The sequence below is a fragment of the Enterobacter sp. SA187 genome (genome assembly GCF_001888805.2).
Lineage (GTDB): Bacteria > Pseudomonadota > Gammaproteobacteria > Enterobacterales > Enterobacteriaceae > Enterobacter_D.
Genome location: NZ_CP019113.1, coordinates 2125672 through 2183342, shown reverse-complemented (window position 1 = coordinate 2183342; position 57671 = coordinate 2125672). Strand labels below are relative to the sequence as shown.

Genomic DNA, 57671 nt, shown 5'->3' with positions numbered 1-57671 from the left:
TCGCGTTACGGATTTTCACCACGCCATTGGTGACAAACAGATGGCCGTTACGCGCATTACGCGTCGGCATCACGCAGTCAAACATATCAATGCCGCGACGTACGCCTTCCACCAGATCTTCGGGTTTACCCACACCCATCAGGTATCGTGGTTTGTCTGCCGGGATCTGCGGGCAGACATGTTCCAGAATACGGTGCATGTCTGCTTTAGGTTCACCCACAGCCAGACCGCCGACAGCGTAGCCATCAAAGCCAATCTCTACCAGACCTTTGACGGAGATATCACGTAAATCTTCGTAAACGCTGCCCTGAATAATACCGAACAGCGCATTTTTGTTTTGCAGCGAATCGAAACGGTCACGGCTGCGCTTCGCCCAGCGTAAGGACATTTCCATGGAACGCTTGGCGTAGTCCCAGTCAGCCGGGTATGGCGTACATTCATCGAAGATCATCACGATGTCGGAGCCAAGATCGTATTGGATCTCCATGGATTTTTCCGGATCGAGGAAGATCGGATCGCCGTTGATCGGGTTGCGGAAATGCACGCCCGCTTCGGTGATCTTACGAATATCGCCGAGGCTGAAGACCTGGAAACCGCCGGAGTCGGTCAGAATCGGGCCTTTCCACTGCATAAAGTCATGCAGATCGCCGTGCAGCTTCATGATCTCCTGACCCGGACGCAACCACAGGTGGAAGGTGTTGCCGAGGATAATCTGTGCGCCGGTATCCTGCACTTCTTCCGGCGTCATCCCTTTTACGGTGCCGTAGGTGCCCACGGGCATAAAGGCCGGTGTTTCCACCACGCCGCGATCAAACACCAGGCGGCCACGGCGGGCGCGTCCGTCTGTCGTATCTAATTCGAATTTCATTTTTTCTCCATACGCCGGAAAAACAGTCCAACGCGTCAATCAAAGCGCCGCGGAACTATTCCCCGACGCGCTCAGAAATTGCCTGCGGATTGTACGTGATAAACATTGCATCCCCGTAACTAAAAAAGCGATATTCCGCTTTTACCGCTTCTTTATAGGCGTGCATGGTGGCTTTATAACCGGCAAAAGCCGATACCAGCATGATCAAGGTGGATTCCGGCAGGTGGAAGTTGGTCACCAGCGCGTCAATCACGCTGTACTGATAGCCAGGATAAATAAAGATCTGCGTATCGCCGAAGAAAGGCTCGATGAGATCGTTTTTGGCCGCTTTCGCGGCGCTTTCCAGCGAGCGCACCGAGGTGGTGCCGACCGCCACCACGCGATTGCCGCGCGCTTTCGCCGCCAGCACCGCGTCAACCACTTCCTGCGGCACTTCAGCATATTCAGAGTGCATGATGTGATCTTCAATGCTGTCCACGCGTACCGGCTGGAAGGTGCCCGCGCCAACGTGCAGCGTTACGAACGCCATCTCTACGCCTTTCTCACGCAGACGCGCCAGCAGCGGCTCATCAAAGTGCAGACCCGCGGTTGGCGCGGCGACAGCGCCCGGTTTCTGGCTGTAAACCGTCTGATAAAGTTCGCGGTCAGCGTCTTCATCCGGACGATCGATATAGGGCGGCAGCGGCATATGGCCGATGGCGTTGAGAATATCCAGCACCGGGCGTTCATCGTTAAACTCAACTTCAAACAGCGCATCGTGGCGGGCCACCATGGTGGCTTTAACACTGTCATCGTCGCCTAACAGCAGTTCCGCACCCGGCTTCGGCGCTTTAGAGGCGCGAATATGTGCCAGAATACGTTTATCATCCAGCATCCGCTCAACCAGCACTTCGATTTTACCGCCGCTGGCTTTACGGCCAAACAGACGCGCCGGGATCACACGGGTATTGTTAAAGACCAGCAGATCCCCGGGGTTGAGCTTGTCGAGCAGATCGGTGAAAGTACCATGCGTCAGCGCGCCCGTCGGCCCGTCCAGCGATAACAGGCGGCAACTACTGCGCGCAGGCACAGGGTAATGGGCGATCAGGGATTCGGGTAATTCAAAGGAAAAATCGGCAACGCGCATGGCTTACACTCAGACTGAAAAACAGGCGGGATAGTCTAGTGCTACGGTGCTTCCGCTGCAACAGCTACGCCTCTTTATGGATTAACTAAACAATGAACTTCCTCGCACACCTGCATCTTGCGCACCTCGCAGAAAGCTCGCTTCCCGGTAATTTGCTGGGCGATTTCGTTCGCGGCAACCCGCAGGATAGCTATCCGGCTGAGATTGTCGACGGCATTCGCATGCACCGCCGCATTGACGTGCTGACCGATAATTTGCCGGAAGTCCGCGAAGCGCGTGAGTGGTTTCGCCCGCAAACGCGCCGGGTCGCGCCCATTACGCTGGACGTGATGTGGGACCATTTTCTGTCACGCCACTGGTTGCAGATGTCGCCTGACATGCCGCTGAGCGAATTTGTGAGCTATGCCCACGCGCAGGTCGCCACCATTCTGCCCTCCTCGCCGGCGCGCTTCGTCAATCTGAATGACTATTTGTGGTCAGAGCGATGGCTTGAGCGCTACCGGGAGATGGATTTTATTCAGCAGGTGCTGAACGGCATGGCGACGCGGCGGCCCCGCCTCGATGCGCTGCGCGACTCGTGGCAGGATCTGGATACGCATTATCAGGCGCTGGAAAAGCTGTTCTTTCAGTTCTATCCCCGCATGATGGCGCAGGCGAAAAACAAACAGCTTTAGTGCTTGCGCTTTACCGGCAGGTGATTATCTTGATAGCGGCCTTACCCCTACAATCACACTGGAGAATTATGATGGTACTGGTTACTCGTCCGGCTCCGGACTTTACCGCCGCCGCCGTGCTTGGCAATGGCGAAATTGTGGAAAACTTTAACTTCAAACAGCATATCCAGGGCAAAGCGACGGTGCTGTTTTTCTGGCCGATGGACTTCACCTTCGTCTGCCCGTCAGAACTGATCGCTTTTGACAAGCGTTACGAAGAATTCCAGAAGCGCGGCGTGGAAGTGGTGGGCGTTTCTTTTGACTCTGAATTTGTTCACAACGCCTGGCGTAATACGCCCGTCGATAAAGGCGGTATTGGCCCGGTGAAATACGCGATGGTGGCCGACATCAAGCGTGAAATCCAGAAAGCCTACGGCATTGAACACCCGGACGCGGGCGTGGCGCTGCGCGGCTCCTTCCTGATCGACACTAACGGTATTGTGCGTCATCAGGTGGTGAACGATCTGCCGCTGGGCCGTAACGTCGACGAAATGCTGCGTATGGTTGACGCTCTGCAATTCCACGAAGAGCACGGTGAAGTCTGCCCGGCGCAGTGGGAAAAAGGCAAAGAAGGGATGAACGCGTCGCCGGACGGCGTGGCGAAATACCTGAGCGAAAATCTCACCAGCCTGTAAGCCGTTTTTGCCCGGCGGCGCTGCGCTTGCGGGGCCTGGGGGGGTTCGATGACGTAATGCCCGGCGGCGCTGCGCTTGCCGGGCCTACGATTGTTCCGTAGATCGTCGTACGTAGGCCGGGTAAGCGTCAGCGCCACCCGGCATTTTTATTTTTATACCGACTTCTGCCGTACCTCGCGCCAGATCCCAAGCCCCACCCAGACCAGCACCAGCACGCCCAGCACCAGCGCCGCCCACACCAGCATCTTCTTCCACTGGCTTTGCTGCTGCGCCGGATCCACCGCCGTCAGCCGCGCGTCGCCGCCCAGCACTACGCGATCCTGCACCATCGCCTCCGGGAGCTGCGCATTCTCCTGACGTAGCGCGGCAGGCACCAGCATCTCCACCTCCATCGCCTGCGGTTGTGCAGCGCCATTCCCCCAGGCCAGTAAAAACGGCCCTTTACCTTGCGCATTAAAGATCAGCGTCTGGCTGGCGCGCTCGCCGGTCACCTGGGCGATACCATCCTCCAGTTGGCCATTAACCGCCGTAACGCGGATCGCCTGCACCAGCCCGCTGGTTTTCAGCGGCTCCGGCGCTTTGCCGTTCAGCTGATAAATCACGCTTTTCGCCAGCGGCTGCCATGCGGCCTTTTCCCCGCTGCGGTACTCGATCGCCAGCGGCAGTACGCGCCCGTGCCGGGCTTCAATCATCACCGACACCAGCGGCTGTGGTCGTTGCCAGGAAAACTCCTGTACCGCCGGGGAGACGGTTTTCGCCACCGCATTCAGGTGGATGTTCACCGCCGTATCGCTGTAAACCTGCTCAACCGCTGTCGCGCCGGTCAGCGCAGGCGCGTGCGCGGCATCGTTGAACACTACCAGCACATAACGCATTTCCGTCGGGTAGGCTGAACTGCTGAAATCCAGCGTGTCCAGCAACAGGCGATCGTTGCCGGAGGCAAGATCCATCAGCGGCATATCCCGGCCCGCCAGCGTCCAGTTTTTCAGATCGCTGCTGAAGTACACATCCGCGCGCCCCTGCCAGTTGGCGGGCGCGGCACTCCAGGCCAGCTTCAGCTGTGAAAGCGGAAAGTCGTCTTTTTGCGTGTCAGGCAGGGTTAACAGATAACTCTTCCCTGCTGTTTTCCGCCCTTCTCCCTCCAGACGGATTTCGATTCCGTCCTGCGAGCGCAACCACAGGCTTTCTGACGAGGCATTATTTTCCGGTACCGCATCAAGGGCGAACAGGCGCAGCGGCAGCGTGCGCGGCGGCGTCTGTTTCTGCACCGCCGGGATCAGGGTAAAAGGCACGGCGTTACCCTGCTGATTAAAAACCCGCACGTCACGCAGATCGGGGGCGACGCTGTCGGTATAGATGCGCTCCGGTAAGGTCACCTGATACAGCGGCGATGGCGTGGTCGTCTCCAGCCCCGCGCCCCAGGCATAATCCTGCGGTTTTTCCGGCGCGGCGTCCTGGCTCCAGCCCGGCAGCGCCGCGCCCAGTAACGCACAAAAAAGTATCCGTCTGATGATTGTCATTATCCTTGTTCCTCGTTATGCGTCTGTTGTATCCGCGGCGGCAGCGGCGAGAAATAACCCACGATGAGCACCAGCACCGCCACGCCGATAAAGGCCACCGCGCGCGCCAGTCCGCCGCCGCCCGCGCTGTCCACCAGCATCAGTTTCACAATCACCACGCCAAGCAGCGCCGCACCGCCCAGCCATTCATGCCGCGACGCCTGCCGGGCAGCGCGCAGCATCACCAGCAGCGCCACCAGCATCCAGAACAGCGCGAAACAGGTCTGCACCAGGCGGGACGACCAGAGCGCGCTCACCGACCAGTCGATATCGCCATACCAGGCCAGACTGCGCAACAGCAGGCCGTTCAGCCACCAGAAGGCGAGCGCCGCCAGCAGCAGCGGCACACGTTTATGGATCTCACGCCCCTGCGCCGGGAAATAGCGGGCGCACAGCCGCGCCAGCGCGAACAGCGCCAGTAAGGCAAAGGCCGCGCCCTCTTCCAGCGGATTGAGCAATGGCCGGTAGCCCTGTTCCATCACCACGCCATCGTCGATATTGGTCAACAGCAGCATCACCAGCAGGAAAACGCCCGGCGGCGCCAGCGCCAGGGTGCCGTACCACTGCGGCCAGACGCGCAGCGGCCACAGCGAACGCTTGATCCCGGCGCGTACCAGCAGGATCACTGCGGCCGCCGCGGTCATCGCCAGCCCCGCCTGCCACGGGAACATCCCCCACGGCAGCGCATCGGTAAACCACCACAGCTCTGCCGCCAGCGCGGCGAGGATCATCCAGAACAGCGACAGGTGCAGTCCCTGCGAAAGCCAGGGCACGGGCGGCGTACGCTGTTGATACAGCAGCCAGAAGGCGGACGGCAGTGCAAGACACCAGGCGAGGTTCTGCCAGCCGGCGCTGAGGATCGCGCCCTGGGCTGCGATCTGCCAGACCAGCGTCCCCAGCATCAGCGGCCACAGCAGCCAGACGCTATCGCTGAGCGCGCGCCAGCGCAGCCGCTGGCCGACAACCCGCCAGCCGTGGACGCTGAGGGCGATCAGCGCCAGTATGCCCGGCAGCTCATTCATAAAGCGGCTTAAGGTGAGCGCTGACAGCCCGTGCAGCGCCAGCAGCCAGAAGAGAATACCGCCCGCCAGCAGGCCGTGGCTGCCCTGCATATTCAGTCCGCGCCACAGCCAGGCGGCGGCGATCCATGTCAGGCTCAGCACCGCAAAAATCATCAACTGCGACAGCGCCGGAAGCAGATCCTGCATCGCCCACAGGGCGCTGCCCATTGCCAGCAACAGTAAACCTGTGCCGCTGTAGCTCATCCGCCGTTGCTGTTGCTGTACCCCAAGCCACAGAATGCCAAGCCCTTCCAGCGCCCAGGCCATTGATGTCCAGCGGGCGGAAAGCGCCAGCGGGATGGCCAGCGTGACAAAAGCCCCGCCGAGCGCCAGCGCCGCCAGCACCAGCGGTCGCCCAAGTTCAGGTTTACGCCGCAGCACCAGCCACGCCAGCAGCAGATAAAACGCGCCAAAGCCGAGGGCGGAAAACGCCGGGCCATAGGCGAAATCCTGCGTGATGGCGTACTGCATACCAAATCCCAGCAACGGCGGCGCGAACAGCAGTACGCCGTCAATAATGCGCTTACTGCCGCCCTGCGCCCGCAGCGACAGTCCAACGCTCAGGACGCCAAACAGCAGAATATTCGCGATCAGGAACAGCTGGCAGCTGAGGTAGAACTCCGGCCGGTAGCTAAACAGCCCCCACAGGCCGCCGACGCCAAAGGTAAAAAGCAGACCGAGCAGATTCAGCACCCGCCAGTGCTGCCAGACGCTGATAGCCAGAATGCCGCAGGAGAGCAGCAGGTAGAAAGAGAACAGCCCGATGTGGCTGCCGCCGCCGGTGGAGAGCAGCAACGGCGCAAGATAACCACCGAGGCTGGCGAGCATCGCGAGACTTAGCGCACGCTGTAACACCGCCAGCCCCACGCTCACCGCACAGATCAGCAGCAGCAAGGCGAAGGCCAGCGCCATCGGCAGCATCTGCCAGAGCCTGAACGCGCCAAATACCGTCAGATAGAGCACGCCGGTGGCCCCGCCCTGCAAAATCAGCGCATAGACAGGCTGTTTGTGGCGCAACCGCCAGCCGAGCGCCAGCAGCAGCACCGCCGCAAGCGCCGCTACACACAGACGCAGTTCCAGCGGGAAGAGATCGCGCTCGACGGAATAGCGGAACAGAAACGCCAGCCCGAAGAACAGCAGCAGAATGCCGAGTTTCGCCAGCGGATTGCCGCGCATAAACCAGCTCACCAGCGAGGTAATCATGCCACCGCGCGGTTCGGCGGATACGGGTTTGCTGACCGCCGCCGGGGTGACGGCAACCGGCTCAGGCTCCGGCACGCTCGCCGCCCAGGGATCGACAGCGGGCAGTGGTGCCGCAGGTATAATGACAGGCGCAGGAACAGGTTCCTGCTCCGCTATCCGTTCAGGCAGCGGCTGCGGCGCAGGCGCAATTGCCTGCCCCGCCAGCTGCTGCTCCAGCGCCGTCAGCCGTTCACGCAATACGCCCAGTTCCCGCTGCGTATCGCTGCTTTTTCGCCAGGCTCTGACCGCCAGCGCAGGGGCGACAATCAGCGCGAAAAAGAGAACAAGACCGGCAACCAGCAAAAGCTCATCCATGGTTTTACCTTCGGTTCGGTGATCACTCCCGAAAGGATATTACATTTCTTTTCAATGCTGATAAAAATGTTGCAACAGGTTCAGCGATTGCGCCACAGCGTGGCGGAGATCGCCGGTAGCGATAGCACATTATCCTCGATGGTGCCGGTGCCCACTTTGCACTGCCAGGCCGGGACGTCTACCAGCGGTAAATCCGTCAGCACCACCTCGCAGGCCTTGCCGCGGTTGATTGCCACCAGCACGCGTTCATGCCGGAAAACGCGCACAAAGACCACCACGTCGCCTTCCGCATGCAGCACCTGACAGCCGCCGTGACGCAGGGCGCGGCTTTTCTTACGCAGCGCCGCCATCTGCTGATAGAGGGCAAACAGTGTGGCGTCCTGTTTTTCTTTGTCCCACGGGAACGGCTTACGGCAGAAGGGATCGTTGTTGCCATCCAGCCCCACCTCATCGCCGTAATAGATACAGGGCACGCCAGGCCAGCTGAACAGCCACACCACCGCCAGCGGCATCCGCGCGATGTCTTTACCAAGCAACGTTTTAAAGCGCGAGGTGTCGTGGCTGTCGAGCTGGTTAAACATGCGCAGCTGCTGCTGATGCGACAGCCCGGCGCGGTAGTTATCCATCCAGGCTATGCAGGTGGCGGCATCGATGTGCTGCGGATCGTAGGAAATATCGGTGTTCGCGAGAAACCCCCACACAGGGATAGTAAAGCCCCGGTAGTTCATGGCGGCGTCTTCGGCGTCCGCCTGCAACCATTGCCGGGCATCGCCAAAATGCTCGCCGACGATATAGGCTTCCGGCTGCGTCTCTTTCGCCGCCTGGCTGATGCCGCTGATGTGCAGCAGGTTATTGCGCGCCCCGCCCGCCTCCCCCAGCATATGCACCACATCCAGCCGCCAGCCGTCCATATTCCACGGCGCTTTCAGCCAGTGGCGCACAATGCTGTCTTCGCCTTTATAGATCTCCTCCACCAGCGAGGCCGACTGATAATCCAGCTTTGGCAGGCTGGCATAGCCAAGCCAGTCGAGGGCGTGGCCGTCGTCTGAAAAGCTGTACCATTCCCGCCATTCGGAGGCCGGATTATGGCAGGCACCGGTGGTGCCGCGATTGTGCCGGTCAAACCAGGCATGGGAGTCACCGCTGTGGTTAAACACGCCGTCGAGCACCAGGCGGATGCCTTCGCGCTGGGTGTTGGCGCGCAGCCGCAGCAGGGCCTGATCGCCGCCGAACTGCGGGTCGACGTGGCGATAATCTTCGGTATCGTATTTGTGTACGCTGGGGGCGACAAACACCGGGTTGAGGTACAGCGCCGTGACGCCAAGCTTTTTCAGATAGGGCAGCTTTTCGCTGATGCCGTCAAGATCGCCGCCGTAAAAGGTCGATCCGCCCGCCTCGCCGGTGAGAGGATCATCCCAGTCGCGCAGCACGATCTCCTGCCCGGCGGCGTGATGGTAATAGACGTTGTCCTGCTCCGGCGTGCGCGGCTGGCTGCGGGCAAAGCGATCGGGAAAGATCTGATAAAACACCTGATCCGCCACCCACTGCGGGCCATTATCCGGGCAATCGATGGCAAACTGCTCCAGCCGTGCGGGCGGGAAATCGCTGAAGCCCTGCGGCGTAAACCAGCGCTGGCGATCCGCCCACAGCAGTTTAAAGCTGTAGCGACGGCGCGGTTGCCCTTCGGACACGTCGATGGCGGCGCGCCAGGCGGTTACGCCGGGGTACGGTGCACTGCGCAGCGGATGCATCAGGATGGACGTCTCTTCGTTGTCCTTTTCCGTACGCAGTTTAACCTGCGCAGGCAAATCGTTGCCCGCCAGCCACAAAGTTATAAAAAGCTGATCTTTATTGAGTTTTACAAACGGCGCTACCGGAAGATGCCAGGCGTTCAACATCGCTTTACCCCTTGCTGAAAAATGACGCCACCTTGCCACAGCATAGTGAAAGTTCACTCATCATACTGCTGATAATTGGGGGAGGAGCATGGGGGAGGAGGAAGCCAAAAAGCATTGCCGGGCGGCAGGACGCTCACCCGGCAAAAGTTCAGGAGATCAGGCGGTTTTGCGGTCGTAACGGCGCTTAAACATCCAGCCGATAAGCAGCAGCGCGATCCACGCAAAGCCCACGTACAGCGAAATGCGGGTTTCCGGATGCCAGCCAATCAGCGCGATAATAAACACCAGGAACAGCAGACCGGCGATGGTCGTGGGTACGCCGCCCGGCACTTTAAACTTCAGCGCCGCCACTTCTTCCGGCGGCAGACGGCGACGGAAAGCGATCTGCGACAGCAAAATCATGATCCACACCCACACGGTGGCGAAGGTCGCCAGCGAGGCGATCACCAGGAAGACGTTCTCCGGCATGATGTAGTTCAGCCAGGCCGCGAACAGCAGCGCCACCGTCATGACAACGACCGTTACCCACGGAATGCCGTTGCGCGAGGTTTTCGCGAACATCTTCGGCGCGCTGCCCTGCTCGGCCATGCCGTGCAGCATACGGCCGACGCCAAACACATCGCTGTTAATCGCCGACAGCGACGCGGTCAGCACCACAAAGTTGAGGATACTGGCGGCAAAGGTGATGCCCAGATGCTGGAAGGTCAGTACGAACGGGCTGCCGTTGGTGCCCACCTGGTTCCACGGGTAGATGGACATGATCACAAAGAGCGTGCCGACATAAAACACCAGGATACGCATCGGCACGGAGTTGATGGCGCGCGGAATAGAGGTCTGCGGATCTTTCGCTTCCCCGGCGGTAATGCCGATGATTTCGATGCCGCCGTAGGCAAACATCACCATTTGCAGTGACATCACCATGCCGAGCCAGCCGTTGCTGAAGAAGCCGCCGTTGCTCCACAGGTTGTGGATGCCGGTCGGTTCGCCGCCGTTGCCAATGCCCCAGATGATGATGCCAAAGCCCGCCGCGATCATCACGATAATGGTGGCGACTTTAAAGAACGAGAACCAGAACTCCAGCTCGCCGAACACCTTGACGCTCATCAGGTTTACCGCGCAGATGATCATCACCACGCTCAGCACCCAGATCCAGTGCGGCACCGTCGGGAACCAGACGCCCATATAGATGCCGAACGCCGTGACATCAGCGATGGCGACAATCAGGATCTCAAAACAGTAGGTCCAGCCGGTGATGTAGCCTGCCAGCGGGCCGAGGTTTTCCTGGGCATAGCGTGAGAAGGAGCTGGCCGCCGGGTTATGTACCGACATTTCGCCCAGCGCGCGCATGATGATATAGGCTGCCGCGCCGCCGATAATATAGGCGAGCAGCACGCTCGGCCCGGCCATTTTGATGGCGTCCGCCGAACCATAGAACAGGCCCGTGCCTATTGCCGAACCGAGCGCCATAAAGCGGATGTGTCGGGTGCTTAACCCCCGCTTTAGCTTGTTAGTACTTTCCATTGTTTCCCGTGCCATAACAAAAATAAAAAAACCACGGGATGGTAAGCCCCGTGGTTATGACAAGCAACCCTTGATCAGTGTGCGCGGGAAGTCACCTGACGCCCTGCGGCACGATCCCAGACCACGGCCAGTATCACGATCACAACGGTTGGCATCAGCCACGCCAGCCCCTGCTCCGCCAGCGGTAAACGCTGGGTCCAGGCTGGCAACACACCGCCAATGGCGGAAGCTTTGATACCGTCAAGGATACCAAAGGCCAGGCTGATGAACATCGCCGGCGCGATGATGCGCGACGAATTATGCCACCATGAACGGGTAAAGCTTAATACAACCAGTGCGATACACGGCGGATAAATGGCGGTCAGCACCGGTATGGAAATCTGGATCAGGTGGCTCAGGCCAAGGTTAGACACCAGCATCGAGAAGCCGCCAAGCACAAAGGCCAGCGTACGGTAAGAGAACGGCAGATACTGGGCGAAGAACTCCGCACAGGCGCAGGTCAGGCCAACCGCCGTCACCAGACAGGCGAGGAAAATCAGCGCCGCCAGTAGCAGGCTGCCTGCGCCGCCAAAGGTGTGCTGAACGTAAGCATGAAGAATAGCCGCGCCGTTGGCAGACTGTTCTACCAGCGTGCTGCTGTCAGAGCCGAGGCGGAACAGCGCCAGATACAGCAGCGTCAGACCCACACCGGCAATCAGGCCAGCCCAGATAGTGTAACGGGTCAGCAGACGGGAATCTGTCACGCCGCGCGAACGGGCGGCGTTAACGATGACGATGCCAAAGACCATCGCGCCCAGCGTATCCATGGTGAGATAGCCGTTCACAAAGCCGTTAGAGAACGCGGCATTCTGGTAGGCATCCATCGCGCTGCTGATCGGGCCTGCCGGCCAGACGAGCGCGGCAACGGACAGCACCGTCAGGGCGATGATTTTCATCGGCGCGAGGAAGTTACCCACGGTATCCAGCAGTTTGCCCGGATAGAGCGATACCAGGATCACCAGCGCAAAATAGACGAGGCTGTAAATCATCAGCGGCATCGCGCCGTCGCCGGTCAGCGGGGCAATACCGACTTCAAAGGAGACGGTGGTGGTACGCGGGATCGCAAACAACGGCCCGACCGCCAGATAGCAGACGGTGGCCAGCAGCACGCCCGCCGCTTTGCCGATCGGCATACTGAGGCTGTCCACGCCGCCGCCCACTTTCGCCAGCGCGACTACAGTCAGCACCGGCAGGCCTACGGCGGTGATCAGAAAGCCGAACGCCGCCGTCCAGACGTGTTCACCCGCCTGCAAACCGACCATTGGCGGAAAAATAATGTTACCTGCGCCGACAAAGAGGGCGAAAGTCATAAAGCCCAGAGCCATGATGTCTCGTGGTTTTAAGCGATGAGTCATAAACGTGTGCTGCCTGTGGATGTGGTGTTGGAAACGATGAAATGTTCGCCAGTGCCTTTGGAACAATACGACGGCAATTTCTCTCAATTTCAGCGGGATATGCTTCCCGCATGACGTGGCGAAGAATAGTTTTTCGATTTACCACGCAAATACAGTCGGTATGACAGTATCAGGGGCGCAATTTAAACGCTTATAACGTTTAAAGGCAAGACGGGATCGTAAAACCAGATGGATCTGCTGCTACCTATATGGTTACCAGTTCAAAACGCTATGTATAAGAAAAACACATGGCTTATCATGCGAACAAAAAATCATCAGCCGTACAATAATCGGTCAGAAAAAGGTGAACCGGAACGCAAACAGGCCAGCATTAGCTGGCCTGCGGAAAGATAAGCTGACAGTCGGGGCGTCAGGCGCTGTTTTTGGCGATCAAACGTTCCGGCAGAATAAAACTGAAACGCGTGCCCTGCCCTGGCGTGCTGGTAATATTGAGGCGGCTGTCGTGATGATTGACCGCATGTTTAACGATGGCCAGCCCAAGCCCACTGCCGCCGGTCTGCCGGGATCGCGCTTTATCCACCCGGTAGAAACGCTCCGTCAGGCGCGGAATGTGCTCGGCCGCGATCCCCGGTCCGTTATCTTCAACGCAAAATTCTGCGCCGTGGGGTACGCGCTTCCAGCTCACCACAATATGGGTGGCGGGGGGCGTATGGTTGACCGCGTTATACACCAGGTTAGAGATGGCGCTACGCAGCTGATCTTCACTGCCCAGCACTTTCAGCGAGCTGTCGATGTGGAACTCAATAGTCTGCTTTTGCTGGCTGAGGGTTTGCGCTTCCCGCTCCACCACCCGCAGCATCATCGGCACATCAATGGTTTCGTTCAGCAGTTGCACCGGCGAGGCTTCAATTTTAGAGAGCGTCAGCAGCTGGCGCACCAGCCCTTCCATACGTGAGGTCTGCTCGCGCATAGTATGCAGCGCTTTTTCACGGGGCGCGCCTTCCAGCGTCTGCTCCTGCATCATCTCCAGATAACCCTGTAACACCGTCAATGGCGTGCGCAGTTCATGGCTGACGTTGGCGAAGAAGTTACGTCGCGCGCCTTCCAGCTGATGCATCTGCGTGACATCACGCGCCACCATCAGCAATTGCTGATCGCTGTAGGGCATGACGCGAATTTCCAGATGGCGGCCATTATTCAGCACCAGATTAAGGGGCTTAAGGAATTCCTGACGCTTCAGGTACTGGGTGAATTCGGGATAACGCAGCAGGTTGAGGATGTTCTGGCCGTTATCGTCCGGCCAGCGCAGACCCAGCAATTGCTGGGCCAGACCGTTACACCAGAAGATCACGCCTTCTGCGGTGGTAAGCACCACGGCGTCCGGCAGCGACTCCGCGCCGCTGCGGAAGCGTTTGATCAGGCTGCCCAGTTCGCGACGGCGTTTTTTGTTACGCATCTGCATCTGGTGCAGCCCGTATAACAGCGGCTCCCAGCTACCGTGGCCCGGCGGCGGCGTCATGCTTCTGTCCACCCAGAGCCACCAGGAGAGTTGCAGTAAGTTCCAGAAATGCCAGACCAGTAATCCGGTGACGGCCGCCAGCAAAAACCACGGCAGATAACCAAATATGGCGCCGAGCACCAGCGCCGGGATGCAACACAGCACCAGCTCCAGCACCAGCCTTTTCCATGACAGCCGTTCCAGCACGCGTCACACTCCCTTCAGATGTTAGAAACGGGTCGAAAAACGATAACCCGTACCGCGGACGGTCTGTACCATACGATCGTGGCCGCTATGTTCCAGCGCTTTACGCAGGCGGCGAATATGCACGTCAACCGTGCGATCTTCAACGTAAACGTTGGTGCCCCACACATGGTTCAGCAACTGTTCACGGCTGTAGACACGCTCCGGATGGGTCATAAAGAAGTGTAAAAGCTTAAATTCGGTAGGCCCCATATCAAGGGGATTTTCGCCGGTCATCACGCGGTGGGAAGTGGGATCCAGGCTTAACCCCTGCATTTCGATCACCTCTTCCACCGCCATCGGCGAGATGCGGCGCATCACGGCTTTAATACGCGCCACCAGCTCTTTTGGCGAGAACGGCTTGGTGATGTAATCATCCGCCCCGGTTTCCAGACCACGTACGCGATCTTCTTCCTCGCCGCGGGCGGTAAGCATCATCACCGGAATATCACGGGTCAGGGCTTCACGCTTCACATGTTTGATAAACTGAATACCGGAACCGCCCGGTAGCATCCAGTCGAGCAAAATGAGATCGGGCCAGGGTTCATTCAACTGGTTCACCGCGCTGTCATAATCTTCCGCTTCGACAGGCTGGAAGCCGTTTTGCTCGAGGACAAAGCATACCATTTCACGAATTGGAGCTTCATCTTCCACGACCAGAATGCGTCTCGCCATAATTTGCCCTGTATTTATTAAGTCGCCAGTATATGTTGCGGTGGCATTATGCGTCAGATTTATGACAGATTTATGAAAATGATGACTGCCTGATGACTCAAGCCGTTGTTTTATGACACTCGTGAAAAAACCGATAACTATCTTCACGCCGCTTAACGTTTATAATCGGCTTCACGCTTTTTTGCCATGGGATCGTTATGCGTCTTCTTCATACCTCTGACTGGCACCTGGGTCAAAACTTTTACAGCAAAAGCCGGGCCGCTGAACATGCCGCCTTTCTTGACTGGCTGCTGAAAACCGCGGAAGAACAGCAGGTGGATGTGATTATTGTCGCAGGCGACATTTTTGATACCGGCTCGCCGCCGAGCTATGCCCGCGAACTCTATAACCGCTTTGTGGTGAATCTACAGCAAACCGGCTGTCACCTGGTGGTGCTGGCGGGTAACCACGATTCCGTCGCCACGCTCAACGAATCCCGCGAAATTCTCGCCTTTTTAAACACCACCGTGGTCGCCACCGCGGGCAGCGCGCCCTTTATGCTCAAACGCCGTGACGGCACGCCGGGCGCGGTGTTCTGCCCGGTGCCGTTTTTACGCCCGCGCGACATCGTGCTAAGCCAGGCCGGGTTATCCGGCAGTCAGAAACAACAGCTTTTGCTGACCAGCATCACAGCGTATTACCAGCAGCAGTATGAAGACGCCTGCGCCCTGCGCGGGGAGCAGAGGCTGCCGGTTATTGCCAGCGGCCATCTGACCACCGTCGGAGCCAGCAAAAGTGACGCGGTGCGTGACATTTATATCGGCACGCTGGACGCCTTTCCGGCGCAGAACTTCCCGCCGGTGGATTATCTTGCTCTCGGCCATATTCATCGCCCGCAGCTGGTGGGCGGTCAGGAACATATCCGTTATTGCGGCTCCCCCATCGCGTTAAGTTTTGATGAAACCGGCAGGCCCAAAAGCGTCAATCTGGTGACTTTCAGCGACGGCAGGCTGACGGAGGTGACGCCGCTGACGGTGCCGGTTACCCAGCAACTGGCGGTGATCAAAGGCGATCTGGCGGCTATCGGCGAACAGCTTGAGCAATGGCGCGACCAGCCGGTCAGCCCGCCGGTGTGGCTGGATATTGAAATCACCACCGACGAATACCTGGCCGACGCGCAACGGAAAATCCAGGCGCTTACCGGGGATCTGCCGGTGGAAGTGTTGCTGGTGCGCCGCAGCCGGGAGCAGCGCGAACGTCTGCTGGCGGGCGAACTGCGCGAAACCCTGAGCGAACTGAAGGTGGAAGAAGTCTTTGAGCGGCGGCTGGCGCTGGAAAGCCTCGACGAGGCGCAAAACGCGCGTTTACAGACGCTGTTCGCGCAAACCGTTGACGCCCTGACGGAGGAAGACGACGCATGAAGATCCTCAGTCTGCGCCTGAAAAATATCAACTCCCTGAAAGGGGAATGGAAAATCGATTTCACCGCCGAGCCGTTCGCCAGTAATGGGCTGTTTGCCATCACCGGGCCGACGGGGGCGGGCAAAACCACCCTGCTCGACGCCATCTGTCTGGCGCTGTATCACGAAACGCCGCGTCTGAGCAGCGTCTCCCAGTCGCAAAACGATCTGATGACCCGCGATACCGCTGAATGTCTGGCGGAAGTGGAGTTTGAGGTCAAAGGCGTGGCTTACCGCGCTTTTTGGAGCCAGAACCGCGCCCGCAATCAGCCGGATGGCAATTTGCAGGCCCCGCGCGTGGAGCTGGCGCTGTGCGCCGATGGCAAAATCCTTGCCGATAAAGTGAAAGACAAGCTGGATCTGACTGCCACCCTGACCGGGCTGGACTATGGTCGTTTCACCCGCTCGATGCTGCTCTCCCAGGGTCAGTTTGCGGCCTTCCTGAATGCCAAACCCCGAGAGCGCGCTGAACTGCTGGAAGAGCTGACCGGTACCGAGATCTACGGTCAGATCTCCGCGATGGTCTTCGAAAAGCATAAAACCGCGCGACTGGAGCTGGAAAAACTCCAGGCCCAGGCCGACGGCGTGCAGCTGTTAAGCGACGAACAGGCACAGACGCTCAGCGCAGGTTTGCAGGCACTTACTGACGAAGAAAAACAGCTGCTCGCCGGGCAGCAGCAGGCGCAGGGACATCATCAGTGGCTGAGTGAAAGCCACCGGCTGAGCGGCGAACGCCAGCGGGCGCAGGAGGCGCTGACCGCCGCGCATGCGGCATTACAGGCCGCCGCCCCGGAACTGGAAAAGCTGACCCGCGCCCTGCCTGCGGAAAAATTACGTCCCCACTGGCAGCAGTTACAGGAACGCCAGCAGGCGTTGCGCCACGCGCAGGGCCAGCACGAAAATGTGAATACTCGCTTACAACAGGTGCGCACCGGGCTGCAACAGACCTGGCAACTGGCGAATATCACCGCTACCACCCTGAAAAACGATGTGGCGCAGGTGCAGCAGTGGCTCAGCGAAAACGATCGTTTTCGCTTATGGAGCGCGGAACTGGCGGGCTGGCGTCTGACCTTTGCCCAGCAGCAGCGGGATGAAAAACAGCGGGCGGAGCTGCAAAATACACTCCGTACAACAGAACAGGCGCTCGCCGCCCTGCCGCCTTCCCCGCTGAATCTGAATCTGGAAGAAGTAAGCGCTCATTTACAACAGCACTTAGCGGGCCGCAGCGGGCGTCAACAGCTGGCGATGCTGCACCCGCAGTTTGCTGCGCTGGCAAAACGTCAGGCGCAACAGCAGCAGGAACTGGCGGAGATGGACACGCAGATCGCGGCCTGGGATCTGCGGCTTGGGGCTATTCGTCAGCAATATAAAGACAAGCGCCAGCATGAAAGCGATGTGGAAAAGCTGGTGGAGCAGGAAAAGCTGATCCTGCGCCTCGAAGCGGAACGCGCGAACCTGCAACCGGATACGCCCTGCCCGCTGTGCGGATCCACGTCGCATCCTGCCGTGGCGGCCTATCAGGCATTGCAGCCGGGCGAAAATCAGCAGCGGCTGGCGGCGCTGAAAAAAGAGGTGGAAAGCCTGCGCGAACAGGGTTTTGCCCTGAAAGGCCAGCTGGATACCCAGCGTCAGCACCGGGACAAACTCGCCGCGGCTCTTACCGCGATTCAGGAGGAAAGCGCCACGCTTCACGCCCGCTGGCAGCAGCAGTGCGCGGCGCTGAACATCGCGCTGACGCCGCAGGACGACGTGAGCGGCTGGCTGGCGGAGCAGGATCAGCATGAGCAGCAGCTGCGCCAGCTGAATGAACGCTTAACCCTGGAAGCAAGGCTGCATAAAGAGCAGCAGCGGGATGCGCAGCTGGCGGCGGAGATCGCCCGGCAGCGCGATGCGCTGGACACCGCGCTGGCACAGCTGGGCCTGACGCGCCCGGCGGTGAGCGACGAAGCGGCCTGGCTGGCGGCGCGGCAGGAAGAGTCGCAGCGCTGGCAGCAGCAGCATGACAAACTGCCACAGCTGCGGGAACAACTGAGCCGCCTCGACAGCCTGCTGGCAACGCTCGCCGATGACGGCACCACGCCGCCGCCCCTGCCGGAGCAGCAACACGCCGCCGCGCTGGGCAACTGGCAGACGCTTTACAGCGAGGCCAGTACGCTGGAAGGCCAGCTGCGCCTGTTGCAGGAGCAGATACGCCAGCTCGACAGACAGCAGGAACAGGCGCGCTCACAGTTCAGCGCGGCGCTGGCCGCCAGTCCTTTTGCGGACGAGGCCGCTTTCCTGGGCGCGCTGCTGGACGATGCGCAGCGGCAGGCGCTGGAGCAGCGTCAGCAGCAGCTTGAGCGGGCGCATCAGCAGCAAAGCACGCTCTATAGCCAGGCCGAAAGCGCGCTGGCGCAGCATCTGGCGTCCCGTCCACCGACGCTGGCGGACGACGCCGAAATCGACGCGCTGGTCGCGCAGCTTTCAGCAGTGGCACAGCAGCTGCGGGAAAACACCACCCGCCAGGGCGAGATCCGCCAGCAGCTGAAACAGGACGCCGAAAACCGCCAGCGGCAGTTAGCGCTGATGCAGAGCATCCAGCAAAATGCGGAATATGTGGAAGACTGGGCGTATCTCAATGCGCTGATCGGCTCGAAAGAAGGCGATAAATTCCGTAAATTCGCCCAGGGGCTGACGCTCGATAATCTGGTGTGGCTGGCGAATAATCAGCTCACCCGCCTGCACGGGCGATACCTGCTCAAGCGCAAGGCCAGCGAAGCGCTGGAGCTGGAAGTGGTGGATACCTGGCAGGCGGACGCGGTGCGCGATACCCGTACCCTGTCCGGCGGAGAGAGTTTCCTCGTCAGCCTGGCACTGGCGCTGGCGCTGTCGGACCTGGTTAGCCATAAAACGCGTATTGATTCGCTGTTCCTTGATGAAGGGTTCGGCACGCTGGACAGCGAAACGCTGGACACCGCGCTGGATGCGCTAGACGCCCTTAACGCCACCGGCAAAACCATCGGCGTGATAAGCCACGTCGAGGCGATGAAAGAGCGCATCCCGGTGCAGATCAAAGTACGTAAAATTAACGGGCTGGGTTACAGCAAGCTGGATAAAGCCTGGGCCGTAGAATAAGGCGTTTCCCCTCGTCCAGCCGGGCGGGGGTTTTTCTTAAGGATGATTGCCGTGTCGGGTAGTATCAAAAAAGTGATTGTTTCGCTGGCGCTCGGGACGTTCGGGCTGGGAATGGCAGAGTTCGGCATTATGGGCGTGCTGACGGAGCTGGCGAAGGATGTGCAGATCAGCATTCCCGCCGCGGGCCATATGATCTCCTGGTATGCGCTGGGGGTGGTGCTGGGCGCGCCGATCATCGCCCTGTTCTCTAACCGCTTTTCGCTGAAACATATCATGGTGTTTCTGGCGCTGCTGTGTCTGGCGGGCAACGTGATTTTCACCCTCTCCTCGTCCTATGTAATGCTGGCGATTGGCAGACTGGTGTCCGGTTTTCCCCACGGCGCGTTTTTTGGCGTCGGGGCGATCATTCTCACCAAAGTCGCGCAGCCCGGACGCGTCACCGCCGCCGTCGCAGGGATGATCTCCGGCATGACCATTGCCAATCTGATCGGCGTGCCGATTGGCACCTGGCTGAGCCATGAATTCAGCTGGCGCTATACCTTCTGGCTGATTGCGGCCTTTAACATTGCGGTGATGGTGTCGATCCTGATGTGGATCCCGGATATCGCTGACGAGGCCAAAACCACCCTCTCCGCGCAGTTCCGCTTCCTCAAATCCCCTGCGCCCTGGCTGATTTTTGCCGCCACCCTGTTCGGCAACGCCGGGGTTTTCGCCTGGTTCAGCTATATCAAACCGCTGATGATCTTCGTCTCCGGCTACGCAGAAACCACCATGCCGGCGATCATGATGCTGGTGGGACTGGGAATGGTGCTGGGTAATATGCTGAGCGGCAAGCTGTCGCGCTGGTTTACGCCGCTGCGCATCGCCATGACGACCGATCTGGTGATTGCCATTGCGCTGGCGCTGATCTTCTTCTTCGCGTGGAACAAAACCGCGTCCCTGAGCCTGGCCTTTATCAGCTGCGCCGGACTTTTTGCCCTGTCTGCGCCGCTGCAAATCCTGCTGCTGCAAAACGCCAGAGGCGGTGAAATGCTGGGAGCGGCGGGTGGACAAATGGCCTTTAATCTGGGCAGCGCGGTAGGGGCGTTTTGCGGCGGGATGATGCTGACCGCCGGGCTGACGTATGAATATGTGGCCTTACCGGCAGCCTTGCTGTCGTTATCGGCCATGATCTCACTGGTGTTGTACAGCCGCCTGAAAGGTCATGGGGCGGCTGCCGTGCAATGATTAATTTTGCGGCCACAGCCAGGCCGCGCCGCGCACGCCGCTGGAATCGCCGTGTACCGCTTTGCGGATCGGCGTTTCGCATTCACCGCCGAATACCCAGTTTTTCACCAGCGTTGGCACGGTTTTGTACAGACGATCGACGTTGCTCATGCCGCCGCCCAGCACGATCACGTCCGGATCCAGAATGTTTATCACATGGGCCAGTGATTTCGCCAGCCGCAGTTCGTAGCGGCTCAGCGCCAGTTCAGCGATCGGATCCTGCTCGCCCACCAGCCGGATAATCTCATTGCCTTTCAGCGACTGCCCGCTTAAGCGGTGGTAATCGGTGGCAAAACCGGTGCCGGAAATAAAGGTCTCGATACAGCCCTGTTTACCGCAGTAGCACGGCACTTCATCGCGATAGCGCAGTTCGTCCTCGTCCATCCACGGCAGCGGGTTGTGGCCCCACTCGCCTGCGGTGCCGTTGCCGCCAATATGCGCATGGCCATTTAGGGCGATGCCGGAACCGCAGCCGGTGCCGATGATCACCGCGAAGACGGTTTGCGCCCCCGCCGCTGCGCCATCGACGGCTTCGGATACCGCCAGGCAGTTGGCGTCGTTCGCCAGCCGTACTTCACGGTTAAGCCGCTTGCTGAGATCTTTATCGAAGGGCTGACCGTTAAGCCAGGTGGAATTGGCGTTTTTTACCACCCCGGTATAGGGCGAAATGGAGCCGGGGATCCCCATGCCGACGGTGCCGGTTTGCCCGGTCTCCTTTTCGGCCAGCTCAACCAGCGTGGCAACGGTTTCAATCGTCTGTCCGTAGTCGTTTTTTGGCGTCGGCAGACGGTGGCGGAACAGCTGTTCGCCGCTGTCGCTGAGCGCAATCACTTCTGTTTTCGTACCACCTAAATCAATTCCTATACGCACGGAAATCTCCTTGTTTTTCGCGGAATATCAACAGAGTAGGATCCCTGCCCCGTATTAGCAATGCATCGAAAGTGACAATTCGTTATCATGCCCGCTGCATTTAACGACAAGGCCGTGAAAATTATCATGCTGTGGTTCAAAAATTTGATGGTTTACCGTCTTAGCCGCGATGTTTCATTGCGCGCTGAAGAGATGGAAAAACAGTTAGCCGCGCTAACCTTTACACCTTGCGGTAGCCAGGATATGGCGAAAACCGGTTGGGTGCCGCCGATGGGTTCGCACAGTGATGCACTGACCCATACCAATAATGGCCAGATCATCATTTGCGCCCGCAAAGAAGAAAAGATCCTGCCGTCGCCGGTGATCAAACAGGCGCTGGAAGCCAAAATTGCCAAACTTGAAGCCGATCAGGGCCGCAAGCTGAAGAAGACCGAAAAAGATTCGCTGAAAGATGAAGTGCTGCATTCGCTGCTGCCGCGCGCCTTCAGCCGCTTCAGCCAGACGATGATGTGGATCGATACGGTTAACGGCCTGATCATGGTGGACTGCGCCAGCGCCAAAAAAGCGGAAGATACGCTGGCGCTGCTGCGTAAAAGCCTCGGCTCCCTGCCGGTGGTGCCGCTGACGCTGGAAAATCCAATTGAACTGACGCTGACCGAATGGGTACGCTCCGGCAGCGCGGCGCAGGGATTCCAGTTGCAGGATGAAGCCGAACTGAAAGCGATCCTTGAAGATGGCGGCGTGATCCGCTGTAAAAAGCAGGATCTCGTCTGCGATGAAATCGCCGTGCATATTGAAGCCGGAAAGCTGGTCACTAAGCTTGCGCTCGACTGGCAGCAGCGTATTCAGTTTATGATGTGCGACGATGGCTCGATCAAACGCCTGAAGTTTTCCGATGAGCTGCGCGATCAGAATGAAGACATTGATCGCGAGGATTATGCCCAGCGCTTTGATGCTGACTTTATCCTGATGACCGGGGAACTGGCGGCGTTAATTCAGAATCTGGTGGAAGGATTAGGCGGCGAAGCGCAGCGCTGATCCTGTCGATCTGCCCCCTCGCCTGAGGGGACAGATCGCTGCATTACAGATAGCGGCAAAGATAAGCGCTCGGCTCGGCCACCTGTAAATGGAATTCGCTGTGGCCGGGCACATTGAACACTTCCCCCGCCGCATAGGTTTTCCACTCCGTTTCTCCCGGCAGCAGCACGTTTAACGCGCCGCTGACCACCGTCATTTCTTCCGGCTGGGCGGTTCCGAAGGTGTATTCGCCTTCCGCCATGACGCCGACGCTGGCACGGCCAGTGCTGCTGCTGGTAAAACCAATGGATTTCACTTTACCGGAAAAGTATTCATTACTCTGAAGCATAGACTGGCCCTTATCTGTGTAGTGTATGGAAATCCACTATAGGGGCCAGGCTTTATGGCTGTCACGTAAAATCGCTGTTACATCAGCAGCTCAGAGGCAAGACGGGCGACCAGCACGTTAGAGAGCAGAACGGGAACGTCGAGGGATTTTTGCAGCAGATCGCGGTGCGCCTGGTGAAAACCGAGGCAGTCGAGCATCAGCACGTCAGCGCCCTGATCGATGAGCGTTCTACCTGCGTCCACCAGCTGCGAGCCGATAGTGTCCTGTGGACTGGCAATGGCGTACAGCGGCTCGTTTGAAAGCGCCTGCCATTTTTGCTGCTGTTCGCCAAGCATCTCTGCCATCGGCACCAGCACGCCCACCTGATGACCATCAATAATGGAGGCGACCAGCGGCGGAATAATGCGTTGCGGCTCCAGCAAAATAGCGTTGCGGGATTTCAGCCCTTCGATTTTATCGTTATACATTAGCAGGATGACATCATAGCCCTGCTTATCGAGCAGTTCGATGACGCTTTGCAGATCGCGCTTCACCTTCTGGCGCGAGACTTTTACCACCTCGCCATTGTTCAGCAGTGCGCGGATCTCGTCCTCGCCCGGCGCGGCGGCGTAATCTTCAAGGGCATCTTCAGGATCCATCTTGCCCATCAAACTAACGTGGGTGATCTGATCTTCAGCAATGTGCTCAGTTAAGAGCGGCAGCACAGCATTGAGGGGCACCACACCAATGGTGAGGATGGCCAGAGTCGCACTCATGGTTCTTTCCGCCTTCTTCACTTCAGTTATTCAGGACTGACAATTGCTCACGCCAGAGGGCGGGAGTAAAACCGGCAATGATCGTCGCAGAAAAAAGCGTAGCAGCAGATATGACCGGAGCGTGACTATTTTTGTAAACGCTTACATAAACGTCTGTTATTTCCCGAAAGGTTTATAAAATTTCCCCCGCGGCGCGGGGGAAAGGGATCAGGATTTATCAGGATCTTCGTAGCGGCGCTTGGCATCCAGCGCTTCCTGCTCGGTATTATGCTCGCTGATCAGCGAATCGGGCTTAGGGTGATCGGATCGTAATTGATACCAGGTCACGGTTTCTTCCTGGTTTCCTTTTTCAACGGTCACGATACGCGCTTCTCTTGGGTACGGCGGTCTTGTCGGCATAGCACTTCCTTTTTTATCAGTTTTTATCAGTCGTACCTGGAGTATAGCCAAAGGTAGCGCATCAGGTTTAGCTTGCGCGCGCCAGTAATAATACCGTCTGGATTTCTTCCACGACGCTTTCCGGATCCTGAGCGCCATCAACCACATAGTGCGCCGCCTCGCGATAAAGCGCATCGCGCTCGGCCAGAATATCGCTCACTTCTTCGCTGATGGGTTTACCGGTCAGCGTCGGACGCTGGGTGGCTTTCGGCGTGGCTTCAAGGCGCTGCGCCAGTACGTCCACCGGGGCGCAGAGATAAATCACTATGCCCTGTTCGCGCATAAACTGACGGTTAAATTCGCTGAGGATAATCCCGCCACCGGTGGCGATCACTGTCGATGGCGCGGTGACGCTTTGCAGGGTGGCGGTTTCCCGTGCGCGAAATCCTGACCAGCCCTCTTTTTCAACGATACTGGCGACGGTCATTTGCGCCTGATCCTGTAATACGCGATCGGTATCGACAAACTGGCAGTCGCGGACCCGGGCGAGCTGAACGCCGATGGTGGTTTTTCCGCAACCGCGTGCGCCAGTTAGAAAGATGGGTAACGTCATGACCTGGTGATCCCCCTGGTTCCGCCCATTGCAGAACGAGATATGATGAAACAAAAATGATTATCTGCTGCCAGCAAGTGTAAATAAATAATTACAGAGAAATTTAAAACAGCGGTAACATTGATTTTAGCGAGAAAAATGCACTTTAAAGTGTAAAGATAAAATGGCACGCCCACCTTACTGAATGCGTCGTCCGTTGACAAGCTTTCAGCTGCCCTGATTGCTTTCCCGGCGGCGCTTAACCTCCAGCAGCCATTTATCCAGTTCGGCGGCAAAGTGCTGACGATCGCGCTGAGAGAGCGAATCCGGCCCGCCGGTCTGTACGCCGCTGGCGCGCAGGGTATCCATAAAATCACGCATCGTCAGGCGTTCACGAATGGTGGCTTCGGTATAGCGTTCGCCGCGCGGGTTCAGCGCTGCACCGCCTTTAGCGATCACTTCCGCCGCCAGCGGAATGTCAGCGGTGATCACCAGATCGCCGGGATTGCACAGCCGCACGATTTCGTTATCTGCCACGTCGAAGCCCGCCTCCACCCGCAGGGTACGGATAAAGCGTGACGGCGGCACGCGCAGCGACTGATTCGCCACCAGCGTCAGCGGGGTTTGCGTGCGCTCAGCGGCGCGAAATAATACTTCTTTGATTACGTTCGGACACGCATCGGCATCCACCCAAATCACCATATTGACTCCTGATAAACGATTACGCCTTATTCTCGCCTGAATCGTCTCTGCCCGCAAAGACTACAAGGAAGCTTTAGCCCTGTGCGCGGATCCACGTTAAGCTATAAACCCAATCAATAAAAAACCAGGGAGTGACGTGATGGACAAAAAAATTGGTTTTATCGGCTGCGGCAACATGGGTAAAGCGATCCTCGGCGGTTTGATCGCCAGCGGCCAGGTACTGCCGGGCCAGATTTGGGTGTACACCCCCTCCCCTGATAAAGTCGCTGCGCTGCACGATCAATACGGCATCAATGCCGCCGCCAGCGCGCAGGAAGTGGCGCAGGTCGCCGATATTGTGTTTGGCGCGGTGAAACCTAACGTCATGATCAAAGTGCTGAGTGAAATCACTTCCAGCCTTAATAAAGATACGCTGATTGTCTCTATCGCCGCAGGCGTGACGCTGGATCAGCTGGCGCGTGCCCTCGGCCACGATCGCAAAATCGTGCGTACCATGCCTAACACCCCTGCGCTGGTGAATGCCGGCATGACCTCGATCACCCCTAACGCGCTGGTGACGCCGGAAGATATTGCGGATGTGGTGAATATTTTCCGCTGCTTCGGTGAAGCGGAAGTGATCGCCGAACCGATGATCCATCCGGTCGTCGGCGTCAGCGGCTCCGCCCCGGCCTATGTGTTTATGTTTATCGAAGCCATGGCCGATGCAGCGGTGCTCGGCGGTATGCCGCGCGCCCAGGCCTATAAGTTTGCGGCGCAGGCGGTGATGGGCTCGGCAAAAATGGTGCTGGAAACCGGTAAACATCCGGGTGAACTGAAAGACATGGTGTGCTCACCTGGCGGCACCACTATCGAGGCGGTCAGGGTGCTGGAAGATCGCGGTTTCCGCTCGGCGGTGATCGAAGCGATGAACAAATGCATGGAAAAATCAGAGAAGCTCAGCAAAGCCTGAGTTCAGGCGGCGATTTCGGTACGGTTGCGTCCGGCGTTTTTGGCTTTGTACAGCGCCATATCAGCGGCCTTTAGCCATTCGCGGTAGTGCAGCATATCGGCGGTTAAGGGCGCAACGCCCACGCTGATGTGCAGGGTGACGTGCGGAGCGGAGGTCAGGCGGAAGGTCGCAAGCCTGGCATGGACGCGACTCATGGCGGCAGCGGCGCTTTCCGGGCTGGTGCCGTTCATGATCACCGCGAATTCATCGCCGCCAAAGCGCCCAATCACATCGCCGCCGCGCAGACTCATTTGCAGATGGTGCGTCAGAGCAATGATGGCTTCATCGCCAATGTCATGGCCGCAGGTGTCATTGATGATTTTGAAATGGTCGAGGTCGATAAGCAGTACCGTGGAAGCCAACTGGTGGCGGCGACAATTATCGTATTCGTTACGCAGCAGGATCTCCCAGTAGCGGCGGTTGTAAACGCCGGTCATGCCATCGCGGGTGCTCATCACCTTCAGACGACGTTTCTGCGCGGCGAGCCGGTTCGCCGTTTTGTAACTCCCCCACGCGAACAGCATCGGATAGATCACCAGAAAGGGGATCGACAACCACCCTTCCAGCGGCGTACTGGTCAGCACCACGGCAATACCGGTGATTTGCAGCGTGACCAGACAGGTTACCAGCAGCAGAACTAACCCCATGCCGCATAATTTCGGTCCACCTGCGCCCATTAAATTCACGCCGATCATCATCACCAGCGCCGCAGTAGGCATGACGTTCACGCCAATAATGGCGATCCACATACCGGCAAGAATGGCATCCGTCTTCAGGTTGGCCAGTTCCGCACGCTTCGGCTCGCTGGCACGCACTGCCCTTTGCCAGGCAAAATGCGGCCAGATAAACGCCCAGCACAGCAACGCCATCCACCAGCCCCCGGGGAGGGACTGCGTCACCATAACGCCTGCCAGCGGGAAATAGAGGCCACCCACACCCGCCACGCGCGGCATCCTGGCGCGGCGGACAAACTGCTGCCCGGCCCGGTAAAGTTCGTCCTGACTGTGCAAGCTGTCGCCGTCAGGACGCGACGGCGCAGAAGTATAAAAATTGTTATCATTCATAATTTTTGGGAACATTCTGAAACATTTCCAAAAATTATAGGCAGGTGACCCGACGGGTAAGTATGAAATTTCGGGTGAGCCGCCGCGCAGCGTCACCCGTTTGTATCAGCGTTATTTTTTAAGGCAGGCGCTCATAAACTTACTGCGATCCTCGCCTTTCAGCGATTGCTGGGTCGCCTGAGAATTACATTCGCGCATTTTTTGCTGCTGGGGGGAAAGACTTTTCTGGCCCGGCTCTACTTTAGTATTTTTCAGGCAATCGCTCATATAACTTTTGCGGGCGTCGCCTTTCAACGTCTACGCGGTGGCCTGTTGATTACAAATGGTCATACGTTGCTGTTGCGGCGTCAGATCTTTTTCAGCCGCGCTGACTGCCATCATAAAAAGCATGCCAAACAGCAGGGTTACCAGGAATGTTATTTTCATATCACCATCCTCAGAACAAGTTTCTCTTTAAGCATGGCGCGTTACGAAAAAAAAACCACCCTCCGTTCATTTGCGCAATCAGGCGGCAAATGAACGGAGGGGGGTTGTAGACTATTTTCTGCCAGCAAAGACAGGCAGGGCAATAAAAGAAATAAAAAGCGCGATCGCTGGCATTCCCATTCAGTAATTTAACTGCGGGGATGCCTGAGAAGCTTTTTTACGTATTGCTGCAACAGTTCAGAATCCTTTTCCGAGACCTCGGCATCCGGGCGGGCCGCTTCCAGCGCGCCTTCGATACTCTGGATCAGCGCATTCTGTTCCGGCGCGGCCATGTGGCGCAGCAGTGCCGTCACCACAATTTCCAGCGCCTCGACCTGCGCGACCAGCTCCTTAGACTCTTCCTCCTTTTCAGCAAGCTTAACCAACAACTCTGCGATGAGGTTTTTCATAGCGCTATTTCCTTATGTGATTTTCGCTGACGTTAGCACCAGATCTGATAATTGCAAAGTAGCTTCAGGTATTATTTTTTTCAAATGATTAATGCTTTTTTATGACCGCGAATTATTTTGGCTTTGCCGGGCTGTAAATACAGCAATGCTGGCCAAAGTGTGCAGGCAAAACAACAGACTGACGGAGCATTAAGCTCCGTTAAATAATAGTTTAAGTCTGCTTACTTATTTTTTATCAATGCGAAGGCGGGTGCGCCTGAGTTCTGCCGCCAGTTGCCAGACGTTAAGCAAAACCACTACGGCTGTAGCGGCGAACACCCAGCGGAATCCGGCCATCGCGGAGACGGTCGCGCCCATCAGCGGACCGGCGACGTTGCCCAGATACATAAACGACTGGTTGTAGCCGAAAATGCGTCCGGTGACCTGATCGCTGGAGTATTTTAGCAGCAACGTCTGCACTGCCGGCAGCATGGCGCCATCCACAAAGCCAAGCAGAAAACGCAGGATGCCTAATTGCAGCGGTGAGGTGACAAAAGACATAGCGAAGAACAGCCCGACGGCGCAGATGAGCGTCGCCATCAGAATGCGGGCGGTACCGATGCGATCGCCAAGCTTACCGAGCCGGGGCGCGGAGATCAGCGCCGATACGCCCGGAATGGCGGCGATCATACCGCTAAGAAAGGCAATATTAGTGCTGTCCGGCGACAGCGACTGAATAAACAGCGCCAGCACCGGCCCCACGGATCCATTACACAACTGGATGACCATGGTCGTGACGAACAGGCTGATCACCAGCCGCGGATAAGGCAGCGAGGCAAATACCGCTTTGCCGGACAAACGCTGCGCTTTGCTGATTTTCGGCCGTACGCCTTCTTTGATCAGGAACAGCGTGACCAGAAAACTGACCACCAGCAGGATAGCGGTAATGAAAAATACCGCCCGCAGACCAACATGATCCGCCAGAAAGCCGCCCATCAACGGGCCGCCGATCACGCCGCTGATTTGCGCCGTGGACAGGGTGCTGAGCGCCCAGCCGCTGCGCTCGCGGGGCACCTGCGAGGCGACCAGCGCCATCGCGTTGGGAATGTAGCCGGAGGTCAGCCCCATGATGCCGCGCAGCAACAGGAGCTGCCAGACGTTAGTGGCAAAGGCCTGCAACAGAATGGCGATGGCCATGCCCAGCGAGGCGCGCAGCAGCATCAGCTTGCGGCCCTTGCGATCCGCGAGGCTGCCCCACATCGGCGAAACAATGGCCGACACCAGAAAGGTAATGCTGAAGGTCAGCCCCGACCACATTGACAGCGCTTCATGTGAAGTGACGCCGAGCTGCGCCACATATAGCGGCAGAAAAGGCAGGATCTGACTGATCGCCAGGCCGGTGAAAAAACAGCCGAACCAGACGGAGATAAGATTTACTTTCCAGGCTTCCATAACAGGTTGTCTTTCTTGTGTAGATCACCCATTAGCGGCACAGGCCGTAGCCGCGCATGCCAAGGTGAAAATGATTTGCGTGGGCCGCATTGTACTCCGGGCCCAGCCCGTTGCCGTAATAGTCGCAGCTGGCACTGAGCATCGCCTGAAGCCAGGGCTGGGTTTTATCCACTTTCCAGCCACGCAGTACGCTGACTTGCTGACCGGAGGCGAGACGAAACCCGCTGATATCCAGCGCATCCGCCGTGGCGTGTTCGCTCAGGCGCGCGTTCTCGCGGTGATAAATATTACGGCAGGCATAGCTGCCGAAATGGTCGATGCGCACCAGCGCGCTACCCATAAACTGCTGCGTCAAAGGACGCGCCTGTTGATCGACAAACAGCGCCGAGCTTAACGCAAGCGGACATGAGGCCAGAAAACTGCTGCTGAGCTTTACCGGGCCAAAATCGCGCACCCGCACCGCGTTGGTGAGCGGACAGCTGCCGGTGGTTTTGGCGACCGACCGCGTGGTGATCAGCCCCTGCTGATTGGCCTCTGCCAGCAAGGCGGCGCACTGCTCAGGCGGCAAGCGTCGCAGCTTAAACTGGGTAATGACGCCGGGCGGATCGCTTAAGCGCAGCGGCGTAAAGGGGTTATACCAGGAGGGCAGATGGCGATACGCCATCACGCCCGCCCCCAAAAGAACCGCGACAACAATCAGGCTTTTTCCTTTCACGCGTTCTCCTTTCAGGCTGAAGAAACATTATATCAGAAGGCCGGGAATCCGCCGTTTTGACGTGGTAAGGTAGAGACTTTCATGACGTTAATGAGTGGATGTGGTGATGAAGAAGTTGCGGGTAGGCGTGGTGTTTGGCGGTAAATCGGCGGAGCATGAAGTCTCATTGCAGTCGGCGAAAAACATCGTGGAAGCGATGGACAAAAACCGCTTCGAGGTGGTGTTACTGGGTATTGATAAGCAGGGACAGTGGCACGTTAATGATGCAGAAAATTACCTGCTGAATGCCCATGATCCGGCGCGCATTGCGCTCAATCCTTCCGCAACCCGCCTGGCGCAGATCCCAGGCCAGGCGGAACAGCCGCTGATTAACGCCGACAATGGCGAGCCGCTGCCGCACATTGACGTGATTTTCCCGATTGTGCACGGCACGCTGGGGGAAGACGGTTCTTTGCAGGGTATGCTGCGCATGGCTAACCTGCCGTTTGTCGGCTCAGACGTGCTCGGATCCGCCGCCTGTATGGATAAAGACGTCACCAAGCGCTTGCTGCGCGATGCCGGACTGAATATCGCCCCCTTTATCACCCTGACGCGGGCAAACCGCCAGCGCTATTCTTTCGCTGAGATGACCTCGACGCTCGGCCTGCCGCTGTTTGTTAAACCGGCAAACCAGGGGTCGTCCGTTGGCGTCAGTAAAGTGACCACTGAAGCGCAGTATGAGGCGGCGGTGCGTCTGGCCTTCGAATTCGATCATAAAGTCGTGGTGGAAAAAGGCATTGTCGGTCGCGAAATCGAATGCGCCGTGCTGGGTAACGACGAGCCTGAAGCCAGCACCTGCGGCGAAATCGTGCTTAACAGTGAGTTTTACGCTTACGATACCAAGTACATTGATGATAACGGCGCGCGGGTGGTGGTCCCGGCGGATATCGATCCGGCGGTCAATGACGCGATCCGTAATATTGCGGTACAGGCATATCAGACGCTGGGCTGCGCCGGGATGGCGCGCGTGGACGTGTTTCTCACGGCTGATAATGACGTAATTATTAATGAAATCAACACGCTGCCAGGATTCACCAATATCAGTATGTATCCCAAGCTGTGGCAGGCAAGCGGTATCGGTTATACGGAGCTGATTAGCCGTCTGATCGATCTGGCGTTAGCGCGCCATCAGGCCGACAGCGCGCTGAAAAGCACCATGAATTAATCCGGCGTTTTCGCCGCCGTCTCGTCTTCTGCGGGGCGGCGGCGAATAATCAGCCCCGCCAGCCAGAAGCTGATCACCCAGGTCACCAGCCCGACGGCATACGTCTGCCAGCCCTGCGCCTCAAATCCCAGTAGTCCCACCACGCCGTTAAGAATGAAGATCAAACCAATGGCAAACGCATAATAATGCCAGTCACGGCGAATTTTCTCAGGCAGTTTCATAACAACTCCGCAGGCTAAAAAAATATCCTCGCATATTTGCGCCTGCACGTCTGTGCGGCATGCGGAAAATCTTAAATGTTAATGAATAAATATATATGTTACAAAAATGTGAGTGTCAGCAAAAATTGATTATTCTTCCCCGCGTTACGGTGCAATTTGTCACCAATCTGATATTGACAATCACGATGTCCTGTCAAAATAAACTCAGTATCACCGGCTTTTAGCCGACGTTCATCATGAGTAGCGGAGGTCGATATGGCAGACTTTACTTTGTCGAAACCCTTTTCGGATCGGAAAGGAAAAAAGCGTGACGCCTCCACCCCGGGTAACATTGCGTATGCCGTATTTGTACTGCTCTGCTTCTGGGCCGGTGCGCAACTGTTAAACCTGCTGGTGCATGCGCCTGGCGTGTTTGAACATCTGATGCAGATGCAGGATGTAAACCGGCCGCACGTTGAAATGGGGCTGGGCGTAGGGACCATTTTTGGTCTGGTCCCCTTCCTCATCGGTAGCGCCATTCTTGGCGTCATTGCCCTGCTGCTGCGCTGGCGGCGTTACGACTAAGCCTTTTATTTCTGTCCCATGCAGCGCGCCCGACGATCGTCCACACGCTTAGCAAACCAGGCGGTCGTCAGGTTGCGGGTGATTTTCGGGCTTTCCAGCTGAATGCCGGGCAACATCTCTTTCGGCTGCGCTTTCCCGCTTTTCTGCTCTGCTAAACGATACACTTCACGATAGAGCGCGGTCTTTTCAAACGCCAGACTGTCGCCCTTCTCCAGTTGCTGACGAATTTCACGCTCGCTCATATCCAGTTTTCCCGCAAGCTTACGCACTGCCAGCTCGGTTTTACCCGGTTCGCGCGTATCGTAACGGATCAGATCGCCATCCAGCGCCAGCTTCACGCCGCTGGCTTTGCTGACCGCATTCTGGAACGCGGCATTGCGGCTGGCGTACCATCCGGCATTAAAATCGGCGAAACGGTAAAGCGGCGCGGAGTAACTGGCGGGATAGTTAAGCAGGTGATAAGTCCCGAACCACAGACCGCCGCGGCGGGTGAACACTTCCTGGCGCACTGAGCCGTCCATCTTCCACGGGTAACCGCTGGCATGCTTTTCAGCAAAGTCGATGCTCACCTGCATCGGCCCGCCGGTGTGCACCGGATTCAGCGAACCAAAGAGCGTCTGACCCAGCGGCACGCGGTCAATAAGATCGTCGAAAATCGCGCTGAGCTGCTTTTCGGTCTTCACGTTATCAAGACGCTCGCTGTAGCTTTTGCCTGTGGTGGAGTTGATTTTCAGCGCGGTGTGCACAACAAACGAGGGAATGTGCAGCCGCGCGGCGCGCTTGTCGATCTCCTGCCAGGCGATTTTGCTCAGCCCCGGCACCGGGGGATCGGCCTGATAGTTAGACTCCTGCTGCGCCACCGCCAGCACCGAGCAGATATTTTCCAGCGTCGGTGCCAGCGACTGGCTTTCAAAGGTGGTTGCCAGGTCCTTCGCCCATGCGTCGCGATCTTTCACGCTGGCGGGCATTTTCGCCCGCACCACGCCTGCCACATCAACCGCCTTCTCCCCCTCTTTTAGCGGCGTCGCACGCTCTGTGCTACATCCGGCGAGGATAAGACCGGCCAGAATCGGGATAAAACGTGGTGCGATCAAAGACATACTCTTTCCCTGTATCAGCTCAGTGTGGTGACAACGTCCGGGGTTTCCTCGTTATCGAGGGTGCGCTCGAAGGTACGCAAACGCTTGTAGATAGACATTAGTTCCACCAGCGTTGTCCAGGAGTTGATCAGATACTGGAAGGAGCTGCGCACCTGGTCAAATACGTTGGTGATCTGCGTCATCAGTCCGAGCGTGATGGTACCGGCAACAATCGACGGGAACAGCAGGAAAAGGCCGAAAACGTTATCGATTTGCAGGTAAAAAATACGCGCGATATTGAAGTACATATAGTGAAAATAGAGGCGGAAATAGTTACGGCGCACCGCGGCAAACAGCTCGCGTACGGTAGGCGGATCGGCACGCTCCGGATCGTCCTCGCCATACACCAGCTCTTTACGGTAGGCCGCTTCCACGCGCTGATTTTTAAACTCCAGCCCCGGCAATTTGATACCCACCACCGCCAGCAGGCCGGTGCCCACCAGCGACCAGAGGATAGCCGCCACCACCAGACCATAGGGGATATGCCCGATAATGGGGAGCTCCGGCACGTGCGCCGACAGCGTCACCAGAATCGGCAGGAAAGCGATCAGCTTCATAATGGCGTTGAGGAAACTGACGCCCATGTCTTCCAGCGTGCTGGAGAAGCGCATGGTGTCTTCCTGCACACGCTGCGCGGCCCCTTCGATATGGCGTAAACGCTGCCAGTGCGCCATGTAATATTCGTTCATCGCCGTGCGCCAGCGGAACACATAGTGGCTGACGAAGAAGTTATTCAGCACCGCCACCAGCACCGCGATCAGCGCGATACCCAGGAAGACGCCGATTTCGCGATAGAACTGGCCCAGGGTAACTTTGTGCGGCGCGCTGAGCGCGGTCTGGATCAGATCGTAAAAAGGCGCGTACCAGGCGTTAATCGCCACGCTCACCTGCACCATAAACCAGGTGACGAAGATGATCAGTGCCGTGCCCAGAATCGACCAGTTCTGCCAGCGATGCGGCGCGGCTTTATACCAGAACAGCGCAAAAATCCCCACGCAGAGGGCGTAGTAAGCGTAAAAGACCAGATAGCCGCCCGACCAGAAGCGCGCAGCGCCAATCGGGACGTCATCAGACGCACCGGCAATGTGTTGTAGCCAGTCGCCCCCGCCTGCCTGCCAGAAAATTACGGCAATCAGCGCCCAAATAAATGCCGACAAAAAGAATGGTCCCGGCTTTGGGAAAAAAGACTTAAACATATCTGCTCCTGAAGCTTCTCATTTTTATAGCGAACAACGTGCTTAACGGATGAAATCCGCCTTTCAGACCAACCGGCGGTGGCTTAGTTCGCCTGCCACTCGCCAAGAATTGTTTCTGTGGATTTCACCTGCACCGGATTGCCGGGCATGATCAGCGTGCGCCAGACCTCATTGTGGTGAGCAATCAGCGACGCCGCGTCGACCGCGGCGCGATTCGCTGTGGTGTGAGCATCCTCTGCCACTGTGATCGCGTAACCGCGGCTGGCCCCGGCTTTGATCGTGGTATCGACGCAGTAATCTGTCGCACAGCCGCAAATCACAAATTCGCTAATGCCGTTATCTTCCAGCAGCTGCGCCAGTTCGGTTTTATAAAAAGCATCGCAGGCGGTTTTCGTCACATAGTTCGCCCGTTCTGGCTGAACAAGTTCGGGTAATAATGCGAAGCCTTCGCTGCCGGCTTCCAGACCACCCTCTTCGCAGTGCTGGATAAAAATCACCCTGTCTGCGGCTTGTGTCAGTTGGTTAATACGCATGACGCACTGCTCACGCTGCAAGCGCGGAGTGGCGAAAACACCGTTCTGCATATCCACAATCATGACTACCCGTTTGGCTGACATCGCTTTGCCCCTGAGAAAATTGCCGAAGTTTAGGAGGTTACCATAAGGCTGGCGTCACAGAAGCAGACATTAAAGGGCAAGAAAACCCGTCTGTTTACGCATCGTTACGTTTTAACCGCGAATAATGCCCTTTTCCGGGCTTTGCATCGGGCAGCTAAATAGTATAAATACGCATAATCTTCTTAATTCTTTGATGGATACTTTGTTGAAACGTTGTCTGCTTTTATCCGTGATGCTGGGCGTGCTGAGCTTCTCGTCGGCCAATGCCGCGCAACCCTCGCTCGATCCGGAATTTGCCTCTGATGTTGTCGATCGCTACGCAAACCATATTTATTACGGTAGCGGCGCCACCGGCATGGCGATGGTGGTGATCGATGGTAACCAGCGGGTGTTTCGAAGTTTTGGTGAAACCCGACCGGGCAGCAACGTCCATCCGCAGCTTGATTCCGTGATCCGCATCGCTTCGATTTCCAAGCTGATGACCAGCGAGATGCTGGTGAAACTGCTGGATCAGGGCGTGGTTAAACTTAACGATCCCCTGAGCAAGTATGCCCCGCCAGGCGCACGTGTTCCGACTTATAACGGCACGCCTATTACGCTGGTTAACCTTGCCACCCATACCAGCGCGTTACCGCGCGAACAGCCGGGCGGCGCGGCGCATCGTCCGGTATTTGTCTGGCCAACACGCGAGCAGCGCTGGAACTGGCTTTCTACCGCTAAGCTGAAAACCGCGCCGGGAGCGCAGGCAGCCTATTCAAACCTGGCTTTTGATCTGCTGGCGGATGCGTTGTCCACCGCAGCAGGCAAACCTTATCCGCAGCTTTTCGAAGAGCAAATTACCCGTCCGCTGGGTATGAAAGACACCACTTTTACGCCGTCGCCGGATCAGTGCAAGCGGTTGATGGTGGCGGAGAAAGGCGCGAGTCCCTGCAATAACACTCTGGCGGCCATAGGCAGCGGCGGCGTGTACTCGACGCCGGGCGATATGATGCGCTGGATGCAGCAGTTCCTCTCCTCCGATTTTTATGCGCGTAATAATCAGGCCGATCGGATGCAGACGCTGATCTATCAGCGCACGCAGCTTACGCGAGTGATCGGAATGGACGTCCCCGGCAAGGCTGATGCGCTCGGTCTTGGCTGGGTGTACATGTCGCCTAAAAATGGCCGTCCTGGGATCATTCAAAAAACCGGCGGTGGCGGCGGTTTTATTACCTATATGGCGATGGTGCCGAAAAACAATGTCGGCGTTTTTGTTGTGGTCACCCGTTCACCGCTGACGCGTTTTGTAAATATGAGCGACGGCGTAAACGACCTGGTCAGTGAGCTGAGTGGCCATAAGCCGGAAGTGATCCCGGCATCCTGAGCCGCTGCGCACGTTCAGTAATCCAGGGGCAGGCGGTTAATGCAGACCAGCTTGCCCTTCTCCATGCGAATATAATCACCCTGCCTCAGTGCCGCCAGCACCTCTGCAATGACCGAACGTGAAATCAGCGTGCGCCGCTGGATATAGGTCATAACGCCTATACGGGCGCGCAAAGCATCATCCCATTTCGCCATCGTCAGTAGCGTTGCACGTATTTGCGCATAGGAGCTGGTGCCAATCAGTTGCTGGTCGCGCGCTTCCAGCGCCCGGTTTTGCCAGGTCATCCAGTAGAAGGCGTCCCGCCAAAGCTGATGTTTATCCAGAAGTTGTAACGTGGTACTGGCAGGAAGATGATAGCCGCGACAGGATGTTTCAACATGCAGATGATAGTGTTCCTGCGTCGGCATTGCGCCGATACCGAGCCCAAAAATCCCCGGTGCGGCCACGACGCCAAGCAGCAACCGATTATTCTGACGTTCTAAAGAAATTGCCCCTTCAAGGAAAACGTAAGTACGCAGTTCATTACTCTCTTCCGGAACGATAACGCTGCCCTGGGCATATTCAAAGGGCGTTCCTGAAGGCATTAACCGATGATTCAGACGATGAAACTCGTCTACCGGTTGGCTGTTGATCATTTTTACTGTCTTTCCTTGCTGATAAACCCGCCAGTTGCCTGGCGGGCTTTATTACACAACAGGTGAACAAAAACGATACTGTTCTTACCAGGTATATTTCACACCAACATTCGCGCCCCAATCCTGCTCAACGTCGCCGCCGCCCAGGTAGGTTGCATCGCTGTAAGCGCTGAAGTTTTTGGTAAAGCTAAACTGGGTACCCAGTCCAACACGAACCGCTGAACCTTCAACACCATTGTCGATGTCGTCGTTATTAATTTCTGCACTGTTGTCGGCGTCGTCATACACCCACGCCAGTTTGAAGTACGGGGTCAGCGCCTGGTCGGCACCGTAATTGAAGGTGTAACCCGCATCGAAGCCCAGTTCATAACGCAGGCTGTCATAAGACTGACCGTCCATACGCATGTCGTTGCTCAGCTGATAGTCATCGCCCGACTGGAACAGACCATTGATGCTGGCATAAGGCGTCAGATAACCGGTGTTATCGAACTTAAAGTCATAACCCATTTTCAGACCGAAGCCCCAGGCGTCTGTTGAAGAATCACCATCAACATACTGGCCGTTGCTCATAGTGGCTGACAGGTCATTATTGAAACGGTTGTAACTTAATGAACCATCCAGGAAGACATCGTTGGCAAAGCGAGCGGAAGAATACAACCAGGCAGACTGACTGTCCTGATCAACCTGACCCGTTCTGTCGCTGATGTCGCCTTTTGCGAAGCCCGCCGCAGCACCGATGGTCCATTTAGCGTTGTTTCCTTCAACCAGGGAGTCAACACCCACCATGATACCGCTGGCATCCTGATCGTAAGCAATGGTGCCGTTATCGCCGTTGTAGCTGCCGCCAAAGTAGCTTACCCATGCCCCGCCGTTATCGGTCAGACCATGGCGGCCATTGGTCAGGCGAGCGCCTAACGTGTCCTGCTCAAGGTTCCAGATATTGGTATTGGCAGACGGAATGCTCAGCGCCATGTTGGCGTAATCGGTCAGCTCTTTCTGCTTGAGGATAACGGTATTGCCGTTCTGCTCAGCCTGATAGGTGTAAGCCCCCAGGTCGGCTTTGTTGGCAGCGGAGAAGGTAGCGTTACTGTTCTGGTCGTTAATGTAGATAAGTTCTTTATCTTTGTATTCGGCAACAGAACCGGCACCGGTGGCGTTATCGATACGCACTTTATAGTTACCGGTCGCAGCAATGACGTTGTCAATGGAGCTGTTATCCAGTTCATCGCCATTATTGATATCGCCGTTACCGTTAACGGTCAGGTGACCATCAGAATTCATGGCGATAGTACCGTAACCGTAGTTAGCCTGCGTTTTATCCCAGGTACGGTCGTTGACCAGATCCGCATTCAGTACATAATCGCTGCTGTGGATATTGAACACACCGGACACCACATCACCATGGTTATCCGCAACGTTACCGCTGGTCAGTTCCAGTTTATCGGTGCTGAAGACGCCGTTGTCATACTGATCGACATTAACATCTAATGCGCCGCCGTTTGTTACGGTGATGGTATTGGCGTACAGAGAGTAATCACCATAGTGAGTGACGTCATCATTCAGCGCAACGGTACTGAAGGTATTAATCGTCAGGTGATCGGTGTTTACCTGTCCATCTTCACCAATGTTCATTGATGAACCGTTGGTTAATACGATGGTATCTGAAGTTAAACCAGAGTCAGTTACGTTTACCTGAGAGCTATTATTTACTGCCAGGCTATCAATGACAGAACCATTAACGGTATCCCATTCAGAACCGTTATTTAAGGTTACATTAAACACGCCGCTCTGGAATACCTGATTGCTGACAACGCGTCCCCAGTCGTTGGCTTCAACGATAGCGCCCGGAGTAAGACTATTAGTCGCCACATCATACATTGTCGCTGGCGCAATATCGTCAGCATAAATGTTTGCTGAACCTACCCACTTGCTGCCGTTGTCCAGAGTAATGTTCAGCTCATCAACATTCTGTGCGTCGTCAACCCAGCCACCGTTAGTGTCCAGAATGCCGTCACCATTAGAATCATGACCCGTTGAATAGAAAAACTCGCCGTCATCATTCCAGTTACTGGTAAATTCAACATCGCCCAGCAGAGTAGAATGATTGAAATAGACGTTGTTCTTCATTGAGTAATGTGAAGCCGCGTTGTCTGTGAAAGACAGGGCTACGTCATTTGCACCGCCGTTGCCTGCGTAATCACTCGGCTCTTCAGAGTTTCCGAAATGACCACCAAACTCGCCGAAATTATCGTCCTCATACGATTCCAGCGGACTTTGCGAACCGGAAGTCACTGTGGAATTGGTCACGCTGATAGTGTTATCCCACTGGTGATATTCGGAGCCGTAATTCGTATTGGTGGTATCCCCCTGGCTCAACGCAATACCTGCAACGCGTGAGTTATCAGACATATTAATATTGCTTTCTACATCCAGATTAACGGCTACGCCGCGGGAGGTATAGAAAGACTCGTTCGTGGATTTCCCTGTCGTACCATCCAGATAAATGTCTGTAAAGTAAAGCGCTTCAGAGTCATCGTCAATGGTAGAATTGGCGACGTTCAGTGTAAATATATCGCCATCGTACCAGTTAGTATCAACGATGGTCGTGCCGTCGTTGAAAGAATACCCTTCATAGGTGCGAGGCAGGTAGTCGCCCGTGTCCGGGTCGGTGGAGGCAGGGGTTATACCATAATAACCAAACGGCAATTCTGAGGTAATGGAACCATGAATATTTGAGTTTGCGATGTTTACCGTATTATCTGAACCTGACACATAGTCATGATTTAAATAATAAGTTGAAATGGTGCCATTAACGGTATCACCGTTGAAGGATTGATCATAATCAGCGTTGGTGTTGTTATGATAAATAAAACCACTGTAAGTGACATAGTTGCCATCAGAACCTGGAGCATCCATGTTACCCCAGTCCAGTACAGTATAAGTATTGTCGTGATAGCCCCAGGTATTATAGGTTGCAGCATTTGCCTGAGAAGCGATTGCCAAAGTGCAGGCTAATGCTAGTTGAGATACAACGAGTTTCTTTTTCCAGGAGTGCATTTGTCATCCCTCCTCAGGGATTTAATTCGTTAGCTCGTAAAAATAGAACAGCAATAATATTGCCACCCCGGGAATTATGCGGTGGAGGGTTAGGAAAGTTCAACTAATCCGCTCATAAAGTACGAATCCAGACATAATAATCAGGCACGACAGCCAACATGTGAATTATCCTGTCAAAACAACTGGTTATACCAGCTTATTTTCATCAGGGGACGATTTTTTAAGATTAAAATCCAGATATACATTGATATCGGTGATTATTTAAAAATCGTCATTTAGCAAACCTATAATTATTTATAAAAATGAAAAACGTAGTTAGCAAATAAATATATGAATGCGAATTTATAGTGCAGTAAATATATTACGAGTTCACGTTACGCCAGTCTGCCACGGCGGTCTGTAAGGCCAGTTTGGTGAAACATCACGGTCAAATTGAGGTAAAATGCCATGGTGTCCCACCAACATCAGGCAAATCATGACCGACTTAATCACCCGCCCGCGCCGTCTGCGCAAATCACCCGCACTCCGCGCCATGTTTGAAGAGACAACACTGAGCCTTAACGACCTGGTGTTACCAATTTTTGTTGAAGAAGAACTTGCCGACTACAAGGCCATCGATGCCATGCCGGGCGTGATGCGCATACCGGAGAAGTTTCTCGCCCGCGAAATTGAACGCATTGCGAAGGCCGGGATCCGCTCGGTGATGACCTTCGGCATATCACACCACACTGATGCCACCGGCAGCGATGCCTGGAAAGAAGACGGTCTGGTGGCGCGTATGTCGCGGATCGCAAAAGATGCCGTGCCGGAAATGATCGTGATGTCCGACACCTGTTTTTGTGAATACACCTCCCACGGCCACTGCGGTGTGCTTTGCGAGCACGGTGTCGATAACGACGCAACCCTCATCAATCTTGGCAAGCAGGCGGTAGTCGCCGCGGCCGCCGGCGCTGATTTTATCGCCCCGTCCGCCGCGATGGATGGTCAGGTACAGGCGATACGTCAGGCGCTTGATGCGGCTGGCTTCAACGATACCGCCATCATGTCCTACTCCACCAAATTCGCCTCTTCGTTTTACGGCCCGTTTCGCGAAGCCGCCGGTACCGCGCTGAAAGGCGATCGTAAAACCTATCAGATGAACCCCATGAACCGTCGTGAAGCGATCCGCGAATCCCTGCTCGACGAAGCCCAGGGCGCAGACTGCCTGATGGTGAAACCGGCTGGCGCCTATCTGGACATTCTGCGCGATATTCGTGAACGCACGCAGCTGCCGCTTGGCGCATACCAGGTAAGTGGCGAGTACGCGATGATCAAATTCGCCGCTCAGGCGGGCGCGATTGATGAAGATAAAGTGATCCTCGAAAGCCTGGGCGCGATCAAACGCGCCGGCGCAGATCTGATCTTCAGTTACTTCGCGCTGGATCTGGCGGAACGCAAGATCCTCTAATCAACAGGGCGGGGGTATCCCGCCTTTTTTATGCCTTTTATATTCCCGCTTAACGATTTTATTTATTCATACCGCTGAAATGTAAACGTCATCATGCCCTTCTACTGTCTGCATCAGGACGGGAGGAGGAGCCAACATGTTTAGCCTCGATAATGTACTCGACGACCTCTGGCCGCAGGCCAGACCGGCGCCCTGGCAAAAAAATGCGTTGCGACGTCTGTTCTATGAAGAAGAGTTTCAGCAATTCGCCGCCCGGCATCGTCATCTGAAAGGGCTGGAGATGGTCGAGCAGGTGCTTGAACACTTACAGATCCGCTGCACCATTTCCGCTCACGACCTTGAACAAATCCCCGAACATGGCCCGCTGGTGATCGTCGCCAACCACCCTACCGGTACGCTTGACGGCCTGGCCCTGCTGTATGCCGTCTCCCGCGTGCGCCGCGATGTAAAAGTGGTCACCAATCGCATGCTGAGCCATCTGGAGCCGCTGAGCTCGTTGTTTATTCCGGTCGATAATCTGGGCGGGCGCACGCGAAAAGCCTCGCTGCAACAGATGGAAAATCAGTTACAGGATGGCGGCGTGCTGATCTTCTTTCCGGCGGGGGAAGTGTCGCGCCTGACCCGCAGCGGCATACGCGATCGCAGCTGGCAGGCGGGTTTTGTCAAAATGGCGGCGAAATTCCGCGCTCCGCTGCTGCCGGTGCATATCCGTGCCCACAACAGCGCGCTGTTTTACGCCAGTACGCTGATTTCCCGCACGCTGCCGTTGCTGCTGCTAATGCAACAGATGTTCCGCCGTCGCAACAGCAGCCTGCCGATCAACATCGGCCAGCGCATTCCCTGGGATAGCTGGTACAGTCCGCAAAGCGCCTCGCGGGAGATGGCCGAAAAATGCCGTCAGCACCTGATGCATTTAAGCAAAAACCAGCCCGGCATCTTGCGAACCGAGTGCGCCATTGCCCGTCCGGAAGATCGTCTCACCCTGAAGCGGGCGCTGGGCAAAGCCGAATGCCTGGGGCAAACCGCGGACGGAAAAACCATCTATTTATGGCAGCGCAACGGCGAAGAAGATGCGCCGATCCTGCGCGAACTGGGCCGCCTGCGTGAGATCGCCTTTCGCGCGGTGGGCGAAGGCAGCGGTAAACGCCGTGACACGGATCGCTACGATGATGACTATCTGCATCTGATCCTGTGGGATGAAGCGGATCTGGAAGTGGTTGGCGCATACCGTTTTAAGCCTGCTGCCAGCGCCCTTAACGCACAGGGCATCGAAGGGCTTTACAGCCACAGCCTGTTCCATTACGACGACAAAATGGCCGATATTCTGCAACAGGGCATCGAACTGGGGCGCAGTTTTATTCAGCCGCGCTACTGGGGACGCCGGGGTCTGGACTATTTATGGTCCGGTATCGGGGCGTATCTGGCGCGTTTTCCGCAGTATCGCTATCTGTTTGGACCGGTTTCCATTTCCGGCGGTCTGCCTCCCGCCGCGCGGGATTTGCTGGTGGCCTTTTACCGCCTGTGGTTCCCGCCTGCGCACCCCTTCGCCGCCTCGCGCCGCCCTTATCCTGCCAGTCTGCCGGATGTGCTGGCACAGTTTACCGGCGAAGATTACACCTCCGATCTTACGCGCCTGAAATCCCTGCTCGGCAATCTGGGCTGCGGCATTCCCCCGCTGTACAAACAGTATTCCGAGCTGTGCGAGCCGGGCGGCGTGCAGTTTATTGATTTCGGCAGCGATCCCGATTTTAACCACTGCGTGGACGGGCTGGTGCTGGTGGATCTCACCTATCTTAAAACCAATCGCTACGAGCGCTACATTGGGGTGCACCGTTAAACCTGCAGCGTCTTCCCGCCGGGAAAGACGCCATTTTTCGGTTAATGGTGTGACATTTTTTTCATTTCACCGGTGAATGTTTACAAAATTAATTTTCCCTCATACTTTGGCTTAAGAGAGGGTTGATGCCATTCACTTAATAAAACAATCCCTTTTTCGTGAATAGCGCATCATTTTTATCTAAATAGAATCCTAAAAATTGTGAAAAAGAGCGCAGGGATATATTTACCAGACAATTAATAAATCTTGTTAAAAGATGCACTAAAACATAATGATTGACACTTACCCTACCCCAAATTAATATCGTTAACGTTCTCAACTTCTAATTTTATTCAAGATAAAATCATGCCTGTTGTTTATAAGATGCAAACTATCGACAAAGGACATTTTACTACGTTCAGAAACACAATAGCCCGCGCACCCGCACCATTATAAAAACAACAAAAAAACTACAATAAAGGATGACTATTGTGGATAGTAAAATGCACGTCGGTATTTCTGATCATTTTATACAAAACCGTAAACCTGGTATTCTGGCAATTGGCGCGCACCCGGATGATATTGAACTTGGCTGCGGTGCGACCCTGGCTAATCTTGCTGCAAAAGGCTTTCACATTACCGCTATTATTCTTACTGCGGGTAATGCCGGTTGCCCTGCGGGAATAAGCCGTCATGATGAATCCCGGCTGGCGCTGAACACGCTGGGCTGTCAGGATTTATTTCCGTTTCATTATCAGGATACCCGCACCGATCATTATCTGGATGCCATTATCAACAGCATCGGTGAAGTGATAAAAGCACAGGAAGACGCTGGTATCAGGTTTGTGCGTACTTACACCATGCACGACAAAGACCGCCATCAGGACCACCGCGCAACCTATCAGGCCTCGATGGTCGCCTGTCGCACCATACCGCAAATATTGTGTTATGAAACGCCAAGCTGTCGTCTGTCTTTTATTCCGCAAGCCTTTGAAGAGTTTGATGAGAAGGCGCTGACGAATAAAATTGCCGCCCTTAAATTTCATCAAAGCCAGAAACATCGCGATTATATGCAGCCTGAGTCCATAAGAGCGCTGGCTCAATTTCGTGGTTTACAGGCAGGCATGAATTTGTGCGAAGGTTTCGTTGTGCAAAAAATGATTTTGTGAGAAAAAATGAAAACTATCATTTTTATTATGATGAGTATCACTATCCTTTGCTGGATCCTGCTGCGCTTAAATAAAAAACCCAGCCGGCGATATGGTGAAGTGGATGCCATTATTCCCGCCTATAACGAAGGCCCCTGCCTCGCCCAGTCACTGGATAATCTGCTGCGTAATCCTTATTTCCGCACGGTCATTTGCGTCAATGATGGCTCAACCGATAATACAGAAGCCGTAATGGCGCAGGTGAAAAAAAAATGGGGCGACCGTTTTATAGCCGTGACGCAAAAAAATACCGGTAAAGGCGGCGCGCTGATGAATGGTCTGCAATACGCCACCTGCGATCAGGTTTTTCTGAGCGATGCCGACACCTGGGTGCCCTACGATCAGGACGGGATCGGCTACATGCTGGCGGAAATTGACAGCGGCGCGGATGCCGTTGGCGGTATCCCATCAACCCACCTTCAGGGTGCAGGCATTCTTCCCCATATTCGCGCCACGGTAAAGCTGCCGATGATCGTCATGAAACGCACCTTACAGCAGTTTCTCGGCGGCGCGCCCTTCATCATCAGCGGGGCCTGCGGCATGTTCCGTACCCGGGTACTGCGTAAATATGGCTTTTCCGATCGCACCAAAGTTGAAGATCTCGATCTCTCCTGGACGCTGATCGCCAACGGTTATTGCATCCGCCAGGCCAATCGCTGCGTGGTTTACCCCCAGGAGTGCAATACCTTTCGGGATGAGTGGAAACGCTGGCGACGCTGGATTGTGGGTTACGCCGTCTGCATGCGTTTGCATAAATCGCTGATCTTAAGCCGCTTCGGCATATTTTCAATCCTGCCCATGGTGCTGGTGGTGATTTACGGCGTCATGACCTACGCGATGGTCTGGACGTGGAGCATCATTACGCACGGGCCCATAGGGATTGTGGAGTCTGTCTTCCCGCTGATCTGGGTGGGGATCGTCTGTGTGATCGGCACCTTCAGCGCCTGGTATCATCGCTGCTGGCTATTAATTCCGCTGGCACCTCTCTCTGTGTTTTACGTATTACTGGCCTACGCCATATGGATGGTTTATGGAATTATTGCCTTTTTCACTGGACGTGAACCTCAGCGCGACAAACCCACCCGTTATGCTGCCGTGGTGGAAACGCCGCCCGCTTCAACCGGCAAACCTGTCGCCGCTGATGATCAGCTATCTCAGGCTTGAGCCTTCGGCAACCGCTCCTGTGGAGATTGCCCCGACGGCGCTGATCGACGAAAGCGCGGGGGAAGTCCGCATCGGCCAGGGCACAAAAATTTGCCACGGCGCGGTGATCCAGGGGCCCGCGGTGATAGGCGCTCATTGCCTGATCGGCAACTACGCCTTTATTCGTCCCGGCAGCGTGCTGAGCAACAATGTCAGGGTGGGCTTCGCCACTGAAATCAAAAACGCGGTCATTGAAAAGAACGTCGCCATTGGGCCGCAATGTTTTATTGCCGACTCGGCGATCGGGCAGGACGCCTATCTGGGGGCGCAGGTACGCACCAGCAACCACCGGCTTGATGGCAAAACCGTCAGCGTCGATATAGCAGGAGAGCGGATCGACACCGGCTGTGAAAAGCTCGGCGCCTGGATTGGCCGGGGTGCGCGGCTGGGCATCCAGGTGATCATTTTGCCGGGACGCATAATCGCGCCGGATACCCTGCTGGGGCCGCGTATTCTGGTGGAGAAAAATCTGCCATCCGGCCGCTACAGCCTGAAACAGGAAATCATTCATAAGGAGATGACAGATGAGGCGAATTGCGCTGGCAATAACGGCAACCCTGATGTGCGCGCCGTTGCACGCGGAGCTCACCAGCCTGACCGCCGGCTATGATTTTAACGACTATTCCGGCTCCCATGGTTCGCGGAATATGCTGTTTGCTGAAATCAAAAATACGCTGGATAAGGGCGCGCTGGTGGTTAATCTCAGCGAAGGGGAGCGGGAATACGCGGCCGGTGAGCGCTATCACAGCGTGCGGGGCCGCGCGTCCCTCTGGCATCGCTGGAATGACAGGCTGTCCACCCGCAGCAGCATCGCGCTGGCAGAAGATACGCCCGTTTTCGCCCGCCAGGATCTCCAGCAGGATGTAACGCTCAAAGTGCTTAAACCACTGCTGGTCACGGGAGGCTATCGCACTGCCCGGTATTATGGCGGCGTCGATGTGGACGCCTGGTCCGCAGGGTTAACGTATTACGCGGGGCCGACCATCACCAACTGGCGTTATACCTGGTACGACTCACACGGCGCCGGGGACAGCTACAGTCATGTGGTGTCGCTGAAACTCAACGACGCCGCTGGCAAAGGCAGCACCCAGATGTGGTTTGCCTGGGGCAGCGGTGCCTATAACTATGACTGGGCGCCGGAGAGCTACACCGGCACCACGCAAAGCGTCAGCCTGCGCCGCGTACAGCCTCTGAATGCGCACTGGGTGCTGGGCATTACCCTCGGCAAGCAGTGGTACGATATGCCGCTGGAAAACTATACTGGCGTCAATGCGGCGCTTGATCTCACCTGGATATTTTAATCGCCCTTTCACTACGCCGGAGCAAACTGCACCGTCATAACGTTCATGACGGTGCAGTGGGTGTTCACCTTTACGCTATCCACATGAAAATGATGAGGTTTATTTCTGGCATCGCCTTTGCAACGCCTTTTCCGACTGGGTTTAATGGCGAGGCACTTCACGATGAACACAGAAACAACCACCTTAAAAAGAACGCTCGGCAGCTTCCGTCTGTGGGGCATTGCTGTTGGACTGGTGATTTCAGGGGAATATTTCGGCTGGAGCTACGGCTGGTCGCAGGCGGGCACGCTCGGGTTTTTGATTGTCGCCCTGCTGATCGCCGCCATGTACTGCGCCTTTATTTTTAGCTTTACGGAGCTTACCACCGCCATTCCTCATGCCGGTGGGCCTTTTGCGTATGCGTATCGCGCCTTCGGGCCGACCGGCGGGTTTATTGCCGGATTCGCCACGCTGATAGAATTCGTGTTTGCGCCACCGGCGATCGCCATGGCGATTGGCGCCTACCTCAACGTTCAGTTCCCGTCGCTCGATCCAAAATGGGTGGCCTGCGGCGCTTACGTCATCTTTATGACGCTGAACATTATGGGCGTCGGCATCGCCGCCACCTTTGAGCTGATCGTCACCCTGCTGGCGATTTTCGAACTGCTGGTGTTTATGGGCGTGGTTGCGCCTGGCTTCTCATGGGACAACTTTACCGCCCACGGCTGGGCTGGCGCGGAAAGCTTCAGCAGCCTGGCGCTGCCGGGGATGTTTGCCGCAATCCCCTTTGCCATCTGGTTTTTCCTCGCCATCGAAGGCGCATCCATGGCGGCCGAAGAAGCCAAAGATCCCCAGCGCACCATTCCCCGCGCGCTGGGCGGCGGTATTCTGACGCTCACCGTGCTGGCAGTCGGCGTGATGATATTTGCCGGCGGCGTCGGCGACTGGCGCGCCCTGTCGAACATTAACGATCCGCTGCCGCAGGCGATGAAAGCGGTGGTCGGCAGCAGCAGTGGCTGGCTGCACATGCTGGTGTGGCTCGGGCTGTTTGGCCTGGTGGCGTCATTTCACGGCATCATCATGGGCTATTCCCGCCAGATCTACTCTCTGGCCAGGGCGGGTTACTTACCGGCGCGGCTCGCCACCCTTAACCGCCGCACCCGCACGCCTCATCTGGCGATCCTCGCGGGCGGCGTGGTGGGGATCGCGGCGATCTTCTCCGATTCGCTCATCACCATCAGCGGTATGCCGCTTACCGCCTGCATTGTGACGATGTCGGTATTTGGCGCTATTGTTATGTATATCACTTCCATGGCCGCGCTGTTCAAACTGCGCCGCAGCGAACCCCGGCTGATCCGGCCATTTCGCGCGCCGCTGTTCCCGTATGCGCCAGCCTTCGCGCTCGCAATGGCGGTGCTCTGTCTGGTGGCGATGGTCTGGTATAACCCGCTGCTGGCGCTGATTTTTGCCGCCATGATGCTCGCGGGTTATCTGTGGTTTCGCAAAACCGCGTCGGCCCGCGAGCAGGCGGCGCTGGATCCGCAATTGCGGGCGCTCTCCTGAGGAGACACCATGTATAAAACCACTCTGGCGCACCGGACCTACCGCTTCGCCAGCCTGAAAGATCTGCTGGCGAAAGCGTCCCCGGCGCGCTCCGGGGATGTGCTGGCGGGTGTCAGCGCAGAGTCTGCGGAAGAGCGCATGGCGGCAAAAATGGCGCTGGCGGAGGTGCCGCTGCGTAACATCCTTGCGGATCCGCTTATCCCCTACGAGCAGGACGAAGTCACCCGGCTGATTATCGATACCCATGACCAGGAAGCATTTCGCGACATCAGTCACCTGACGGTGGGAGATTTTCGCGACTGGCTACTGGAGGACAGTACCGACACGCAGACATTAAGCCGCGTCGCCCGCGCCATCACGCCGGAAATGGCGGCGGCCGTCAGCAAAATTATGCGCAACCAGGATCTGATCCTCGCCGCCAGTAAATGCCGGGTGATCACTCGTTTTCGCAACACCATCGGTCTGCCGGGGCACCTTAGCGTGCGCCTGCAACCGAATCACCCCACGGACGATTTAAAAGGCAATGCCGCCAGTATGCTCGACGGCCTGCTGTACGGCGCGGGTGACGCGGTAGTGGGAATTAATCCCGCCAGCGACAGCCTGCCGGTGCTGGAGCGACTGAATCATATGATGGCGGATATCATTGACCGCTTTGCGATCCCCACCCAGTCCTGCGTGCTGACGCACGTCACCAACACGCTGCAACTGATCGAACGCGGCGCGCCTGTCGATCTGGTATTTCAGTCGGTGGCAGGCACCGAAGCGGCGAACAGCGGTTTTGGCATCAATCTGGCGTTGCTGCGCGAGGCGCAGGAGGCGGCGCTGAGTCTTGGACGGGGTACGCTCGGCAGTAACCTGATGTATTTTGAAACCGGCCAGGGCAGTTGCCTGTCGGCGGGAGCGCATCACGGCGTCGATCAGCAAACCTGCGAAGCGCGGGCCTACGCGGTGGCGCGGCATTTTGATCCCCTGCTGGTGAATACCGTGGTGGGCTTTATTGGCCCGGAATATCTCTATGACGGCAAACAGATCATCCGCGCCGGGCTGGAAGATCACTTCTGCGGCAAACTGATGGGACTGCCGATTGGCTGCGACGTCTGCTACACCAACCATGCCGAGGCGGATCAGGATGATATGGATACCCTGCTGACGCTGCTGTGCAACGCCGGGCTGACCTTCCTGATTGGCGTGCCGGGCGCGGATGACATCATGCTCAATTATCAGAGCACCTCCTTTCACGATGCGCTCTACGCCCGGCGTCTGCTCGGCCTGAAACATGCCCCGGAGTTCGGCGAATGGCTGACCCGCATGCAGATCATCGACAATAGCGGCCAGCTGCGCTTAACCGGTGCCAGTCACCCGTTGCTCAGCATTCTGCCGCAGGGAGCGACAGTATGAAAAATCCCGATGCCTGGTCACTGTTGCGGGAATTTACCGATGCGCGTATCGCCCTCGGCCGCAGCGGGGCCAGCCTGCCAACCCGCGAGGTACTGAATTTTGGTCTCGCCCATGCGCAGGCGCGCGACGCCATCCACCAGCCCTTTGACAGCCGCTCGCTGGAAAACGAATTAGCGGCGCTCGGCCTGCAAACCCTGACCGTTCACAGCGCGGCGGCGGATCGGCATATTTATTTAAATCGCCCGGATCTGGGCCGCAAATTGAGTGAGGAAAGCCGTGACGCACTGCGTGATCATCCCGTTGCCGCACACGATCTGCTGCTGGTGATTGGCGACGGGCTCTCGTCCCATGCGGTGCATCGCCAGGCGGTGCCGCTGATCGCCGCCCTGCTGCCGTATCTGCACACGCTAGGATTGTCCCTCGCGCCTGTGGTGCTGGCGCATCAGTCACGGGTCGCGCTGGGGGATGACATCGGCGAAACGCTGAACAGCAAGGCGGTGGCGATTTTGATTGGCGAGCGCCCCGGCCTGTCGTCGCCGGACAGCCTGGGCGTTTACCTGACGTGGAAACCGGGCCGCACGCGGCTGGAGTCGGAGCGCAACTGCATTTCCAATATCCGTCCGGAAGGGCTGTGCCACGACGCGGCGGCGTTTAAGCTGGCATGGCTGCTGGAGCAGGCGTTTTTACGCCGTCTGACCGGCGTAAAACTAAAGGATGAAAGCGATAATCCGGCGCTGCACGGCCTGGTGAAGCCGCGCGTGCCGCTGACCTGAAACGCGTTTACGCCGTCAGCCAGCTTTTGATCTCCGCTTCCATTTCGCTTTGCAGTGATGCAGGTGCGAGGATCTTCAGGTGCGGGATCCAGTACTGCACCACCGGCAGGATCTCTTTTTTATGCGCCACCTGAGTGGTGACGATCAGGCCGCCATCGGCGGTGTGCTGTTCGATCACCTGCTCGTTGAGCAGATCCCGGCGCTGGAAATACTCCGCCACCTCCGGCGCCACGCTGAGCGTCACGCTGAACTTATCTTCCACGCCCCACACGCTCGGTTCCTGACGCATTTTTGCCAGTAGTTCTCCATCCGGCTCAAAGGTTTCAAAGGTACAATCCAGCGCGGTGATCTTGGTTAAGGTGAAGTTTTTCATGCGGTTTTCATGACGCGCCGCCAGGTACCAGATGCCGTTCAGATTGGTGAGCTGATAAGGCTCCACCGCATAACGGCGCTCCTCGTTACGACGCAGGTAGCGGAAGTTGACGCAGCAGTGCTCGTCAATGGCGCGCTGTAAACGGGAAAAGTGAACGGCCTGAAGTTCGCTGTCAATATAGCGATGCCCGTGTACCGTGATGGTCTGACTGGCGGTGGCCGAATGCATGGATGACAGCATGCGCTTATTAAAGCCCGGAAACAGTTCGCTGACGCCCGCCAGCCGCGCAAAGAGATCGATGCTGTTGGCATCGAAGCGTCCCAGCAGTCCGGGCGCAATTTTGTAACCGCCGCGTTCCGCCTGTGGCTCAATATCCAGAAAACTCAGGCGTTCGAGAATATCGCGCTTAATGGTGCGCGGATGCACGCCATACTCTTCCGCCAGTTGGTTTACGTACAGCGTCTCGCCATTATTAAAACGCCCGAGAATTTCCCCAAGACGCGTAGCCAGCAGTTGGTGTTTATTTTCCATAATGCGGATCCTTGCCAGACATTAAATATAACCCTGCAAAGCATAACGGCATTATCGGGCGGATCTTTAGGGTTAAGGCGCAGATAAATCAACAGGATGGAAAAAGCGGCGTCAGTTTTTGATTTTTACCGGCCAGCGGATTGGCGGTACACGGTTGAGACCCGGACGCGCAAATAAATATCCCTGGAAATGTTTAATGCCTGCGGCCTCCAGCCAGCACCACTCTTCAACCTTTTCGACGCCCTCCGCCACCACGTCGATCTCCAGCTCGGCACAGCATTTTATGATGGCATTGAGGATCGCCTGCTGCGGGCCGTGCAGGTGAATATCGGTAATAATGCTGCGATCGATTTTCAGCTCGCCGGGCTGGAATTTGGTTAATAATGACAGCCCCGCAAAGCCCGCACCGAAATCGTCGATTGCAAGGCCAATCCCCGCCGAGCGCAGTTGCATAATGGCAAAGGCGAAGGCGTCGTAGCCGGAAATCACTTCATCTTCCGTCACCTCGACGATCACCTGTTCCGGCACCAGGCCGTTGCGGGTAATTTGATCGAGCAGGATATTTACCGCGTCAGGGATTTTGACCAGCGACATCGGCAACAGGTTAATGGAAAGTTTATTGCTGCCAATGCCGATTTTTTTCGCAAGCGCAAAAGCATACTCCTTGGACAGCAAATCAGCCTCGTGAATTTTCCCCGGCGGTATGGAGGCAAAATAATCATGAGGCGAACCGCCGGTGGGACTGCGGATCAGCGCTTCAAAGGAGCTAATTTGCCCGCGCAGCGGCTCGACAATCGGCTGGATGGCAAACTGGCAGGGCTGATCGGCAAACAGCATCGCCTGCGGTTGCGTGAAGGTCAAATTTTCCGCAACAAATTCCCAGTTAGCGGGCTCTGACAGCCGTGGATTGATATCGCGCCAGCGCCCGCGCATAAAGGACTTAATAAACTTGTACACCCGGGCATCGCTGGCGAGTCTGAAATTCAGCGCCCCGGCGCTGATCACCGAGCGCAGGATGGCGCGCGGATTGCCGGTGCGTAAATCATACAGCGCCATGCCGTTAGTCTGGAAATGGCGTTTTGGCGCATAGTCGCGCATCAGTTCGACCACGGAGTCGTGGCGTGGATCGGCGTTAATGCTTTCGTACAGCTGGTTAACCTTCTCCAGCGGGCCTTCCAGCACCTGCAAAAAATGGCTACCGTCAAACAGCAGGATGCCAGAGATACCCATAGCGGCGTTACGGGTCCGGGAGACGCATACCAGTTCGCCCAGCTTTGAAGGGTCAAAGCTGCTTGTCAGGCGACTCCGGTAAATCAGGGTAGAAATCATGCTCCAGATCCTAAAAAACGGTTAACAACATCAGTATAACGTGCAGGGCTAATGGCCTTCCGGCTCCCGGGAAATAACCACCCGGTTTCTGCCCTGATTTTTCGCGGCATACAGCGCGTTATCCGCGCGGCGAATTAAGCCACTGGCAATAATAGGCAGCGGTTTGTCCTGCGGCAGCGTTTTGCTGCCATTGAGCGTGGCGACGCCGATGCTGATAGTTAAAAAACCGGTCGGGCTTGCGGCATTCGGGATCCGCAGCGCCTCAATACTTTCACGCAGCCCCTCGGCAATGGCCTGCGCTTCCTCGCGATCGGTGCAGGGTAAAATGACCAGAAACTCTTCGCCGCCGTAACGGCTGACGTTATCATCGGGCCGGTGACGCACGGCGGTCAGCGCGTTAGCGACATCCCGCAGGCAGGCATCCCCTGCCTGGTGGCCCTGACTGTCGTTAAAGCGTTTGAAATAATCAATATCCGCCAGACAAACCGACAGAAAATAGCCCTTTTCACAGGCGCGGATAATTTCACGGTTCAGGCACTCGTCCATAAAGCGACGGTTAAACAGCCCGGTGAGATAGTCATGCTGGGCGTGCTGCTGTAATACCTGATTGGCATCCGCCAGTTTTTGTTCGGCCTGATACCGTTCGGTCACATCCACCCAGGTGACGGACAGCCCGACAACGTTACCCGCCGCATCATGTACCGGCACCGGATGCAATGAGAAGGTACGCCCTTCCCAGTGGGTTTCGCGCCCGGCGAGCTCAGCGCCGCTATCCGCCAGCGTAAAATCCCGCTCGAAGTGCTGCCAGCAGGCCGGCATCAGCTCAACAACAGGTTTGCCGTTTATTTCATTGCTGGTGCGGTTTAACAGCCGCGCCATGGCTTTGTTGGACATCACCATCTGCCCGTTGCGGTCGATCATGCACAGCGCCACCGGCGTGGTATCGTAGATGGTTTCCAGTTGCAGGACGCGTTCGCCCAGGGTGGAGATATTGCGATCCACACCCCGATAGCCACGCAGTTCGCCCTTCTCGTCGAACAGCGGAATGCCGCTGGTTTCCAGCACGATCACTTCCCCGTCCGCCCGCTTATTGCGGTTAACCAGCCCGGAAAAGGGGATCTGCTGCTGCACAATAGCCAGAAACGCACCGGCCACCCGCTCGGCCTCACCCGGCGGCATAAAATCAAAGGGCGTACAACCAATCACTTCGTCCGGTGTGTATCCCAGCAGACTGGTGACCACCTCCGACGACCAGGTATAACGTCCCTGCGCATCCACTTCCCAAATCCAGTCGGAATTATGATTAAGCAGATCGTTCAGGTGTTTCAGGTCTACATCCCTGGGATTAAAGGTTTTTTTATCATCAGTCATCATTTTTACTGGCGTTGCTCCCGAAAGCGAACAGCGATCATTAACACAGGCACAGCCTCTGACTGAGGGTAATGAGAATAATCATTCAGGCCTCGCGAATTGCATGTAGATTATTGTTTCTATTACATCCAGAAACCAACAGCGGTTAAGCATATTTCATTTTTACGTGCTGGCGGATGCGTAGTTATCTCATTTAGGCAAATTCGCACTACCTGAATTGGGGATGTGACATGCTCGGAATATTTATATCATCGAAATTAAAACGGTTAAATAGGGCTATTCACTTTTAATTATTGTGGCTTTTACATTACAAAACGCGCTTAGCGCAAATTTCATTTATTATGGCGCGATCTGGCCGCCGTCCATGGCGCAGGAGAGGTTATCCCCTGCGCCAGAAAAGCTGTGACTAAAAGTAACAGGTAAAAAATTATAGCCAGCTCATTAATTGCAGCACGGAAAAAGCGACCATACCGCTAATCACGGTGGCGAATAAGCTGCGGGTAAGCGCGCCGACCAGGGTTGCGACAATCGCCGCCAGCAGCGATACGCTGAGCCCGGAGGCGGTCATCGCTGGTTTCTGGAGCAGCTCAGTCACCACGATGGCAGTCATAATTCCGGAGGGAATAAAAGCCAGCCATTGTTGCAGCGTGAAGGATAAACGCATACGGGATAATAACAATAACGGCATGACGCGCATGGCAGCAGTAACAATCGACACCAGCGCAATTGCCAGAATAATATTTCTGTCCATGTTATTTGCCCCTTTTTTCCATTTTGATCAACACCAGTGTGGCCAGAGTAGCTGCCGCTGAAGCGGCAAAAATAACAACCAGGCTGGTGTTCGACCATGAGTGAAATAACAGGGTTATGACCATCGCGGTGACGATAGTCAGCGTTTCCAGACGTTGTCGTTTACTGGCAAACCAGGTCATCAGGATCAGCCCGATAAACATCGATACCAGGCTAAAGCTCAGGCCTTCCATCAGTGCGGCAGGCAGCGACGACGCCAGCCAGGCTCCCAGTACGCAGGAGATGATCCAGTTAATCCAGGCCGTGAGGTTCAGGCCAAGCATCCATTTAAAGGGAATTTCACCTGCTTCACTACCATACTGTACGGCCACGCCAAAGGTTTCATCGGTCAACAGCAGGCCGCTGACAATTTTCTGATACGTGGTGCTGTGCTGGAAAAAGAGGCTGACAGAGGAACTCATCAACAGATAACGCAGGTTGACGAGCAGCACGCTCAGCACGATGGAGGCGGTTTCTGCCCCGGCGGCCCATAAGGAGTAAAAAAGGAAATGCGCGGACCCCGCGTAAAGACACCCTGCCAGCAGCGTGATTTGCACAACAGAAAAGCCGGATAACGTCCCTATCGCGCCTGCCGCGATACCGATACTCCAGTAACCGGGGAGCGTAGGGAAACAGGCCTGGACACCTGCCCGGAACAGCGACGGCTGCCCGGTACGGGTGTGGATATTCGAAAGCATCGTTCTTTCCTCAACGACTTCATTACAACGTATGTTGAAGTGTATCGTTTTCCGTACTGGATTAAAGGAAAATTCTTACTTGCCAACTTATCATGCCGCTGTTCTGGTATTTCCCGGCCCGGCAATTAATAAAGAAGTATTACTTTCACATAGTTTATACAGGTGACGTAATTATCCCCCGCCTGATTTTCACCAGGAATCATCCCATAATCTAAATTTTTATTTTCATTGCAAATTTTGAGGATCGTCTAAACTGAAATCTGACCATCGCGTAATCCCGCATAATTTGCGGATTGTTTCTCCAATGATTATTTAAGGAATACAAAATGACCATTAAGACTTTAGAAGATTTATTCATTCACGATTTATCAGACGTTTACAGCGCTGAGAAGCAAATTACGCGTGCCCTGCCGAAAATGGCTCGCGCAGCCACCGATGAGAAACTGGTCGCCGCGTTTAAACAACACCTTGAAGAGACGCAAGGTCAGATTGAGCGTCTTGATCAACTGGTGGAAGCAACTGAGGGTGTACGCATTAAGCGAATGAAATGCCATGCGTTAGAAGGTCTGGTCGAGGAAGCCCAGGAAATCATCGATTCTGTGGAAGCGGGCCCGGTACGTGACGCTGGTTTGATTGGCGCTGCGCAAAAGGTCGAGCACTATGAGATCGCCACTTACGGTACGCTTCGCGCACTGGCGGTGAAACTGGGTTATAAAGAAGCTGCCCGTTTACTGGGTGAAACCCTGGAAGAAGAAAAAGCCACAGATGAGAAACTGACGATCCTTGCTGAACAGCAGGCGTAATTTCATCTGCTGCTTTTAAGCAGTAAAAAGAAAGGCCGATCGTCCGATCGGCCTATCTGAGATTATATTTGTTCCGTTTGTTCGCCGCTGCCGAAAATGCCACCCGTATAAACAGGTTCATTGCTTAATACAATGCTCGTCAGCGAGTTTCCAAAGGCGTCATAAGGCCCACCCAGTACACCAATCTCGTCATTGTTGTCGATTTCAAAGCCCTCAACAAAGCGCCAGAAACCCATTGTCTGCGTACCGGTGTCAAGGTTTTCTACTTCTTCATTCGTATAGAATGCGAGCTGCACGATACCTTTGTACCGGATCCGGTAAAAACCATTGTTCACATTTTCACCCTCAAAGGTATGAATAGAGATTATAGATGGTTTATACCAGACCGCCTTAAAATTGTGCTTTTTTAGCAGAATTATCTGAAAATTTTTTATTATCGTATCCGGTCACATTTCCGGCCATATCGCCATTTATCAGTAAAACCAATCATTTTAATGACTTAAGACGAAACTAACGTCGGCCACAACGCCAGCGTCGTATCGATAATTTGCATCAGATCTTCAGGCGACGCCCCTTCACGGGCGCTGACCGACATCCCCTGGATCAGGCAGCTTATAAAAGCGGTCAATGCTGACAAATCGGTGTGGGCGGGCAGTTCACCCTTTTCCTGCCGTTGCGTTAAAAACGCCAGCAGCATCTTTTCTTCCTGCGCATGACGGGTACGCACAGCACAGGCGATTTGCTCTGAAGATGCCGATACCGTGGCGGAAGTATTGATCAGAAAACAACCT

At 56.1% G+C, this 57671-nt stretch carries 52 protein-coding genes and 1 pseudogene (2 of these 53 only partly in view); 20 read left to right on the top strand and 33 right to left on the bottom strand.

Features of this window, described 5'->3' with window-relative positions; translation table 11 throughout:
* Positions 1-868: the 5' portion of a tRNA guanosine(34) transglycosylase Tgt gene (tgt, locus tag BMF08_RS10350; RefSeq protein ID WP_072567515.1), read on the bottom strand. It extends 260 nt beyond the left edge of the window; only the first 868 of its 1128 coding nucleotides appear in the window; it begins with the start codon at positions 866-868; its stop codon lies off the left edge, out of view.
* Positions 869-923: 55 nt separating this feature from the next.
* Positions 924-1994, bottom strand: a complete 1071-nt coding sequence (gene queA / locus BMF08_RS10345; protein ID WP_072567514.1) for a tRNA preQ1(34) S-adenosylmethionine ribosyltransferase-isomerase QueA — start codon at positions 1992-1994, stop codon at positions 924-926.
* A gap of 92 nt (positions 1995-2086) precedes the next feature.
* On the opposite strand from queA, the gene acpH reads away from it, so the two are divergent.
* Entirely contained in the window at positions 2087-2668 is a 582-nt protein-coding gene (gene acpH, locus BMF08_RS10340) for an ACP phosphodiesterase (protein ID WP_072567513.1), read from the top strand.
* Positions 2669-2739: 71 nt separating this feature from the next.
* Entirely contained in the window at positions 2740-3342 is a 603-nt protein-coding gene (locus BMF08_RS10335; protein WP_072569401.1) for a peroxiredoxin C, read from the top strand.
* Positions 3343-3494: 152 nt separating this feature from the next.
* Here BMF08_RS10335 and BMF08_RS10330 read toward each other — a convergent pair whose 3' ends face one another.
* From BMF08_RS10330 to phoB, 7 genes are all read right to left on the bottom strand, one after another.
* The gene (locus BMF08_RS10330) at positions 3495-4862 is read right to left on the bottom strand and encodes a DUF3999 family protein (protein WP_072567512.1); all 1368 of its coding nucleotides are present in this window, start codon (positions 4860-4862) and stop codon (positions 3495-3497) included.
* Positions 4862-7519 carry a DUF2339 domain-containing protein gene (locus BMF08_RS10325; protein ID WP_072567511.1) on the bottom strand — a complete coding sequence of 886 codons (2658 nt, stop codon included), beginning with the start codon at positions 7517-7519 and terminating at the stop codon, positions 4862-4864. The genes BMF08_RS10330 and BMF08_RS10325 overlap by 1 nt, the downstream gene beginning before the upstream one ends.
* An 80-nt stretch (positions 7520-7599) precedes the next feature.
* A complete protein-coding gene (gene malZ / locus BMF08_RS10320) occupies positions 7600-9417 on the bottom strand; it encodes a maltodextrin glucosidase (protein WP_072567510.1) in 1818 nt (605 codons plus the stop codon).
* Between the two features lie 156 nt (positions 9418-9573).
* Positions 9574-10938 (bottom strand): proline-specific permease ProY, encoded by a 1365-nt coding sequence (proY, locus tag BMF08_RS10315; protein ID WP_099458748.1) that lies wholly within the window; start codon positions 10936-10938, stop codon positions 9574-9576.
* A gap of 74 nt (positions 10939-11012) precedes the next feature.
* Entirely contained in the window at positions 11013-12332 is a 1320-nt protein-coding gene (gene brnQ / locus BMF08_RS10310; RefSeq protein ID WP_072567508.1) for a branched-chain amino acid transporter carrier protein BrnQ, read from the bottom strand.
* A gap of 409 nt (positions 12333-12741) precedes the next feature.
* On the bottom strand, positions 12742-14037 hold the full coding sequence (phoR, locus tag BMF08_RS10305) for a phosphate regulon sensor histidine kinase PhoR (RefSeq protein ID WP_072567507.1): 1296 nt from the start codon (positions 14035-14037) through the stop codon (positions 12742-12744).
* Between the two features lie 21 nt (positions 14038-14058).
* On the bottom strand, positions 14059-14748 hold the full coding sequence (gene phoB / locus BMF08_RS10300) for a phosphate response regulator transcription factor PhoB (protein ID WP_072567506.1): 690 nt from the start codon (positions 14746-14748) through the stop codon (positions 14059-14061).
* Between the two features lie 197 nt (positions 14749-14945).
* On the opposite strand from phoB, the gene sbcD reads away from it, so the two are divergent.
* From sbcD to araJ, 3 genes are all read left to right on the top strand, one after another.
* Positions 14946-16148 carry an exonuclease subunit SbcD gene (gene sbcD / locus BMF08_RS10295; RefSeq protein WP_072567505.1) on the top strand — a complete coding sequence of 401 codons (1203 nt, stop codon included), beginning with the start codon at positions 14946-14948 and terminating at the stop codon, positions 16146-16148.
* Positions 16145-19300: an exonuclease subunit SbcC gene (gene sbcC / locus BMF08_RS10290; protein ID WP_072567504.1), complete on the top strand. Its 3156-nt coding sequence runs from the start codon at positions 16145-16147 to the stop codon at positions 19298-19300. The genes sbcD and sbcC overlap by 4 nt, the downstream gene beginning before the upstream one ends.
* A 63-nt stretch (positions 19301-19363) precedes the next feature.
* Positions 19364-20527: an MFS transporter AraJ gene (araJ, locus tag BMF08_RS10285; protein WP_158684911.1), complete on the top strand. Its 1164-nt coding sequence runs from the start codon at positions 19364-19366 to the stop codon at positions 20525-20527.
* Here araJ and mak read toward each other — a convergent pair whose 3' ends face one another.
* A complete protein-coding gene (gene mak / locus BMF08_RS10280) occupies positions 20528-21436 on the bottom strand; it encodes a fructokinase (RefSeq protein ID WP_072567502.1) in 909 nt (302 codons plus the stop codon). It abuts the gene before it with no gap.
* 126 nt (positions 21437-21562) lie between these two features.
* Here mak and rdgC point away from each other — a divergent pair, with 126 nt between their 5' ends.
* Positions 21563-22474 carry a recombination-associated protein RdgC gene (gene rdgC, locus BMF08_RS10275; RefSeq protein WP_072569400.1) on the top strand — a complete coding sequence of 304 codons (912 nt, stop codon included), beginning with the start codon at positions 21563-21565 and terminating at the stop codon, positions 22472-22474.
* Positions 22475-22517: 43 nt separating this feature from the next.
* On the opposite strand, the gene ppnP is transcribed toward rdgC, so the two are convergent.
* From ppnP to BMF08_RS10250, 5 genes are all read right to left on the bottom strand, one after another.
* Positions 22518-22802: a pyrimidine/purine nucleoside phosphorylase gene (ppnP, locus tag BMF08_RS10270; RefSeq protein ID WP_072567501.1), complete on the bottom strand. Its 285-nt coding sequence runs from the start codon at positions 22800-22802 to the stop codon at positions 22518-22520.
* A gap of 77 nt (positions 22803-22879) precedes the next feature.
* On the bottom strand, positions 22880-23557 hold the full coding sequence (locus BMF08_RS10265; protein WP_072567500.1) for an AroM family protein: 678 nt from the start codon (positions 23555-23557) through the stop codon (positions 22880-22882).
* 207 nt (positions 23558-23764) lie between these two features.
* Positions 23765-23956 carry a protein YaiA gene (gene yaiA, locus BMF08_RS10260; protein WP_072567499.1) on the bottom strand — a complete coding sequence of 64 codons (192 nt, stop codon included), beginning with the start codon at positions 23954-23956 and terminating at the stop codon, positions 23765-23767.
* 67 nt (positions 23957-24023) lie between these two features.
* Positions 24024-24548, bottom strand: a complete 525-nt coding sequence (gene aroL / locus BMF08_RS10255; protein WP_072567498.1) for a shikimate kinase AroL — start codon at positions 24546-24548, stop codon at positions 24024-24026.
* 207 nt (positions 24549-24755) lie between these two features.
* The gene (locus BMF08_RS10250) at positions 24756-25229 is read right to left on the bottom strand and encodes a YaiI/YqxD family protein (RefSeq protein ID WP_072567497.1); all 474 of its coding nucleotides are present in this window, start codon (positions 25227-25229) and stop codon (positions 24756-24758) included.
* 139 nt (positions 25230-25368) lie between these two features.
* Between BMF08_RS10250 and proC the strand changes: the two genes are divergently transcribed.
* Positions 25369-26178, top strand: coding sequence for a pyrroline-5-carboxylate reductase (gene proC / locus BMF08_RS10245; protein ID WP_072567496.1), 810 nt, complete (start codon positions 25369-25371; stop codon positions 26176-26178).
* A gap of 2 nt (positions 26179-26180) precedes the next feature.
* Here the strand turns inward: proC and adrA are convergent, their stop codons facing one another.
* From adrA to BMF08_RS10220, 5 genes and pseudogenes are all read right to left on the bottom strand, one after another.
* Positions 26181-27296 carry a diguanylate cyclase AdrA gene (gene adrA, locus BMF08_RS10240; RefSeq protein WP_072567495.1) on the bottom strand — a complete coding sequence of 372 codons (1116 nt, stop codon included), beginning with the start codon at positions 27294-27296 and terminating at the stop codon, positions 26181-26183.
* 96 nt (positions 27297-27392) lie between these two features.
* Positions 27393-27707 (bottom strand): annotated as a pseudogene (gene psiF / locus BMF08_RS10235) (phosphate starvation-inducible protein PsiF).
* Between the two features lie 188 nt (positions 27708-27895).
* On the bottom strand, positions 27896-28156 hold the full coding sequence (gene iraP, locus BMF08_RS10230) for an anti-adapter protein IraP (RefSeq protein ID WP_072567494.1): 261 nt from the start codon (positions 28154-28156) through the stop codon (positions 27896-27898).
* A 225-nt stretch (positions 28157-28381) separates the two neighbouring features.
* Entirely contained in the window at positions 28382-29587 is a 1206-nt protein-coding gene (locus BMF08_RS10225) for a multidrug efflux MFS transporter (protein WP_072567493.1), read from the bottom strand.
* Positions 29588-29618: 31 nt separating this feature from the next.
* Complete coding sequence (locus BMF08_RS10220; RefSeq protein WP_072567492.1) at positions 29619-30302, bottom strand: extensin-like domain-containing protein; 684 nt, start codon at positions 30300-30302, stop codon at positions 29619-29621.
* 106 nt (positions 30303-30408) lie between these two features.
* On the opposite strand from BMF08_RS10220, the gene ddlA reads away from it, so the two are divergent.
* The gene (ddlA, locus tag BMF08_RS10215) at positions 30409-31506 is read left to right on the top strand and encodes a D-alanine--D-alanine ligase (protein WP_072567491.1); all 1098 of its coding nucleotides are present in this window, start codon (positions 30409-30411) and stop codon (positions 31504-31506) included.
* On the opposite strand, the gene BMF08_RS10210 is transcribed toward ddlA, so the two are convergent.
* Positions 31503-31727, bottom strand: a complete 225-nt coding sequence (locus BMF08_RS10210; RefSeq protein WP_072567490.1) for a DUF2754 domain-containing protein — start codon at positions 31725-31727, stop codon at positions 31503-31505. The genes ddlA and BMF08_RS10210 overlap by 4 nt on opposite strands.
* Positions 31728-31982: 255 nt before the next feature.
* Between BMF08_RS10210 and BMF08_RS10205 the strand changes: the two genes are divergently transcribed.
* Positions 31983-32291, top strand: a complete 309-nt coding sequence (locus BMF08_RS10205) for a DUF2755 family protein (protein ID WP_072567489.1) — start codon at positions 31983-31985, stop codon at positions 32289-32291.
* A gap of 5 nt (positions 32292-32296) precedes the next feature.
* Here the strand turns inward: BMF08_RS10205 and BMF08_RS10200 are convergent, their stop codons facing one another.
* The 3 genes from BMF08_RS10200 to BMF08_RS10190 all read right to left on the bottom strand — a co-directional run bounded on the left by BMF08_RS10200 (position 32297) and on the right by BMF08_RS10190 (position 35243).
* Positions 32297-33391 (bottom strand): DUF1615 domain-containing protein, encoded by a 1095-nt coding sequence (locus BMF08_RS10200; RefSeq protein WP_072567488.1) that lies wholly within the window; start codon positions 33389-33391, stop codon positions 32297-32299.
* 14 nt (positions 33392-33405) lie between these two features.
* Entirely contained in the window at positions 33406-34626 is a 1221-nt protein-coding gene (sbmA, locus tag BMF08_RS10195) for a peptide antibiotic transporter SbmA (protein WP_072567487.1), read from the bottom strand.
* Positions 34627-34709: 83 nt separating this feature from the next.
* Positions 34710-35243, bottom strand: coding sequence for an isochorismatase family protein (locus BMF08_RS10190; protein WP_072567486.1), 534 nt, complete (start codon positions 35241-35243; stop codon positions 34710-34712).
* A 205-nt stretch (positions 35244-35448) separates the two neighbouring features.
* On the opposite strand from BMF08_RS10190, the gene ampH reads away from it, so the two are divergent.
* Complete coding sequence (gene ampH, locus BMF08_RS10185) at positions 35449-36606, top strand: D-alanyl-D-alanine-carboxypeptidase/endopeptidase AmpH (protein ID WP_072567485.1); 1158 nt, start codon at positions 35449-35451, stop codon at positions 36604-36606.
* Between the two features lie 14 nt (positions 36607-36620).
* On the opposite strand, the gene BMF08_RS10180 is transcribed toward ampH, so the two are convergent.
* Complete coding sequence (locus BMF08_RS10180; protein WP_072567484.1) at positions 36621-37241, bottom strand: helix-turn-helix domain-containing protein; 621 nt, start codon at positions 37239-37241, stop codon at positions 36621-36623.
* An 84-nt stretch (positions 37242-37325) separates the two neighbouring features.
* Positions 37326-40298 (bottom strand): autotransporter outer membrane beta-barrel domain-containing protein, encoded by a 2973-nt coding sequence (locus tag BMF08_RS10175; protein WP_072567483.1) that lies wholly within the window; start codon positions 40296-40298, stop codon positions 37326-37328.
* A gap of 475 nt (positions 40299-40773) precedes the next feature.
* Here BMF08_RS10175 and hemB point away from each other — a divergent pair, with 475 nt between their 5' ends.
* The 9 genes from hemB (at position 40774) to eutC (ending at position 50986) form a co-directional block, all read left to right on the top strand.
* A complete protein-coding gene (hemB, locus tag BMF08_RS10170) occupies positions 40774-41745 on the top strand; it encodes a porphobilinogen synthase (RefSeq protein ID WP_072567482.1) in 972 nt (323 codons plus the stop codon).
* 136 nt (positions 41746-41881) lie between these two features.
* Complete coding sequence (locus BMF08_RS10165) at positions 41882-43582, top strand: lysophospholipid acyltransferase family protein (protein WP_072567481.1); 1701 nt, start codon at positions 41882-41884, stop codon at positions 43580-43582.
* A gap of 482 nt (positions 43583-44064) precedes the next feature.
* Complete coding sequence (locus BMF08_RS10160) at positions 44065-44730, top strand: PIG-L deacetylase family protein (RefSeq protein ID WP_072567480.1); 666 nt, start codon at positions 44065-44067, stop codon at positions 44728-44730.
* 6 nt (positions 44731-44736) lie between these two features.
* Positions 44737-45933: a glycosyltransferase gene (locus BMF08_RS10155; protein WP_072567479.1), complete on the top strand. Its 1197-nt coding sequence runs from the start codon at positions 44737-44739 to the stop codon at positions 45931-45933.
* Entirely contained in the window at positions 45911-46582 is a 672-nt protein-coding gene (locus BMF08_RS10150; RefSeq protein ID WP_083580891.1) for an acetyltransferase, read from the top strand. The genes BMF08_RS10155 and BMF08_RS10150 overlap by 23 nt, the downstream gene beginning before the upstream one ends.
* Positions 46497-47273 carry a YaiO family outer membrane beta-barrel protein gene (locus BMF08_RS10145; protein WP_072567478.1) on the top strand — a complete coding sequence of 259 codons (777 nt, stop codon included), beginning with the start codon at positions 46497-46499 and terminating at the stop codon, positions 47271-47273. The genes BMF08_RS10150 and BMF08_RS10145 overlap by 86 nt, the downstream gene beginning before the upstream one ends.
* A 162-nt stretch (positions 47274-47435) precedes the next feature.
* Positions 47436-48815, top strand: a complete 1380-nt coding sequence (gene eat, locus BMF08_RS10140; RefSeq protein WP_072567477.1) for an ethanolamine permease — start codon at positions 47436-47438, stop codon at positions 48813-48815.
* Between the two features lie 9 nt (positions 48816-48824).
* Positions 48825-50213, top strand: a complete 1389-nt coding sequence (locus tag BMF08_RS10135; RefSeq protein ID WP_072567476.1) for an ethanolamine ammonia-lyase subunit EutB — start codon at positions 48825-48827, stop codon at positions 50211-50213.
* Complete coding sequence (eutC, locus tag BMF08_RS10130; RefSeq protein ID WP_072567475.1) at positions 50210-50986, top strand: ethanolamine ammonia-lyase subunit EutC; 777 nt, start codon at positions 50210-50212, stop codon at positions 50984-50986. The genes BMF08_RS10135 and eutC overlap by 4 nt, the downstream gene beginning before the upstream one ends.
* 7 nt (positions 50987-50993) lie before the next feature.
* Here eutC and BMF08_RS10125 read toward each other — a convergent pair whose 3' ends face one another.
* The 5 genes from BMF08_RS10125 to BMF08_RS10105 all read right to left on the bottom strand — a co-directional run bounded on the left by BMF08_RS10125 (position 50994) and on the right by BMF08_RS10105 (position 56077).
* Complete coding sequence (locus BMF08_RS10125) at positions 50994-51890, bottom strand: helix-turn-helix transcriptional regulator (RefSeq protein WP_072567474.1); 897 nt, start codon at positions 51888-51890, stop codon at positions 50994-50996.
* Positions 51891-52001: 111 nt separating this feature from the next.
* The gene (locus BMF08_RS10120; protein WP_072567473.1) at positions 52002-53219 is read right to left on the bottom strand and encodes a diguanylate phosphodiesterase; all 1218 of its coding nucleotides are present in this window, start codon (positions 53217-53219) and stop codon (positions 52002-52004) included.
* Positions 53220-53267: 48 nt separating this feature from the next.
* On the bottom strand, positions 53268-54593 hold the full coding sequence (locus BMF08_RS10115; protein WP_234007221.1) for a sensor domain-containing diguanylate cyclase: 1326 nt from the start codon (positions 54591-54593) through the stop codon (positions 53268-53270).
* 424 nt (positions 54594-55017) lie between these two features.
* Positions 55018-55341 (bottom strand): AzlD domain-containing protein, encoded by a 324-nt coding sequence (locus tag BMF08_RS10110; protein ID WP_072567471.1) that lies wholly within the window; start codon positions 55339-55341, stop codon positions 55018-55020.
* 1 nt (position 55342) lies between these two features.
* Positions 55343-56077 (bottom strand): AzlC family ABC transporter permease, encoded by a 735-nt coding sequence (locus tag BMF08_RS10105; RefSeq protein ID WP_072567470.1) that lies wholly within the window; start codon positions 56075-56077, stop codon positions 55343-55345.
* A gap of 326 nt (positions 56078-56403) precedes the next feature.
* On the opposite strand from BMF08_RS10105, the gene BMF08_RS10100 reads away from it, so the two are divergent.
* Positions 56404-56880 (top strand): YciE/YciF ferroxidase family protein, encoded by a 477-nt coding sequence (locus tag BMF08_RS10100; RefSeq protein ID WP_072567469.1) that lies wholly within the window; start codon positions 56404-56406, stop codon positions 56878-56880.
* 62 nt (positions 56881-56942) lie between these two features.
* Here BMF08_RS10100 and BMF08_RS10095 read toward each other — a convergent pair whose 3' ends face one another.
* Entirely contained in the window at positions 56943-57215 is a 273-nt protein-coding gene (locus BMF08_RS10095; protein ID WP_072567468.1) for a hypothetical protein, read from the bottom strand.
* A 164-nt stretch (positions 57216-57379) separates the two neighbouring features.
* Positions 57380-57671, bottom strand: partial view of a TetR/AcrR family transcriptional regulator gene (locus BMF08_RS10090; RefSeq protein ID WP_072567467.1) — the 3' end only. Its footprint extends 344 nt past the window's final position; the window shows 292 of its 636 coding nt (coding positions 345-636); its start codon lies beyond the right edge, outside the window; the stop codon is at positions 57380-57382.

What these genes read in the sequence shown, in the direction of transcription:
- queA (WP_072567514.1), bottom strand. Translation starts at nt 1,994, where the DNA reads ATGCGCGTTGCCGATTTTTCCTTTGAATTACCCGAATCCCTGATCGCC.
- acpH (WP_072567513.1), top strand. Translation starts at nt 2,087, where the DNA reads ATGAACTTCCTCGCACACCTGCATCTTGCGCACCTCGCAGAAAGCTCG.
- BMF08_RS10335 (WP_072569401.1), top strand. Translation starts at nt 2,740, where the DNA reads ATGGTACTGGTTACTCGTCCGGCTCCGGACTTTACCGCCGCCGCCGTG.
- BMF08_RS10330 (WP_072567512.1), bottom strand. Translation starts at nt 4,862, where the DNA reads ATGACAATCATCAGACGGATACTTTTTTGTGCGTTACTGGGCGCGGCG.
- BMF08_RS10325 (WP_072567511.1), bottom strand. Translation starts at nt 7,519, where the DNA reads ATGGATGAGCTTTTGCTGGTTGCCGGTCTTGTTCTCTTTTTCGCGCTG.
- malZ (WP_072567510.1), bottom strand. Translation starts at nt 9,417, where the DNA reads ATGTTGAACGCCTGGCATCTTCCGGTAGCGCCGTTTGTAAAACTCAAT.
- proY (WP_099458748.1), bottom strand. Translation starts at nt 10,938, where the DNA reads ATGGAAAGTACTAACAAGCTAAAGCGGGGGTTAAGCACCCGACACATC.
- brnQ (WP_072567508.1), bottom strand. Translation starts at nt 12,332, where the DNA reads ATGACTCATCGCTTAAAACCACGAGACATCATGGCTCTGGGCTTTATG.
- phoB (WP_072567506.1), bottom strand. Translation starts at nt 14,748, where the DNA reads ATGGCGAGACGCATTCTGGTCGTGGAAGATGAAGCTCCAATTCGTGAA.
- sbcD (WP_072567505.1), top strand. Translation starts at nt 14,946, where the DNA reads ATGCGTCTTCTTCATACCTCTGACTGGCACCTGGGTCAAAACTTTTAC.
- sbcC (WP_072567504.1), top strand. Translation starts at nt 16,145, where the DNA reads ATGAAGATCCTCAGTCTGCGCCTGAAAAATATCAACTCCCTGAAAGGG.
- rdgC (WP_072569400.1), top strand. Translation starts at nt 21,563, where the DNA reads ATGCTGTGGTTCAAAAATTTGATGGTTTACCGTCTTAGCCGCGATGTT.
- ppnP (WP_072567501.1), bottom strand. Translation starts at nt 22,802, where the DNA reads ATGCTTCAGAGTAATGAATACTTTTCCGGTAAAGTGAAATCCATTGGT.
- BMF08_RS10265 (WP_072567500.1), bottom strand. Translation starts at nt 23,557, where the DNA reads ATGAGTGCGACTCTGGCCATCCTCACCATTGGTGTGGTGCCCCTCAAT.
- yaiA (WP_072567499.1), bottom strand. Translation starts at nt 23,956, where the DNA reads ATGCCGACAAGACCGCCGTACCCAAGAGAAGCGCGTATCGTGACCGTT.
- aroL (WP_072567498.1), bottom strand. Translation starts at nt 24,548, where the DNA reads ATGACGTTACCCATCTTTCTAACTGGCGCACGCGGTTGCGGAAAAACC.
- BMF08_RS10250 (WP_072567497.1), bottom strand. Translation starts at nt 25,229, where the DNA reads ATGGTGATTTGGGTGGATGCCGATGCGTGTCCGAACGTAATCAAAGAA.
- proC (WP_072567496.1), top strand. Translation starts at nt 25,369, where the DNA reads ATGGACAAAAAAATTGGTTTTATCGGCTGCGGCAACATGGGTAAAGCG.
- adrA (WP_072567495.1), bottom strand. Translation starts at nt 27,296, where the DNA reads ATGTTCCCAAAAATTATGAATGATAACAATTTTTATACTTCTGCGCCG.
- iraP (WP_072567494.1), bottom strand. Translation starts at nt 28,156, where the DNA reads ATGAAAAACCTCATCGCAGAGTTGTTGGTTAAGCTTGCTGAAAAGGAG.
- BMF08_RS10225 (WP_072567493.1), bottom strand. Translation starts at nt 29,587, where the DNA reads ATGGAAGCCTGGAAAGTAAATCTTATCTCCGTCTGGTTCGGCTGTTTT.
- ddlA (WP_072567491.1), top strand. Translation starts at nt 30,409, where the DNA reads ATGAAGAAGTTGCGGGTAGGCGTGGTGTTTGGCGGTAAATCGGCGGAG.
- BMF08_RS10210 (WP_072567490.1), bottom strand. Translation starts at nt 31,727, where the DNA reads ATGAAACTGCCTGAGAAAATTCGCCGTGACTGGCATTATTATGCGTTT.
- BMF08_RS10205 (WP_072567489.1), top strand. Translation starts at nt 31,983, where the DNA reads ATGGCAGACTTTACTTTGTCGAAACCCTTTTCGGATCGGAAAGGAAAA.
- BMF08_RS10200 (WP_072567488.1), bottom strand. Translation starts at nt 33,391, where the DNA reads ATGTCTTTGATCGCACCACGTTTTATCCCGATTCTGGCCGGTCTTATC.
- sbmA (WP_072567487.1), bottom strand. Translation starts at nt 34,626, where the DNA reads ATGTTTAAGTCTTTTTTCCCAAAGCCGGGACCATTCTTTTTGTCGGCA.
- BMF08_RS10190 (WP_072567486.1), bottom strand. Translation starts at nt 35,243, where the DNA reads ATGTCAGCCAAACGGGTAGTCATGATTGTGGATATGCAGAACGGTGTT.
- BMF08_RS10180 (WP_072567484.1), bottom strand. Translation starts at nt 37,241, where the DNA reads ATGATCAACAGCCAACCGGTAGACGAGTTTCATCGTCTGAATCATCGG.
- BMF08_RS10175 (WP_072567483.1), bottom strand. Translation starts at nt 40,298, where the DNA reads ATGCACTCCTGGAAAAAGAAACTCGTTGTATCTCAACTAGCATTAGCC.
- hemB (WP_072567482.1), top strand. Translation starts at nt 40,774, where the DNA reads ATGACCGACTTAATCACCCGCCCGCGCCGTCTGCGCAAATCACCCGCA.
- BMF08_RS10165 (WP_072567481.1), top strand. Translation starts at nt 41,882, where the DNA reads ATGTTTAGCCTCGATAATGTACTCGACGACCTCTGGCCGCAGGCCAGA.
- BMF08_RS10160 (WP_072567480.1), top strand. Translation starts at nt 44,065, where the DNA reads ATGCACGTCGGTATTTCTGATCATTTTATACAAAACCGTAAACCTGGT.
- BMF08_RS10155 (WP_072567479.1), top strand. Translation starts at nt 44,737, where the DNA reads ATGAAAACTATCATTTTTATTATGATGAGTATCACTATCCTTTGCTGG.
- BMF08_RS10150 (WP_083580891.1), top strand. Translation starts at nt 45,911, where the DNA reads ATGATCAGCTATCTCAGGCTTGAGCCTTCGGCAACCGCTCCTGTGGAG.
- BMF08_RS10145 (WP_072567478.1), top strand. Translation starts at nt 46,497, where the DNA reads ATGAGGCGAATTGCGCTGGCAATAACGGCAACCCTGATGTGCGCGCCG.
- eat (WP_072567477.1), top strand. Translation starts at nt 47,436, where the DNA reads ATGAACACAGAAACAACCACCTTAAAAAGAACGCTCGGCAGCTTCCGT.
- BMF08_RS10135 (WP_072567476.1), top strand. Translation starts at nt 48,825, where the DNA reads ATGTATAAAACCACTCTGGCGCACCGGACCTACCGCTTCGCCAGCCTG.
- eutC (WP_072567475.1), top strand. Translation starts at nt 50,210, where the DNA reads ATGAAAAATCCCGATGCCTGGTCACTGTTGCGGGAATTTACCGATGCG.
- BMF08_RS10125 (WP_072567474.1), bottom strand. Translation starts at nt 51,890, where the DNA reads ATGGAAAATAAACACCAACTGCTGGCTACGCGTCTTGGGGAAATTCTC.
- BMF08_RS10120 (WP_072567473.1), bottom strand. Translation starts at nt 53,219, where the DNA reads ATGATTTCTACCCTGATTTACCGGAGTCGCCTGACAAGCAGCTTTGAC.
- BMF08_RS10115 (WP_234007221.1), bottom strand. Translation starts at nt 54,593, where the DNA reads ATGATGACTGATGATAAAAAAACCTTTAATCCCAGGGATGTAGACCTG.
- BMF08_RS10110 (WP_072567471.1), bottom strand. Translation starts at nt 55,341, where the DNA reads ATGGACAGAAATATTATTCTGGCAATTGCGCTGGTGTCGATTGTTACT.
- BMF08_RS10105 (WP_072567470.1), bottom strand. Translation starts at nt 56,077, where the DNA reads ATGCTTTCGAATATCCACACCCGTACCGGGCAGCCGTCGCTGTTCCGG.
- BMF08_RS10100 (WP_072567469.1), top strand. Translation starts at nt 56,404, where the DNA reads ATGACCATTAAGACTTTAGAAGATTTATTCATTCACGATTTATCAGAC.